The organism is Mesorhizobium sp. B2-5-13 (genome assembly GCF_006440535.1).
GTDB lineage: Bacteria > Pseudomonadota > Alphaproteobacteria > Rhizobiales > Rhizobiaceae > Mesorhizobium > Mesorhizobium salmacidum.
The window spans coordinates 1-54802 of sequence record NZ_VFUI01000022.1; the positions used below are offsets into that span (position 1 = coordinate 1).

Annotated in this window: 58 protein-coding genes and 2 pseudogenes (1 of these 60 cut by a window edge); 29 read left to right on the top strand and 31 right to left on the bottom strand. The window is 63.7% G+C overall.

Annotation, left to right across the window (positions count from 1 at the left end; genetic code table 11):
* The first annotated feature begins 336 nt into the window (after positions 1–336).
* Entirely contained in the window at positions 337–1461 is a 1125-nt protein-coding gene (locus FJ434_RS25050) for a transporter substrate-binding domain-containing protein (RefSeq protein WP_246678372.1), read from the top strand.
* 96 nt (positions 1462–1557) lie between these two features.
* On the opposite strand, the gene FJ434_RS25055 is transcribed toward FJ434_RS25050, so the two are convergent.
* Both FJ434_RS25055 and FJ434_RS25060 read right to left on the bottom strand, forming a co-directional pair.
* Complete coding sequence (locus FJ434_RS25055; RefSeq protein WP_181166068.1) at positions 1558–1869, bottom strand: hypothetical protein; 312 nt, start codon at positions 1867–1869, stop codon at positions 1558–1560.
* A gap of 131 nt (positions 1870–2000) precedes the next feature.
* Entirely contained in the window at positions 2001–2315 is a 315-nt protein-coding gene (locus FJ434_RS25060) for an EthD family reductase (protein WP_140751476.1), read from the bottom strand.
* A gap of 273 nt (positions 2316–2588) precedes the next feature.
* Between FJ434_RS25060 and FJ434_RS25065 the strand changes: the two genes are divergently transcribed.
* Positions 2589–4211, top strand: a complete 1623-nt coding sequence (locus FJ434_RS25065; protein WP_140751474.1) for an ABC-F family ATP-binding cassette domain-containing protein — start codon at positions 2589–2591, stop codon at positions 4209–4211.
* 32 nt (positions 4212–4243) lie between these two features.
* On the opposite strand, the gene FJ434_RS25070 is transcribed toward FJ434_RS25065, so the two are convergent.
* Both FJ434_RS25070 and FJ434_RS25075 read right to left on the bottom strand, forming a co-directional pair.
* Complete coding sequence (locus FJ434_RS25070; protein WP_140751472.1) at positions 4244–4681, bottom strand: nuclear transport factor 2 family protein; 438 nt, start codon at positions 4679–4681, stop codon at positions 4244–4246.
* A gap of 74 nt (positions 4682–4755) precedes the next feature.
* Entirely contained in the window at positions 4756–5196 is a 441-nt protein-coding gene (locus tag FJ434_RS25075; protein ID WP_140713903.1) for a hypothetical protein, read from the bottom strand.
* A 217-nt stretch (positions 5197–5413) separates the two neighbouring features.
* On the opposite strand from FJ434_RS25075, the gene FJ434_RS25080 reads away from it, so the two are divergent.
* Positions 5414–5779 carry a hypothetical protein gene (locus FJ434_RS25080; protein ID WP_140751470.1) on the top strand — a complete coding sequence of 122 codons (366 nt, stop codon included), beginning with the start codon at positions 5414–5416 and terminating at the stop codon, positions 5777–5779.
* Between the two features lie 64 nt (positions 5780–5843).
* Here FJ434_RS25080 and FJ434_RS25085 read toward each other — a convergent pair whose 3' ends face one another.
* The gene (locus FJ434_RS25085; protein ID WP_140751468.1) at positions 5844–6548 is read right to left on the bottom strand and encodes a hypothetical protein; all 705 of its coding nucleotides are present in this window, start codon (positions 6546–6548) and stop codon (positions 5844–5846) included.
* A 499-nt stretch (positions 6549–7047) separates the two neighbouring features.
* Between FJ434_RS25085 and FJ434_RS25090 the strand changes: the two genes are divergently transcribed.
* Entirely contained in the window at positions 7048–8145 is a 1098-nt protein-coding gene (locus FJ434_RS25090) for a GlxA family transcriptional regulator (protein ID WP_246678371.1), read from the top strand.
* Here FJ434_RS25090 and FJ434_RS25095 read toward each other — a convergent pair.
* The 5 genes from FJ434_RS25095 to FJ434_RS25115 all read right to left on the bottom strand — a co-directional run bounded on the left by FJ434_RS25095 (position 8048) and on the right by FJ434_RS25115 (position 13838).
* Positions 8048–9202: an ABC transporter ATP-binding protein gene (locus FJ434_RS25095; protein WP_140751466.1), complete on the bottom strand. Its 1155-nt coding sequence runs from the start codon at positions 9200–9202 to the stop codon at positions 8048–8050. The two genes, FJ434_RS25090 and FJ434_RS25095, sit on opposite strands and share 98 nt — an antisense overlap.
* Positions 9195–10337, bottom strand: coding sequence for an ABC transporter substrate-binding protein (locus FJ434_RS25100; protein ID WP_140751464.1), 1143 nt, complete (start codon positions 10335–10337; stop codon positions 9195–9197). The genes FJ434_RS25095 and FJ434_RS25100 overlap by 8 nt, the downstream gene beginning before the upstream one ends.
* Complete coding sequence (locus FJ434_RS25105) at positions 10334–11176, bottom strand: ABC transporter permease (protein ID WP_140508613.1); 843 nt, start codon at positions 11174–11176, stop codon at positions 10334–10336. The genes FJ434_RS25100 and FJ434_RS25105 overlap by 4 nt, the downstream gene beginning before the upstream one ends.
* Positions 11177–11206: 30 nt before the next feature.
* A complete protein-coding gene (locus FJ434_RS25110) occupies positions 11207–12085 on the bottom strand; it encodes an ABC transporter permease (protein ID WP_140751462.1) in 879 nt (292 codons plus the stop codon).
* Between the two features lie 202 nt (positions 12086–12287).
* Positions 12288–13838, bottom strand: coding sequence for a winged helix-turn-helix domain-containing protein (locus FJ434_RS25115; protein WP_140751460.1), 1551 nt, complete (start codon positions 13836–13838; stop codon positions 12288–12290).
* 186 nt (positions 13839–14024) lie between these two features.
* On the opposite strand from FJ434_RS25115, the gene FJ434_RS25120 reads away from it, so the two are divergent.
* The gene (locus FJ434_RS25120) at positions 14025–14726 is read left to right on the top strand and encodes an alpha/beta hydrolase (protein ID WP_140751458.1); all 702 of its coding nucleotides are present in this window, start codon (positions 14025–14027) and stop codon (positions 14724–14726) included.
* A 99-nt stretch (positions 14727–14825) separates the two neighbouring features.
* On the opposite strand, the gene htpG is transcribed toward FJ434_RS25120, so the two are convergent.
* Positions 14826–16718 carry a molecular chaperone HtpG gene (htpG, locus tag FJ434_RS25125; protein WP_140751456.1) on the bottom strand — a complete coding sequence of 631 codons (1893 nt, stop codon included), beginning with the start codon at positions 16716–16718 and terminating at the stop codon, positions 14826–14828.
* A 214-nt stretch (positions 16719–16932) separates the two neighbouring features.
* Positions 16933–17817 carry a hypothetical protein gene (locus tag FJ434_RS25130; protein WP_140713885.1) on the bottom strand — a complete coding sequence of 295 codons (885 nt, stop codon included), beginning with the start codon at positions 17815–17817 and terminating at the stop codon, positions 16933–16935.
* A gap of 174 nt (positions 17818–17991) precedes the next feature.
* On the opposite strand from FJ434_RS25130, the gene FJ434_RS25135 reads away from it, so the two are divergent.
* On the top strand, positions 17992–19989 hold the full coding sequence (locus FJ434_RS25135; protein WP_140751506.1) for an ABC transporter ATP-binding protein/permease: 1998 nt from the start codon (positions 17992–17994) through the stop codon (positions 19987–19989).
* Between the two features lie 52 nt (positions 19990–20041).
* Here FJ434_RS25135 and FJ434_RS25140 read toward each other — a convergent pair whose 3' ends face one another.
* Entirely contained in the window at positions 20042–20764 is a 723-nt protein-coding gene (locus tag FJ434_RS25140; protein WP_140751454.1) for a haloacid dehalogenase type II, read from the bottom strand.
* A 48-nt stretch (positions 20765–20812) separates the two neighbouring features.
* Positions 20813–21748: a DMT family transporter gene (locus FJ434_RS25145; RefSeq protein ID WP_140751452.1), complete on the bottom strand. Its 936-nt coding sequence runs from the start codon at positions 21746–21748 to the stop codon at positions 20813–20815.
* Positions 21749–21957: 209 nt separating this feature from the next.
* Here FJ434_RS25145 and FJ434_RS25150 point away from each other — a divergent pair, with 209 nt between their 5' ends.
* Entirely contained in the window at positions 21958–22848 is an 891-nt protein-coding gene (locus FJ434_RS25150; RefSeq protein WP_140751450.1) for a LysR family transcriptional regulator, read from the top strand.
* A gap of 699 nt (positions 22849–23547) precedes the next feature.
* On the opposite strand, the gene FJ434_RS25155 is transcribed toward FJ434_RS25150, so the two are convergent.
* Positions 23548–24087, bottom strand: a complete 540-nt coding sequence (locus FJ434_RS25155) for a hypothetical protein (protein WP_140751448.1) — start codon at positions 24085–24087, stop codon at positions 23548–23550.
* A 118-nt stretch (positions 24088–24205) separates the two neighbouring features.
* On the opposite strand from FJ434_RS25155, the pseudogene FJ434_RS30370 reads away from it, so the two are divergent.
* A pseudogene (locus tag FJ434_RS30370) lies at positions 24206–24442 on the top strand (LysR family transcriptional regulator); the annotation flags it as partial.
* Positions 24443–24508: 66 nt separating this feature from the next.
* Here FJ434_RS30370 and FJ434_RS25165 read toward each other — a convergent pair.
* The 6 genes and pseudogenes from FJ434_RS25165 to FJ434_RS25190 all read right to left on the bottom strand — a co-directional run bounded on the left by FJ434_RS25165 (position 24509) and on the right by FJ434_RS25190 (position 29828).
* Entirely contained in the window at positions 24509–25258 is a 750-nt protein-coding gene (locus tag FJ434_RS25165) for a glucose 1-dehydrogenase (RefSeq protein ID WP_140508690.1), read from the bottom strand.
* 53 nt (positions 25259–25311) lie between these two features.
* Positions 25312–26316 carry a sugar-binding protein gene (locus tag FJ434_RS25170; protein ID WP_140713876.1) on the bottom strand — a complete coding sequence of 335 codons (1005 nt, stop codon included), beginning with the start codon at positions 26314–26316 and terminating at the stop codon, positions 25312–25314.
* Between the two features lie 52 nt (positions 26317–26368).
* The gene (locus tag FJ434_RS25175) at positions 26369–27430 is read right to left on the bottom strand and encodes an ABC transporter permease (RefSeq protein ID WP_140508635.1); all 1062 of its coding nucleotides are present in this window, start codon (positions 27428–27430) and stop codon (positions 26369–26371) included.
* A gap of 55 nt (positions 27431–27485) precedes the next feature.
* Positions 27486–28226, bottom strand: coding sequence for an ATP-binding cassette domain-containing protein (locus FJ434_RS25180; RefSeq protein ID WP_140751446.1), 741 nt, complete (start codon positions 28224–28226; stop codon positions 27486–27488).
* A gap of 167 nt (positions 28227–28393) precedes the next feature.
* A pseudogene (locus FJ434_RS25185) lies at positions 28394–28877 on the bottom strand (AMP-binding protein); the annotation flags it as partial.
* Positions 28878–28934: 57 nt separating this feature from the next.
* On the bottom strand, positions 28935–29828 hold the full coding sequence (locus FJ434_RS25190; protein ID WP_140751444.1) for a LysR family transcriptional regulator: 894 nt from the start codon (positions 29826–29828) through the stop codon (positions 28935–28937).
* Between the two features lie 103 nt (positions 29829–29931).
* Between FJ434_RS25190 and FJ434_RS25195 the strand changes: the two genes are divergently transcribed.
* Together FJ434_RS25195 and FJ434_RS25200 are read left to right on the top strand one after the other, a co-directional pair.
* Positions 29932–30687 carry an SDR family oxidoreductase gene (locus tag FJ434_RS25195; RefSeq protein WP_140751441.1) on the top strand — a complete coding sequence of 252 codons (756 nt, stop codon included), beginning with the start codon at positions 29932–29934 and terminating at the stop codon, positions 30685–30687.
* Positions 30688–30763: 76 nt separating this feature from the next.
* Positions 30764–30976, top strand: a complete 213-nt coding sequence (locus FJ434_RS25200; protein WP_027144271.1) for a 4-oxalocrotonate tautomerase family protein — start codon at positions 30764–30766, stop codon at positions 30974–30976.
* A gap of 169 nt (positions 30977–31145) precedes the next feature.
* Here the strand turns inward: FJ434_RS25200 and FJ434_RS25205 are convergent, their stop codons facing one another.
* Positions 31146–31961, bottom strand: coding sequence for an oxidoreductase (locus tag FJ434_RS25205; RefSeq protein ID WP_140751439.1), 816 nt, complete (start codon positions 31959–31961; stop codon positions 31146–31148).
* A gap of 50 nt (positions 31962–32011) precedes the next feature.
* Positions 32012–32308: a YciI family protein gene (locus tag FJ434_RS25210; RefSeq protein WP_140751437.1), complete on the bottom strand. Its 297-nt coding sequence runs from the start codon at positions 32306–32308 to the stop codon at positions 32012–32014.
* Between the two features lie 114 nt (positions 32309–32422).
* Between FJ434_RS25210 and FJ434_RS25215 the strand changes: the two genes are divergently transcribed.
* Positions 32423–32875 carry a helix-turn-helix domain-containing protein gene (locus FJ434_RS25215; RefSeq protein WP_140508645.1) on the top strand — a complete coding sequence of 151 codons (453 nt, stop codon included), beginning with the start codon at positions 32423–32425 and terminating at the stop codon, positions 32873–32875.
* Between the two features lie 72 nt (positions 32876–32947).
* Here the strand turns inward: FJ434_RS25215 and FJ434_RS25220 are convergent, their stop codons facing one another.
* A complete protein-coding gene (locus tag FJ434_RS25220; protein ID WP_140751435.1) occupies positions 32948–33859 on the bottom strand; it encodes a transcriptional regulator GcvA in 912 nt (303 codons plus the stop codon).
* A 215-nt stretch (positions 33860–34074) separates the two neighbouring features.
* On the opposite strand from FJ434_RS25220, the gene FJ434_RS25225 reads away from it, so the two are divergent.
* The 3 genes from FJ434_RS25225 (at position 34075) to FJ434_RS25235 (ending at position 36359) form a co-directional block, all read left to right on the top strand.
* On the top strand, positions 34075–34257 hold the full coding sequence (locus tag FJ434_RS25225; protein ID WP_140508649.1) for a DUF1127 domain-containing protein: 183 nt from the start codon (positions 34075–34077) through the stop codon (positions 34255–34257).
* A complete protein-coding gene (locus FJ434_RS25230) occupies positions 34254–35132 on the top strand; it encodes an NmrA family NAD(P)-binding protein (RefSeq protein ID WP_140508651.1) in 879 nt (292 codons plus the stop codon). The genes FJ434_RS25225 and FJ434_RS25230 overlap by 4 nt, the downstream gene beginning before the upstream one ends.
* A 126-nt stretch (positions 35133–35258) precedes the next feature.
* Positions 35259–36359 carry a KamA family radical SAM protein gene (locus tag FJ434_RS25235; RefSeq protein ID WP_140713862.1) on the top strand — a complete coding sequence of 367 codons (1101 nt, stop codon included), beginning with the start codon at positions 35259–35261 and terminating at the stop codon, positions 36357–36359.
* Here FJ434_RS25235 and FJ434_RS25240 read toward each other — a convergent pair.
* The 4 genes from FJ434_RS25240 to FJ434_RS29920 form a co-directional block, all read right to left on the bottom strand.
* Positions 36335–37012, bottom strand: a complete 678-nt coding sequence (locus tag FJ434_RS25240) for a 4'-phosphopantetheinyl transferase superfamily protein (protein WP_140751433.1) — start codon at positions 37010–37012, stop codon at positions 36335–36337. The genes FJ434_RS25235 and FJ434_RS25240 overlap by 25 nt on opposite strands.
* Positions 37009–37485: a GNAT family N-acetyltransferase gene (locus FJ434_RS25245; RefSeq protein WP_140713858.1), complete on the bottom strand. Its 477-nt coding sequence runs from the start codon at positions 37483–37485 to the stop codon at positions 37009–37011. The genes FJ434_RS25240 and FJ434_RS25245 overlap by 4 nt, the downstream gene beginning before the upstream one ends.
* Positions 37482–41600: a Pls/PosA family non-ribosomal peptide synthetase gene (locus tag FJ434_RS25250; protein WP_181166067.1), complete on the bottom strand. Its 4119-nt coding sequence runs from the start codon at positions 41598–41600 to the stop codon at positions 37482–37484. Before FJ434_RS25250 ends, FJ434_RS25245 begins: the two co-directional genes overlap by 4 nt.
* 201 nt (positions 41601–41801) lie before the next feature.
* Positions 41802–41939, bottom strand: a complete 138-nt coding sequence (locus FJ434_RS29920; RefSeq protein WP_181166066.1) for a hypothetical protein — start codon at positions 41937–41939, stop codon at positions 41802–41804.
* A 280-nt stretch (positions 41940–42219) separates the two neighbouring features.
* Between FJ434_RS29920 and FJ434_RS25255 the strand changes: the two genes are divergently transcribed.
* From FJ434_RS25255 to FJ434_RS25290, 8 genes are all read left to right on the top strand, one after another.
* Positions 42220–42441 (top strand): DUF680 domain-containing protein, encoded by a 222-nt coding sequence (locus tag FJ434_RS25255; RefSeq protein ID WP_140751429.1) that lies wholly within the window; start codon positions 42220–42222, stop codon positions 42439–42441.
* A 118-nt stretch (positions 42442–42559) separates the two neighbouring features.
* Complete coding sequence (locus FJ434_RS25260) at positions 42560–43531, top strand: MBL fold metallo-hydrolase (RefSeq protein WP_140751427.1); 972 nt, start codon at positions 42560–42562, stop codon at positions 43529–43531.
* A 30-nt stretch (positions 43532–43561) separates the two neighbouring features.
* A complete protein-coding gene (locus FJ434_RS25265; protein WP_140508664.1) occupies positions 43562–44041 on the top strand; it encodes a tetratricopeptide repeat protein in 480 nt (159 codons plus the stop codon).
* Positions 44042–44344: 303 nt separating this feature from the next.
* Complete coding sequence (locus tag FJ434_RS25270) at positions 44345–44854, top strand: DoxX family protein (RefSeq protein ID WP_140508666.1); 510 nt, start codon at positions 44345–44347, stop codon at positions 44852–44854.
* Positions 44855–44961: 107 nt separating this feature from the next.
* Positions 44962–45561, top strand: a complete 600-nt coding sequence (locus FJ434_RS25275; RefSeq protein WP_140508668.1) for a BA14K family protein — start codon at positions 44962–44964, stop codon at positions 45559–45561.
* Positions 45562–45683: 122 nt separating this feature from the next.
* The gene (locus FJ434_RS25280) at positions 45684–46007 is read left to right on the top strand and encodes a DUF2934 domain-containing protein (RefSeq protein WP_140508670.1); all 324 of its coding nucleotides are present in this window, start codon (positions 45684–45686) and stop codon (positions 46005–46007) included.
* Between the two features lie 167 nt (positions 46008–46174).
* Positions 46175–46462: a hypothetical protein gene (locus tag FJ434_RS25285; RefSeq protein WP_027144288.1), complete on the top strand. Its 288-nt coding sequence runs from the start codon at positions 46175–46177 to the stop codon at positions 46460–46462.
* A 49-nt stretch (positions 46463–46511) separates the two neighbouring features.
* Entirely contained in the window at positions 46512–46661 is a 150-nt protein-coding gene (locus tag FJ434_RS25290) for a hypothetical protein (RefSeq protein ID WP_140509404.1), read from the top strand.
* Between the two features lie 15 nt (positions 46662–46676).
* Here the strand turns inward: FJ434_RS25290 and FJ434_RS29985 are convergent, their stop codons facing one another.
* Positions 46677–47021 (bottom strand): AAA domain-containing protein, encoded by a 345-nt coding sequence (locus FJ434_RS29985; RefSeq protein ID WP_210243211.1) that lies wholly within the window; start codon positions 47019–47021, stop codon positions 46677–46679.
* 445 nt (positions 47022–47466) lie between these two features.
* On the opposite strand from FJ434_RS29985, the gene minC reads away from it, so the two are divergent.
* The 3 genes from minC to minE all read left to right on the top strand — a co-directional run bounded on the left by minC (position 47467) and on the right by minE (position 49546).
* Positions 47467–48309 (top strand): septum site-determining protein MinC, encoded by an 843-nt coding sequence (gene minC, locus FJ434_RS25300; protein ID WP_140751425.1) that lies wholly within the window; start codon positions 47467–47469, stop codon positions 48307–48309.
* A 152-nt stretch (positions 48310–48461) separates the two neighbouring features.
* Complete coding sequence (gene minD / locus FJ434_RS25305) at positions 48462–49277, top strand: septum site-determining protein MinD (protein WP_027144292.1); 816 nt, start codon at positions 48462–48464, stop codon at positions 49275–49277.
* Positions 49274–49546, top strand: a complete 273-nt coding sequence (minE, locus tag FJ434_RS25310) for a cell division topological specificity factor MinE (protein WP_027144293.1) — start codon at positions 49274–49276, stop codon at positions 49544–49546. Before minD ends, minE begins: the two co-directional genes overlap by 4 nt.
* Before the next feature lie 85 nt (positions 49547–49631).
* On the opposite strand, the gene FJ434_RS25315 is transcribed toward minE, so the two are convergent.
* Positions 49632–50279: a sulfotransferase family protein gene (locus FJ434_RS25315; protein ID WP_246673964.1), complete on the bottom strand. Its 648-nt coding sequence runs from the start codon at positions 50277–50279 to the stop codon at positions 49632–49634.
* Between the two features lie 207 nt (positions 50280–50486).
* Between FJ434_RS25315 and FJ434_RS25320 the strand changes: the two genes are divergently transcribed.
* Together FJ434_RS25320 and FJ434_RS25325 are read left to right on the top strand one after the other, a co-directional pair.
* Complete coding sequence (locus FJ434_RS25320; RefSeq protein WP_140751423.1) at positions 50487–51953, top strand: hypothetical protein; 1467 nt, start codon at positions 50487–50489, stop codon at positions 51951–51953.
* Positions 51954–52215: 262 nt separating this feature from the next.
* Positions 52216–53298: a histidine kinase dimerization/phosphoacceptor domain -containing protein gene (locus tag FJ434_RS25325; protein ID WP_140751421.1), complete on the top strand. Its 1083-nt coding sequence runs from the start codon at positions 52216–52218 to the stop codon at positions 53296–53298.
* Positions 53299–53352: 54 nt separating this feature from the next.
* Here FJ434_RS25325 and FJ434_RS25330 read toward each other — a convergent pair whose 3' ends face one another.
* Complete coding sequence (locus FJ434_RS25330; RefSeq protein ID WP_140509412.1) at positions 53353–53889, bottom strand: DUF6428 family protein; 537 nt, start codon at positions 53887–53889, stop codon at positions 53353–53355.
* A 42-nt stretch (positions 53890–53931) separates the two neighbouring features.
* Between FJ434_RS25330 and FJ434_RS25335 the strand changes: the two genes are divergently transcribed.
* Positions 53932–54285: a metalloregulator ArsR/SmtB family transcription factor gene (locus FJ434_RS25335; protein ID WP_140509414.1), complete on the top strand. Its 354-nt coding sequence runs from the start codon at positions 53932–53934 to the stop codon at positions 54283–54285.
* Positions 54282–54802, top strand: the 5' portion of a protein-coding gene (locus tag FJ434_RS25340; protein WP_140751419.1) for an MIP/aquaporin family protein. It continues 187 nt past the right edge of the window; 521 of the gene's 708 nt are visible here — the first part of the coding sequence; it begins with the start codon at positions 54282–54284; its stop codon lies beyond the right edge, outside the window. The genes FJ434_RS25335 and FJ434_RS25340 overlap by 4 nt, the downstream gene beginning before the upstream one ends.

Here is a 54802-nt window from a genome sequence, read left to right on the forward strand (position 1 = left end):
GGCCGGGCGGGCGCCCGGTGGCGCAAGGGGCGGCGGGCATCGTGTGGGCCGCGACCTTGCCCGACGACGGCCCGACTGGCGGCTTTTTTCGCGATGGCAAGAGGCTGCCGTGGTGACGGCGAGACGCGGGCAAGTTCGGGCGGCGCCCGGCATTGCGTAACGGCGTTCAGCATCTGAATCGGGAAATTGTGCCAAACGATTGTTTTCGCATCAATCTCGCCGGACATCCGTGCATCACCTCCTCCATGGCGGGTGGACGAAGACCGGCATGGCGGCTATTTTTTCGAGCCCGCGACCAGATCGCGAGGCGCAATCGGTCGCCGGGAGCTGTTGCCGTTGAGAAGAATTGCTTCGTGGACGATGGCGCTGATCCTCGTTGCCGTCGCCGCGTGCGTCGGGGCTGGCGCCGCCGTCGGCCAGACACAAACGCCTGCCGAGCTGCCTTTGCCGCCGGACGTGTCGTCGAAGGACATATCGGTCGGGGTAAAGGCCGCGCCGCCCTTCGCCTTCAAGCTGCAGGACGGCACCTGGTCGGGATTGAGCATCGACCTCTGGCAGAAGATGGCCGGGCGGCTCAACCTTCGCTTCCACTATGTCGAAGTGCCTGGCGTGCAGGACCAGATCGACGGCGTCGTCAGCGGCAAATTCGACGTGGCGATGGCCGCGATCACGGTCACGGCAGACCGCGAAAAGGCCGTCGACTTCACGCAGCCCTTTTTCACGACCGGGCTCGGCATCGCTACACCGCTCAACAGCCAGCCGTCATGGCGGCCGATTTTGCACGCGCTGACCTCGTTCGGCTTCCTGCAGGCCGTGCTGGCGCTGATCGTCATCTCGGTCGTGGTCGGCATCCTGATCTGGATGTTCGAACGCCGCCACAATGAGGATTTCGGCGGCGGCGTCGCCAAGGGCCTGTTTTCAAGTATGTGGTGGTCGACGATTGCCGCGACCCAGGCCAGCACCGGCGATTTCGGTCCGCGAACCGTGCCGGGACGTGTGCTGGCCGCGCTGTGGATGATGGGATCGATCATCGCCATCGCGGTGTTCACCGCCGGCGTCACATCGGTGCTGACCGTGACGCAGATGGAAGGCATGGTGCAGGGCGAAAGCGACCTCACCACGGTCCGGGTCGGCGCCGTGCAGAATTCCTCGACCGCGTCCTACCTGGATTCCACCCATATCCGCCATCAGGACTTTGCCACCGTCCAGCAGGGCCTGGACACGCTGCGCGCCGGCAAGATCGATGCGCTGGTCCACGACAAGCCGCTGCTTGGCTGGCTGGTCGGACAGAACTACGGCGCGAGCCTGCGGGTCCTCGACGCGACCTTCGACCAGCAGCAATATGCCATCGCCCTGCCGCTCGGCAGTAGGCTTCGCAAGCCGCTTGATGTCGCCCTGCTGCAAACCATGGAAAGCGACTGGTGGAAACAGGCGGTCTTCCAGTATCTGGGCGAGAAATAGGCTATCGGCATGAGAGCGGGGGACGGACAGCTCGCGGCATTGCGCGCAAGAAAAAGCCGCCCTCTTTCAGGACGGGTCTTCGGGTGATGGCTGTCGTCACTGATCGAGGTCGACCGGGGTCACCCCGAGGAGCTTCAGGGCGTTGGCGTAGATCCGGATGCCTTGCGCCTGCTTGCTCCCGGCGCAGAACCGGTTCGCCTTGTCCTGCAGTGCCGTTACCTCGGCGATCTGGCTCGCACTGGCACCCGGTTTGGCCTTGGCCCGGATGGCCCCGTCGAGTTGAAGGCCGAGCCGGCTGCAATATTCGGTCCGGGTGACCGCCGCCTCCGCGTCGGACTGTACGACCGCAAGCATGGCGAGCGAAATGCCTGTCAGGGCACTCATCCATCCGGTCGAACGTCGTTGCATTGCAGGCACTATCCTTGGCGTGTCTGGCGGCCGCTGCCCGGCTGCCACGGGGATGGTTATCGCAGACGATCTTTTCGCCAGTTTTTCCCGGATGTTGAATCTTGTTTCTGGAGTGTGTCTGGAGGCCGGGTTCACACTTCGTCGGCGTCGAACAGCAGCATCGTCAGATCGTCGTCGCCCGGGGCCAATATCCGCCGGTCGGCGGCGCAGGCAACGCCGACTTCGCTGGCGAACGCCGCGCGGATGTCGTCGAGGCTGTCGAAATACAGTGTCGCCACAAGGTAAGGCATCTCGCCCGCCGAGAGTTTGACGATGGGCCGCCTGCTGACATCGTAGCGCCGCAGGCCGGGAAGCTTCTTGGCGAGCGGTATATGAACATCGAAATAGTGCCGGTCGAACGCGGCCGGATCGGCCGGGGTTTTGTAGATCACAAGCATCTTGGCCATTGCCCGTATTCCTGTCCTGTTGATGTCGATGGTCAAGCCGTGCAGGCCGCCAAACCGAAGTCGTTCGACATTGGCGGATTTCGACCGCCGGTCGATTTTTATGTGCGCCGCCGGGGGCGGGGCTATATGCGACAGCCGATTTCCCGACTTGAGGAGATCGGCGCCTCGCGCTCCCGCGGGCATCTGCGGCGCTTCTGCCTCTTCCCCCGGCACCGTCATTCGCGTAAGGGCGCGGGAAAATTCCAATTCCGCATCGATACCCCCCGGAACATCATGATCAGACTTGAAAACATCGGCAAGCAGAACGGCCGTCAGCTTGTCTTCATCGAGGCGTCGGCCTCCCTGCAGAGGGGCGAGAAGATCGGCCTCGTCGGACCCAACGGTGCCGGCAAGACGACGCTGTTTCGCATGATCACCGGGCAGGAACAGCCCGATGAGGGCCAGGTGCAGGTCGACCGCGGCGTCACCATCGGCTATTTCAGCCAGGATGTCGGCGACATGGCGGGTCACAGCGCGGTGGCCGAGGTGATGAACGGCGCCGGACCGGTCAGCGACGTGGCGGCCGAGATGGCGGAACTCGAGGCGGCCATGGCCGATCCCGACCAGGCCGACCGGATGGACGAGATCATCGAACGATATGGCGAGGCGCAGCACCGCTTCGAGGAGCTCGACGGCTATGCGCTGGACGGCCGCGCGCGCGAAGTGCTGGACGGTCTCGGCTTCAGCCAGGAGATGATGGACGGCGATGTCGGCAAGCTGTCGGGCGGCTGGAAGATGCGCGTGGCGCTGGCCCGCATCCTGCTGATGCGCCCCGACGCCATGCTGCTCGACGAACCGTCGAACCATCTCGACCTGGAAAGCCTGATCTGGCTCGAGCAGTTCCTGAGGGGCTATGAAGGCGCGCTGCTGATGACTTCGCACGACCGCGAGTTCATGAACCGCATCGTCAACAAGATCGTCGAGATCGATGCGGGATCGCTCACCGCCTATTCCGGCAATTATGAATTCTACCAGCAGCAGCGGGCGATCGCCGACAAGCAGCAGCAGGCGCAGTTCGAGCGCCAGCAGGCGATGCTGGCCAAGGAAATCGCCTTCATCGAGCGCTTCAAGGCGCGCGCCTCGCACGCAGCCCAGGTGCAGAGCCGGGTGAAGAAGCTCGACAAGATCGACCGTGTCGAACCGCCCAAGCGCCGTCAGGTGGTGAATTTCGAGTTCCAGCCGGCGCCGCGTTGCGGCGAGGATGTCGTCACCTTGAAGAACGTGCACAAGGCCTATGGCAGCCGCACCATCTATGAAGGGCTCGACTTCCAGGTCCGCCGCCGCGAGCGTTGGTGCATCATGGGCGTCAACGGTGCCGGCAAGTCGACGCTGTTGAAGCTGGTGGCCGGCGCCTCCGATCCCGATACAGGCACGGTGGCGCGGGGACCGAGCGTGAAAATGGGCTATTTCGCCCAGCACGCCATGGAGCTCCTGGAAGGCGAGCGCACCGTGTTCCAGACGCTGGAAGACAATTTCCCGCAGGCCGGCCAGGCGCCGCTTCGGGCACTTGCCGGCTGTTTCGGGTTTTCCGGCGACGAGATCGAGAAGAAATGCCGGGTGCTGTCAGGCGGCGAGAAGGCGCGGCTGGTGATGGCGCTGATGCTGTTCGACCCGCCCAACCTGCTGGTGCTGGACGAGCCGACCAACCACCTCGACATCACCACCAAGCAGATGCTGATCGAGGCGCTGTCGCAATATGAAGGCACGATGCTGTTCGTCTCGCACGACCGGCATTTCCTGGCAGCGCTGTCGAACCGCGTGCTCGAATTGACGCCCGAAGGCATCCACACCTATGGCGGCGGCTATTCGGAATATGTCGAGCGCACTGGACAGGAAGCGCCAGGGCTGAGGAGCTGAGCGGGTAGGGGCGCCGTTCGCCGAAGCGAGACCTAAAGCAGGCCGTGTTTCCTGAATTCGGCCTGCTCGTCCCCGCTGATCCAGCCGAACACCTTCAGCTTCCCGTCTCGCCTCTCGAGGAGATAGCTGACCTCGAAATCAATAGTAATGAGAGCCGCCCTCTTGTTGTGGTACTCCCCGGCCCATTGCACCTTTGCCACGCAGTGGTCCTGATCGATCGGCGTCACGGATACATCCCTGCACGTCATCCTCCCGGCGCCCATCGCCCTGTAGCCCTCGAAGCCCTTCTTCATGATTTCGATCAGTTGCTTGCCGTTTTCGCCGGCCATTACCGCGCCAGGGGTGACTGAGATGAAAGCGGACGAATAGATGTCGGCGACATCCTTCAAACCGGCATCCGACAAGAGCGCGTCATTGTAGAATTTCGCATAGGCCTCGAAGAATTTCGCGACCTCGGCTTTGGCGATCATCGTCTTCCTCTCCCCCGAACGGGACGGGAAACCGCTTCACACTTCTCCGGGAACCGCTCCGAGGGGTGAGGCGCCTACCTCAGCGAGATGCTCATGCCGCTGAGATCCGCGTTCACCTGCAGGCCCACCTGTCTGCCCGTGAGTTGGAGTTGGGCGCCCTTGTCGTTGGTCATCACGATCACCTGAGCGCCTCTGCCGAGCGTGCCGCCGCCGCCGGCCGCGCCATATACGCCAGCCACGTCCCGGGCGCGCCTGATGTGGCGCACGGTGCCCTGGAAATAGGTCTTGGAAACGCCGAAGGCGAGGCCGCCCGAGACGCCGCCGATCGAGATCGGATATTTCCGGCCATGGAAGGTCAGCGTGCCCTCGCCACCGGAGCCGCCGACGAAGAAAGCCGCCTTGTAGACGGAGAAGCGGATCGTGCCGCTGTCGGCATGCGCGGCGCTGGCAAGGCTGACGCCTACCGTTGCGATCGCGGCTACGGCGATTGAACGAAATCCGGACGAAATAGTCATGATGGGAACTCCTGAAGGTGGCCGTCGGCAAGAATGGTCGGCGTGGCATCAAAGTTACAACTGAACAGTCTCGCTCATAATTGGTTCCAAGCGGCGGTCTGAATCTGGCGGCGGGAAGCCCGCCACGAAAAGAGGCCAGGCTCTCTGGTCGCGGCGGTCTTCTTGTGGGATGGAGACGTCGGTGTCCGCTCCACGGCGGTTGGCAAAGGGGTTCGGTATGAGAATTGCGACGGGGCTTGTAATGTCCGCATTGGCCGCGACAATGGCTGGATGCGCGACGTCTCCAGTCGACTATGGAGCCTCGCTTTCGCAGCAGGACCAGAAATGGGCGACGCCGCAATGCCAGCAAGCCCGGGCGGCGGCTTCGGACTACGCGGTCCGCGAAAAACAGCACCCGGGTTGGGAATTCGTCGCACTTGGCCCCTACGGGTTGGGGATCATAGCGGCGACCAAGGAGCACGAGCAGAAGCAACGAAAGCTGCTCGCCCGCGACGTGCATCTGCAGTGTTCGAGCCTACCCCTTCCGAAGGAATTGCAAGGTGATTTGAGCCCTGCCAGTCCAACCCCGGCGAAATATCCATAGCCGGGAACGGTTGCGGATGCGACCCTCGACGAAAAACCGTTACACGCTTTTCCTGGGAGTTGCTCTAACGTAGCAATCCGTCCGCCTCGAATGTGTCCCAACCTTCGAGCTTTGGCGCATCGTCCTTTCCCGCATTTCTGGTCTTGCGGGCGTTGTCCGTCCGCTTGCCTGCTCGTGTCAGTGCGGCCTTGCCGGCCCCACGCCGTCTGTTCTCGGACACTTCCAGCGCATCCTCCTCCCGCCAGGCGGTCGCCAGGTCACGATCGAGAACGTCCTCGATGTGGCGTGGATCGAAGACGTGGAAGGTCACAGCCTTGGATCGCCCGCGCATCTTCACGGTACGCGTGCCGATGCTTTTCAGGCGACCATCCCTGAGCCATTTGTGCCGCTCTCGGGAGGAGATGGTGAGGATGTCCTCTGCCTCTCGCGGAAGCACGGGCAGTGCCTCGATTCCCTCCAGCGTCCTGGAGATGGTTGCCGAGGCGGTCTTGAACGCATCCGCGTCGGTTCGCATCATACGCAAGACGACGCGGCCCGTCTCGGCCTTGGCAAATTTCCGCACCGTCCACGGCAGGCGGGCCCGAACTTCCCGTTCGATCCCCTTCAGGCGCAAGGAAGACCCAAGCGTCGCCGCTGGCGGCAGCAGCCATTCGGCGACCATTGACGCGGTGCCCGTGCCTTGCTCGGCCGTGCGATCAGGGGCGGTGGCAATTTTCGCCGCGATGCCGCTCAGGATCTTCCGAATGGAGCCGCGCTTCTTGTCCGCCATGTTTCGTTTTCGCTCATCGAGTGCTTTCGTGGAAGCACAGTTCGCACAGCGGACAACCGAAATCAGGGTCGAACAGTTCCCTAGGCATGCGCAGGCGGAGACTATTGACTTCATCTGGGCAACCCACCATGCAAGCGGCCCTGGACAGGTGGTCCAACGAACCGCAGGGTGGTTCCAATATTGCGTCACGGATTTCGCAAGGAGCGCTTGCCCACAACGACAGGTCAGATCGTTGCGAAATTGAAATTCCCGACGCGCTGACCACAGCTCTCTTCGTCCCATCGACGCCTGATCGACCGTTGGAATTGCACTTGGTCCGAGTCGTCGGGCGATCCTATTACCCTCGAGGCCGTGATGGCATGTGTTGGGCGAGGGCGCCCTAGACTGGGCCGCCGTCGATAAGCAAGAAGTCCGGTGCCGCTTTTGGCAAACACATCGTCCGGTGTTCCAGCATATTGTGCTGGCGAATAAGCTTGAGACAAGGCGGTTCCGAACAACAATGGCTAGGCGGTTTGCGTTTCTCCTGGTGCGCGACTTCACGCTGTCGCCGCTGTCGCTGTTCATCGACACGCTGCGGCTGGCGGGCGATGAGGGCGATCGCAGCCGCAGGATAGAGTTCGACTGGGAGATCGTCGGCGAACGCGGTCTGCCGATCCGGGCAAGTTGCGGCGTCGAACTGCTGCCGACCGGGGGGATCGGCAATCCCGAGGATTTCGATAATGTCGTCGTGGTCGGCGGCCTGCTCGACACCAACCGCAGCCTGAGTTCCGAAAAGGAGGCCTTCCTGTTGCGGGCCGCAGGGAAGGGCGTGCCGCTGACGGCGCTCTGCACGGGCAGCTTCGTGCTGGCGCGCTACGGCCTGCTCGATGGCTATAGCGCCGCCGTCAGCTGGTTCCACATCAAGGATTTCCGCAGCCGGTTCCCGGAGGTCAACGCCCATGCCGACAGCCTGTTTACCGTCGACCGTGGCCGCTCGACATGCGCGGGCGGCACGGGTGCCGCCGACCTTGCAGGCCATTTCGTGTCCGAGTTCATCGGCCGGAAGGCGGCGGAAAAGGCCGCCAAGATCCTGGTGCTCGACCGGATCAGAAGCAGCAGGGATGTGCAGCCCGTCGGCGACCTGTTTCCGGAGGCGTCGAGCCGGGCGGTGAAGCGCGCTTTGCTGTTGATGGAGAGCAACCTCCAGGAGACGCTGTCGGTCGCCGAGATCGCGACCCGCCTGAACTGCTCGCGGCGCCAGCTCGAACGGCTCTTCGGGCTGGAACTGGGCATCGGCCCGATGGCGGCATATCTCGCGTTACGAGTGCACCATGCGAAGTCGCTGCTCGAAGGCAGCGACCTGCAGATCGGCGAAGTCGCCTACCGCTGCGGCTTTACCAATGCCGGCCATTTCAGCCGCGTGTTCCGCCAGCAGACCGGCACCACGCCAACCTATCTCAGGCATCCCAACCGCAGGCCCGGCGGCGCGACGATACAACGAAGTCCGCTACGTGCGGCGCCTATGAAATCCGCTGGCCGTCCTCGTCGAGCAGAACGCAGCCCTCGGGATCGAATCCGAGGTCGGCCGTCTCGCCTTCGCGAAGAACGCGGCCATTGATCGGCGCGTTGGCGCGGAGGCTGGTCTTGCCGCCGATGTCGATCTCGTAGATTGCGCTGCCGCCCAGATACGAGGCCGAGACGACACGACCAGTGAGCCGGTTGACGCTCGTTCCGGCACCCACCGAAAATTTCTGCGGCCGCACCACGACGGTGACCTTGCTGCCGTCGCCAAGCGGCCTTGGACAAGCCACGTTGATGGTCTGGCCGGTGGCAAGCACCACCGCTTGGCCGGACCTGCTCACGGTCCCGGCAAGCATGTTGGCCTTGCCGAGGAAGTCGGCGACGAAGGCCGTGGCCGGCGTCTCATAGACCTCCTCCGGAGTGCCGATCTGTTCCACTGCGCCGGCGTTCATCACCACGATGCGATCCGACATGGAGAGCGCTTCTTCCTGGTCGTGCGTGACGAAGATGGCGGTGATGCCCGTTTCCTTCTGGATCTTCTTGATCTCGACGCGCATCTCCTCGCGCATGTTGGCGTCCAGCGCCGATAGCGGTTCGTCCAGCAGCAGCACCTGCGGCTCGAAGACGATGGCGCGGGCAAGCGCGATGCGCTGCTGCTGCCCGCCCGACAGCTGCGACGGCAGCTTCTTCTCGCTGCCCGGCAGCCGCACCATTTCGAGCGCCTTGCCGACCCTGCGGGCGATCTCTGGCTTTGGCACGTTGCGGTACTTCAGGCCGAAGGCGACGTTGTCGAACACGTTCTTGTGCGGGAACAGCGCGTAGCTCTGGAAGACCAGCCCGATGTTGCGCTTGTAGATCGGGACGTCGTCGACCCGCCGCCCGTCGATCATGATCTGGCCGCCGGAAATATCGACCAGGCCGGCTATGGAGCGCAGGATCGTGGTCTTGCCGCAGCCCGAGGGCCCGAGCAAGGTGACGAAGCTGCCCTTGCGGATCGAGAGCGAGAAATCGCGCACGGCGACGAACTTGCCGTAGGCGATGTCGATATCGCGGAACTCGACCGCCGGGCTGTTCGCCTCCGCGGCCGCGCTCGCGCCGGCTGCCCCGGCCAGGACAGGCCGGGGATGGAGTGTCGTGCCCTGGCTTTCAGGCACCTTTGGAGATCCTGTTCCACTGCTTGGTCCAGGCGTCCTCGTTGTTCGCCCAGTAGGTCGGATCGGCGAAGGTCAGCGATTTCATCGTGCCGGTCTTGTCGAACGCCGGCAGTTTCTCGATCTTCTCGGTCAGCTTGACCTTGTTCGGGTCGAGCGACGGCGGATAGCTCTGGCCCTCGGCCACCGCGATCGAGGTCGCCGGGTCGAGCATGAAGTTGATCAGCTCCTCGCACTCGGCCATGGGCGAGCCCTTGAGGATCAGCATGTCCTCCATCCAGGCATAGGAGCCGGCCGGGTCGAGATAGCCGATCGGATGGCCCTGGTCCTGCAGCGCGGCGACCCGTCCCGACCACGCATCGGTCACCACGATCTCGCCCTTGGAAAGCAGGTCCATCAGCTCCGCGCCGGAGCTCCAGAACTTCTTGGCGAGGTCGCGCGTCTCGCGCACCTTGGCCCAGATGGCATCCATGTCCTCGAGGTTATTGGGATCCTGCCCGGTGGCAAGCGCCGCATACCAGACGCGCGTCGTCATGTCGGAATAGCCGCCGACCTTGCCGGCATATTTCTTGTCGAGAAGCAGGGCCGCGCCTTTTTCCTTGGCTTCCTCCGGCGAGATCACCTTGGTGTTGTAGGCGATACCCGTCGTGCCATAGTCGTAGGGTATGGCCGAAAGCTTTGGCGTCAGCTTGCGGAACGGCTCGATCATCGGCTGCAGCACATTCGCCACGTTGGGAATGTTGGCCTCGTTGATCTCCGAGGTCAGGCCGGCGTTCACATATTTGATGTAGTAGTTGACGCCCGAGGAATGGATGACCTGGTAGTCGCCGGGCTTGGCGGTCTTGATCTTGGTGATGATCTCGTCCTCGTCGCCGAACGTGCCCTGGACCACCTTGATCTTGGTCTTGGTCGTGTAGGGCTGGAAGGCGAACTTGTCGATCGCGTCCTGCACCGTGCCGCCCCAGCCGTCGAAGCGAACCTCCTGGACCGCGGCGAGCGCCCGGCCCATCCACGGTATGGAAAGGCCCGCCGATGCCGCCGCGGCGGCGGTCAGTGTCAGGAAAGTGCGGCGGCTCAGGTCGCCATTGGCGTATCGGTCGTGCAGCCGTTCCAGCCGCTTCGTGGTGGTGAGTTTCATTGTGTTTCCTCCTTTGGTTCGCCACGTCTTCTCAGTTTTGTCAGGCTTTGCAGGATCAGGCCGCCAATCAGCGGGATGCCGACGGTCACAAGGATCATCACGGTGCCGAGTGCGTTGATTTCCGGACTGATCGAGATCTTGAGCATGGAAAGGATCTGGGTGGGCATGGTCTCGACGCCGGCCGGCCGCCAGAACAGGCTGGCCGAGGTGTTGTCGAACGAGATGGTGAAGGCGAGCAGCGCGCCGCCCACCACGGCCGGAATGAGCAGCGGCAGCGTGATCTCGCGGAACGACGAAAACCGCGAGGCGCCGAGCGACAGCGCCGCCTCCTCATAGACGCGCCGGATGCCGATCATGCGCGCCTGCGCGATCAGCACTACATAGGGCACGGCAAGCAGGATATGACCGAGCACCAGGAGCAGCATGGTCCTCGGCTGGTCGACCGCCTTGATCAGCACCAGCAGGCCGACGCCGAGGATGGTTTCGGGCACCAGCGCCGGCAGGATCACCAGCGTGCTCAGCGCCTGCTTGCCGCGAAAATCGAAGCGCACCAAGGCAAATGCCGTGGTGACGCCGACGGCGGTGGTGACGATCGCGGTGACCAAGGCGATCCACAAGGACGTGCGAAAGGCGGCCAGCACCGCCTCGTTGGCCATCAGCTTGCCGTACCATTGCAGGCTGAAGCCGGTCATCGGGAAGCCGCCGAACATCGAGGCGTTGAACGACAGGATCACCGTCGCCACGATCGGCGCGAACATGAAGATGTAGACGCAGACCGTGACGAAGCCGGTCAGCCGCCAGGCCCATCTGCCTTCCTGCTTGCGCCGTGTTCCTCTCATCCGCCAAGCCCCATCATCCGCCAAGCCCAATCATCCGCCAAGCCCTTTGACGATCTGCGACATGCCCATGTAGCGCGTGTAGACGGCGGCGAAGAAGCCGAGCACGACGAACAGCACGATCGAAAGCGTGGCGCCCATCGGCCAGTTCAGCTCGCCCATGATGGTGTCGTAGATCAGGTTGCCGAACAGCGCGTCGCGGCCCGAGCCGAGAAGCTGCGGCGTCACATAGCTGCCGGCGGCCAGCACGAAGCAGAGCAGCAGGCCCGCCGCAAGGCCTGGCAGCGACAGCGGCAGCGTGACCTCTCGGAACGCCTGCGCGCTCGTGCAGCCCATCGAGCGGGCCGCAGAAATCAACGTGCGATCAATGCTCTCCAGGCTGACATAGACGTTGAGGATCATGTAGGGCAGCAGAAAATGCAGCATGCCCAGGATGACCGCGCCCTCGTTGTAGAGCATCGGCAACGGCTCGTTGACGATGCCCATTTTGAGCAGCGCGACATTGATGACGCCCTGTTCGCCCAGGATGTTGATCCAGGAGAAGGTGCGGATGGTGAAGCTGATCCAGAACGGCACGATCAGCAAAAGCAACAGCAGCCATTTGTGCTTGAAGGTCGTGGCCCAGATGAAATAGGCGGGAAAATAGCCGAGCACGCCGCAAAGCAGCGCCGTCATGGCCCCGACTCTCAAGGTCTTCAGAAGGAAGCCGTGATAGTAGCTGTCGGTGAGGAATTCATGCCAGTTCGCGGTCGTCAACGCGCTCGTTTCCACGCCGGCGGTGACGAAGGTGAAGAAGGTGTAGGCGCCCATCACGGCGATCGGCAGCACCAGGAAAAGGATCAGCAGCAGGAGCACCGGTGCGACGAGCATCCAGGCCAGCCGTGGATCATACAATGTCCATCGTCGTTTCATGAGCACCCGGACGTCCGCGCTTTCTTTGAAGCGCTGTTTTGTTCCCGGTGCCAAGATTGGGTGATTGGAGGCGCGATGTCTACAGTCGGCGATTGAGCCAGTGGACTTCAGCGTGTCGGCCCGATGGACCAGAATAATTATCGGCGAGCGCAATACCGCGGCTGGGCATCTATCCGATGCGTTTGCCGGCGGCAGCCGTCTTCTAAGCCGGCAGGCCGGCGACGCGCAGGGCGTCGGTGACATCGTCGATTATGCCAGGCGCGATTCCGACGGCGGTGGCCCAGCGGCCGATGGTGAAATGCGGATCGAGCGCCATGAGCCGTGCGGCCGACGCTCTTGCCTCCTCGATCCGTCCGAGCCTCGCCAGCGGCGCGGCCAGCCAGCCATGCAGGATGCTGAAACCGGGGTTCAGCTCCACCGCCCGCCGGCCGGCCGCGATGGCCTGTTCGTGCCGGCCGGACAGAAAATTGCCGAAGCCGATGATGCCTTGCGGCACGCAGCTCATGGCGTCGAGCGGGGAGAGCCGCATCGCCTGCTCGCACCAGTCGATGGCGCGCGCCGCATGGCCGCCATAGGCCACCGGCACGCAGCCAAAAGTGTAGACGAAGGCACAGGAGGCGCTGAGCGACAGGGCCTGCGCGAACATCTCGTTGGCCAGCCCGCGGTCATGCTCGACCAGACCGATTGTGAAGCCGGCCAAGGCCAGCGCCATCGCGTCGCCCGAGCCGTGCTCGATCGCCGCATGGGCATGGTGCGACGCCTTCTGGCGATGCTCCGCCAGCATGCCGCCTCGGATGAAAAGGGTTTGATGCGCCCAGGCGGCAAAGCCATGGGCGAGCCCATAACTCGGCTCGATGGCCAATGCCTGGTCGAGCAGAGGCAGTCCCTTGGCCGCGCCTTGGGGCATGAAGGTGTAGACATCGGGCAGAGCGCGCAGAAAAAGGTCGTAAGCGTCGAGACTGTCGGGCCGCTGGCGCTTGACACGTTCGATCTCGGCCCGGCGCAAATTGGGCTCGATGGCCGCGACCACGCTGATGGTGATCTCGTCCTGCAGCGCGAACACGTCGGTCAACTCGCGATCGTAGCGTTCGGCCCACAGATGGCTGCCGTCCTCAGCGTCGATCAGCTGCCCTGTGATGCGCACGCGGCTGCCGACCTTGCGGACCGAGCCTTCCAGCACATAGCGCACGCCGAGTTCGCGCCCGACCTGCTTCACGTCGACGGCGCGGCCCTTGTAGGTGAAGCTCGAATTCCGCGCGATGACGAACAGCCAGCGGATGCGCGACAGGCCGGTGACGATGTCCTCGGCCATGCCGTCGGCAAAATAGTCCTGATCCGCGTCGCCGCTCATGTTCACGAAAGGCAGAACGGCGATGGAGGGGCGGGCGGGAATGCCGAGGCCAGGCTTGGGTGTTCCCACCGGCGCTGCCGCCTCGGCGCCGGCTTCCTCGCGTACGGTGCCGACGAAACGAAAGCCCCGGCGCAGGATGGTACGGACGAGGCGCTGCTGCTCGCCATTGTCCTGAAGGGCGCCGCGGGCGGCATTGACACGGCTGGCAAGCGTGGCGTCGGAGACGATGCGTCCCTGCCAGACCGCATCGACCAGATCGTCCTTGCTGACGACCCGCTCGCGATTGCGGATCAGATATTGCAGGAGGTCGAACACCTGCGGCTCGACCGGGACCAGCTCGTTGCCCCTGCGTAGTTCGCGCCGGTCGCCGTCCAGAGCGAAATCCTCGAAAAGATACGGCAAATTGCTGGCTCCAGATGGGGCGGAAACGCTGACCTGGACACTGTAGACGTGTCGTGGGCGCAAAATCAAAGCCCTCTCAAGACAAAATCAAGAGGTCCTGAAGGTCACCTCAAAGCGAGCGCGGCGGACCCGACGCATAGTCCTCCTGCAACCAACGCAAACAACGATTTGAAAAGGAGAACTCAAATGTCCAACACCGCGGCAAATTCGGTCGTCCTCGTCCATGGCGGCTTTGTCGACGGCTCCGGCTGGGAAGGGGTCCATAACCAGCTCAAGGAGGACGGCTACGACGTCACCATCGTCCAGAACCCGACCACCTCGCTCGCCGACGACGTCGCTTTCACCAAGCGCGCCATCGCCGCCGCTCCCGGCAACGTCATCCTGGTCGGCCACTCCTATGGCGGCGTCGTGGTGTCGGAAGCCGGCACCGATCCGAAGGTTTCAGCCGTCGTCTACATCGCGGCCTTCGCCGCCGATGCCGGCGAGTCGGTCTCGACCCTCATCGCCAACCCGCCTCCCGGCGCCGCGGTGCCGCCGATCCTGCCGCCTGTCGACGGCTTCCTGATGCTCGACAAGGCCAAGTTCGCCGCCTCGTTCGCCGCCGACGTCCGTCCTTCGCTCGCCTCCTTCATGGCGGACTCGCAGGTGCCGTGGGCCGTGGCCGCACTCGAAGGCAAGGTCGCCAAGCCGGCCTGGAGGGTGAAGCCGAGCTGGTATCTCGTCGCTACCGACGACCATATGATCCCGCCGCCGGCACAGCGCCAGATGGCAAATCGGGCCGGCGCGACGACGGTGGAAGTGCCCGGCAGCCACGCGGTCTACGTTTCCGATCCCGCATCCGTCGCCAAGCTGATCAAGGACGCAGCCGCCAGCGTCGGCGGGAACTGAACCGGCCTCCCTCCAACAAAAGGCCTGGCCTCCCAAAAAGGCCTGGGCGTCCGGCGGCGCCCAGGTCTTTGCCTGTTCCGGCCGAGGCGCCGACTGGCCTCAGCCCTTCGGCATGCCGCGCGCGATCAGCCGGGCAAGGCGCTCGGAAAACGCCCTGGCGTCGGCAGGCTTGTCGCCGTCGAGCACGCGCGCCTCGTCATAGAGAAGGTGGGCGGCATCGTCCTTGAAGGCCTGTTCGTCGTCGCCGAGGCCGGCGAGCGCCAGGACGCGCTCGTGGCGGGGGTTGATTTCGAGGATCGGTTTGGCCGTCTTGTCGAGGCGGCCGGCGGCGTTGAGCAGCCGCTCGAACTGCCTGTCCGGACCATGTTCGGGCGCCACGAGGCACACCGCGCTTTCGGTCAGGCGGTCGGAAGGCTTCACATCCGACACGGCATCGCCAAGCGCCGCCTTGACGAAGGCCAGGAAGCCATCGACTTCGGGCGTCGCCGCCCTGTCCGGCTTCTTCGCATCATCGAGCAAGGAGATGTCGGAGAGCTCCGCCCCGCCCTGCGTCACCGACTTGAACGGCTTGCCGTCGAACTCCGGCGCCATCGACGTCCAGAAACTGTCGACGGGGTCGGTGAGCAGCAGCACCTCTATGCCGCGTGCCCTAAAACCTTCGAGCTGCGGCGAGGCTTCGAGCCGCGCACGGTCGTCGCCGGCCATGAAGAAAATCGCCTTCTGGCCTTCCTTCATCGCCGAGACATAATCGGCAAGGCCGCGCCAATTTTCGCCCGAGGTGGTCGAACGGAAGCGGGCGAGCTTCAAGAGCTGCTCGCGCCGCTCATGGTCCTCGTAGAGCCCTTCCTTGAGGACGACGCCGAAATTCTCCCAGATTTTGGCATAAGCCTCGGCCTCGTTCTCCGCCAGCTTGGCGAGATCGCCGAGCACGCGGTTGGTCAGGCCCTTGCGGATCGCGGCCAGCAGCGGGCTTTCCTGGATCATCTCGCGCGAGACGTTGAGCGGCAGGTCGGCGGAATCGACCAGCCCGCGCATGAAGCGCAGGTAGCGCGGCAACAAATCGGCCTCGTCGGTGATGAAGACGCGGCGCACATAGAGTTTCATACGGCCCTTGCGGTCCTGGTCGAAGAGATCGAAGGGACGCGAGCCGGGCACGAAGGCCAGTACGCTGTATTCCTGCCGGCCTTCGGCGCGGAAATGGATGGTGGCGGCCGGCTCGTCATACTGGCCGGAGAGGCCGCGGTAGAAATCGGTGTATTCCTCGGGCTTGATCTCGCTTTTCGGCCTGACCCAAAGGGCCGTGCCATCGGCAATGTCGCGCGCCTCGGCGCCGGGTTTCTCGGTGAGCGTGATCGGCACCGGCACGTGGCCCGACTGCGATTTCGCCAGTTGCTCGAGCCGGTAGGATCCGGTGTAGGACACAGCATCGTCCATCAGATGCAGCACGACGCGGGTGCCGCGTTTGGGTGCCGCTTCGAGCGGGGCGGGCGCGATCTCGTAGGAACCCTTGCCATCGGACGACCAGCGCCAGGCCTCGGCGCTCCCCGCCAGGCGGCTGATGACATCGACGCGGGTCGCCACCATGAAGGCGGAGTAGAAGCCGACGCCGAACTGGCCGATGAGCTGCGTGTCTTCGCTGGCATTGCCCGCATCGACGCGCTCGATGAAGGCGCGCGTGCCCGAGCGCGCGATCGTGCCCAGCGCCTCCGTCATGTCGTCGCGGCTCATGCCGATGCCGTTGTCCTCGACGGTGATCAGCTTGCTGTCGGCGTCGGCCGATATCGAGATGCGGGGTTTCGGATCGTCGGCCAGCAACTCCGGATGGCTGACGGCCTCGAAGCGCAGCTTCTCGCAGGCGTCAGCGGCGTTGGAAATCAGTTCACGCAGGAAGACGTCCTTATCGGAATAGACCGAGTGCACCATCATGTGCAGCAGCCGCGAAACATCCGCCTCGAATGCCTTGGTTTCCGTCGCTTTTGTGTCTGTCGTCATTGCCGAGTTTCCCACGCTGTTCATCCGCCCGCCGCGCCATGGCGCGTTCAGGACTTCCTTTCAACCATTTTCAACCGTGCTGGCAACCGCGTTCAGCAAGGCCAGCGCGCCGACAATATCGTCATGGGGTGCGGGGGCCGCAAGGGAGCGGAAACGGCGCTGACAGCGAAATAGCCGATCTCCCCCCGTGGGGGAGATTGGCAGCTTCCGCGCCCTACTTGCCCGCCATGTGGTCGGCAAGCGTCTGCGCCTGGGCAAGCAGCGCGGGGAAGACGGGGTTGTCGGGCAGGTTCTTGGCCATGCAAGCGCGGAAGTCGCTGTCGCCTTTTGCCCAGGCGGCGTCGGCGGCATCGGATGTATTGTCGTCGCCGTCGCCGGTGGCTTGCTTGACCAGTTTCTGGGCGGCGGCGTCGGCGGCGGTCCAGACCGCGTCGCAGGCCGCGATCTTCGGGACGGGGGGCGTCGCGGGCGCCTCGGCGATCATGACGCTGTTGCCCCTAACGAGCGTGACGACGACCTCCTGGTCGTAGTTCGGCCCGACATCCTGTGCCCAGCCGCCGAGGCGGGCAATCGCCATGTCGGCGCCATCGGGCGTCTTCAGGGTGAAGTCGAGCGTGCCTGTGAAAGCGGCGTCGCTGCCGATGGCCTGGGTGTAGAAGGCATCGAGCTTCAGCGCCGCGTCGAAGCTGGTGGGCAGTTTGAGATCGGCGTCCGTCTCGGCGGCGCGCGATTGGAGCCAGCGCTCGACCAGCCCGCGCGTCGATACCACGATGCTAGGGCCGTCCTCAGTGCCGTGGCGCAGCCCGTCCAGCATGCCAAAGCCGACATCGGAGGAACTGAGGCTTTCGATGTTGATCGTGCCGGCCGCCGGAAAACCCTTGACCGTGAAAGGTCCGAGAAGCGCCGAAAGGCGCTGCTCGAGATCGGCGCGGGCCTTTTCACTGGCAGCATCGAGTGTCTCGACGGGAGCGTTCGCGCTTTCCATCGCGGCGATGGCTGATATCGCCTTGTCGCGCGCGGCGATGTAGTCGTCCTCCGGCGAAGCGGCACAGGCCGCACCGCTCGCCAGCGCGAACACCAAAGTCCAGACCAGACGCATCGTGGAACCTCCGTTTTTACAAGCTCTTCGCGTGGCTTGGTGGCGATTGTGCGGCGGTGAAGTCTGGCGAGGCGTTGCAGATATCGGAGCACCAGGACAGCCTTCCCACGGTGGGAGGCCGTCATATGGAGAAGGACAATGAAACCTTCCGATTTCCACGCCGTTATGGCCGTTGTGGCAGACATCAAACCCAAACCGAAGCCGGCCGGCGGCGCCAAGCCAAACGGTGCCAGCAAGCCCCGCCGGGAGAAGGCACCCGATGTCGAGGCCGCCTCCGAGGTCGTGGGCGAGGCCGCACCGCCGCCAGCGGCGGGGGAACCCGATCCGCAACTGAGTCCCGAACAGGCCGAGCAGGCGCGCAAGAAATATCTGCTGAAGCGTTTCTGGATCAGCGCGCGCGGTTATTGGAGCCGGCGCGGCGACAAGCTCGCCTGGCCATTCACGATCGGACTCCTGATTATGATCTGCGTCAATGTCGGCTTCCAGTACGGGATCAATGTCTGGAACCGCTCGATCTTCGACGCCATCGAACAGCGCAATGCACCGACCGTCTATTTCCTGAGCGCCGTGTTCGTGCCGCTGGTGCTTGGAAGCGTCAGCCTCGTCGTCACGCAGGTTTATCTGCGCATGACCATCCAGCGCCGCTGGCGCTCCTGGCTCACCACATCGGTCATCGGCCGCTGGCTCACCAATGGCCGCTACTACCAGCTCAATCTCGTCAGCGGCGATCACCAGAACCCGGAGGCCCGCATCGCCGACGATCTGCGGATCGCCACCGAATCGCCCGTCGATTTCGTCTCCGGCGTGCTCAACGCCTTCCTGGCGGCCTCGACCTTCATCGTCGTGCTGTGGACGATCGGCGGCGCGCTGACGCTGCCGATCGGCGGAGCCAACATCACCATTCCAGGCTTCCTCGTCGTCACCGCGGTCATCTATGCGGCCATCACTTCTACCTCGATGGTGGTCATCGGCCGGCATTTCGTCGAACTCTCCGAGCAGAAGAACCAGGCGGAAGCGGAATTTCGCTACACGCTGATGCGTGTGCGCGAAAACGGCGAGAGCATCGCCCTGCTCGGCGGCGAGCAGGAGGAACGCAGCGGCATCGACAGGACCTTCGCCGGCGTGCTGAAGCGGTGGGCGATGCTTGCGGGCCAGCACATGCGCACGGCGCTAGTCTCGCAGGGATCGAGCCTGTTCGCGCCCGTGGTGCCGGTGCTTTTGTGCGCGCCAAAATTCCTCGAGGGCTCGATGTCGCTCGGGCAGGTCATGCAGGCGGCATCGGCCTTTGCAATCGTGCAGGGCGCGTTCGGATGGCTGGTCGACAACTACCCGCGTCTCGCCGACTGGAACGCCTCGGCACGGCGCATTGCCTCGCTGATGATGTCGCTCGACGGGCTCGAGCGCGCGGAAGAGAGCGACGCGCTCGGGCGCATCACTCGCGGCCAGACCAAGGACGATACTATGCTCAGCCTCAACAATCTCTCCGTGTCGCTCGATGACGGCACCGCCGTGGTCAAGGAAACCGAGGTCGTGATCCAACCGGGCGAGCGGCTGCTGGTGGCCGGCGAATCCGGTACGGGCAAGAGCACGCTGGTGCGGGCGATAGCGGGGCTGTGGCCGTGGGGTGGCGGCAGCGTCGATTTCCACCCCGGCAAGCGCTTGTTCATGCTGCCGCAGCGCCCCTACATTCCCTCGGGCACGCTGCGCCGGGCGGCCGCCTATCCAGGTGCCGCCGATGACTGGACGGTTCCACAGATTAGGGCCGCCCTCGACAAGGTGGGGCTCGCTTATCTCGGCGACCGGATCGACGAAGAGGCGCCATGGGACCAGACCCTGTCGGGCGGCGAGAAGCAGCGGCTGGCTTTCGCGCGGCTCCTCCTGCACGCGCCCGACATCATCGTGCTGGATGAGGCAACGGCGGCACTCGACGAGAAGAGCCAGGACAGGATGATGGAGACCATCATCCAGGAATTGCCCAATGTGACCATCTTGAGCGTGGCGCACCGGGCCGAACTGGAGGCGTTCCACAGCCGCAAGATCACGCTCGAGCGGCGCAAAGGCGGCGCCAAGCTCGTCAGCGATATCGATCTTGTCCCGCGCCGGCGCAGGGGCTTGCTCGGCCGCGCCTTGTGGGGTTCCGACAAGCGCGGCGCCACCCGTAAAAAGACTTGATGGCCGTCAGGCGAGTTGGGCTTCCGCTGGGATGGCCCCGGCAGCCCTTCCATCAGGCGCGCAATTCCTCCCTATGCGCCTCCACGAGGTCGGCCAAGCTGTCGAAGCGGAAGTCCACCTTCGGCATGTCGCCGGGATGCATCGTGGCGCCAAAACCCTGATCGGCGTGCCGGCGGTGGATCCAGCACGATGCGAGGCCCAGCTGGTTGGCGACGGTGTGGTCGTGGAACAGGCTTTCGGCCGTGTGCAGGACCTCCTTGTCGCCAATCCCGAGCGTCGCAAGCTTTTCAAGCATATAGTCGAAATTCCGGGGCGACGGCTTGTAGGAGCCGATGTCCTCCGCCGTGTAGATCGCATCGAAATCGACGCCGAGCTTCCTGTTGCTGAAGGAGAAGCTCGTATTGTCGACGTTGGAGAGGATGATCAGCCTGTAGTGTTTCTTGAGGTATTGCAGGGCGGCGGCTGTGTCGGCAAAGGCCGGCCAGTCCTTCACGCTTAGGCCATAGGCGATGCATTCCTCCGGCGTGGCCACGACGCCCCATTCCTCGGCGAGCCTTTTGTAGACGACAGCCAGAAGGTCTCGGTAGCGTTTCTGCGGCGTCCAGTTCTGCTGGCTGGATTCGTGCCTTGCGTGCGCCTGCAGGATCTCGTCGCGGCCAAGGCCGCGGCCAACCCGTCCGGTCAGCGGCTTCAGGGCTTCGATCATGCCGGATTCCCAATCTATGAGGGTGCCGTAGCAGTCGAAGGTCAGCGCCTTGAAATCAGTCAGCTTCATGAGGTTCACTCCCTTAGGGTCCATGGTCGGTTTGGTGCGGGATCACGATCAATCGGCCGGTTGCCCGATCGGGCCTAGACTTGTCTCGCCCTTGGATACCGTGCCGCGCGGCGACGTCAGCCAGACGCCGAACAGCGTCACCGCAAGGCCGAGGAACATCGCCGCCGAAAGCGGCTCGCCGAACAGCAGCCAGGCCCAGAGCATCGTCACCGGCGGGCTGAGATAGATCACGCTGCTGACCTGTGCGGCGCTGTGGAGGCGCAGGCTCACATAGTAGACGCCGTAGCAGAAGAAGGTCGAAAACAGCACCAGCCAGGCGATGCCGAACCCGAACCGGCCATCAAGCGGCGGCATCAATCCGCCATTCCAGCCGGCGCAGGCGGCAAAAAGCATCGCCGCCGTCATGCATTGGATGCACAGGCTCTGGTGGATGGGCATGTCGATCGTCCCCATCCGTTTCTGCAGCACGGTCACCAGGGCGAAGACCATCATGGACGCGATGGTCACAATATATGCCCAGGCCGGCGCTGTCCCGAGGCTGAGGCTGTTGAGCGAGACGATCAGCACACCCAGCGCCCCTAGCGCCGTTCCGGTCCATTGCCTCGATGTCAGCCGGTGGCCCAGGATGGGCTGCGACAGTGCCGCGATGGCGAGGGGGACGAGGTCGGAGATCAGCGCGACCAGGCCGGTCGGTACGCGCTGGCCGATGGCAAGCGCGAAGCCGCCGAGATAGAGGAACATCATCGCCACGCCGAACGCCATCTGCCACATCAGGGCGCGTGCGCCGATGCGCGGCCCGATCATGAGCGCGAAGGGCAGAAGGATCAGTCCCGACATCAAAGTCCGCCAGAACAGCACCAGCATGACGTCGGCACTCTCGCTGGCGTAGCGGATGCCGACGAAGCCGGAACTCCAGCTGACGACCAGCGCGGCCGGCATAAGCGGCCAGGCCAGGCGATGGGGCTGATGTTTCGGGAGCGTCATGCGGTCATTCGTTGAATGGGTGCGGGCGTTGAATGGGTGCGGGGTTGAATGCGTGCCGGGGCGGACTTATGGCGGTGCGGACGCGTTTGCACATGACAAATTTCGATGCATCCATGAAATTGCCACTAAATCTGGCATTGCAATTTGCCTGCGAACAGGTTCTGCGCGAGGATTTGGGAGCGCCGCTTTCGTTTCAAACGAGGATTGTCATGGCTGGAGTGATGAGCCGCCGCCTGGATGTCGATGCCTTGCGGGCGATGGTGGCGATCGAGAAACATGGCGGCGTCACCCGCGCGGCCGAGGTGCTGGGCCTGTCGCAGTCGGCCGTCAGCCACAAGATCAGGCGGCTGGAAGCGAGCCTCGACTGCGAAATCCTCAGCCGCAAGGCCAATGCGCCGATGTTCACCAGTTCAGGGCAGGATCTGCTGGGCTATGCCAGGCGCATCCTGGGCATCCATGACGAGGCGATCCTGAGCCTGTCGAAAAGCACGCTGCAAGGCAAGATCGCGTTGGGGATGACCGAGGATACGACCTGCACGGACCTGTCGCGCATTCTTGGCCGGTTTCGCCGGCTCTACCCTGAGGTGAGCGTGCGCACGCAAGTGCGCATGAGCCTGGCCTTGCAGAAGCTGCTGGGCGAGGGGGCGCTCGACGCGGCCATCATCCAGGTGTTCCAGCACGAGGTCCGGCCCACCGACGTCCTGCTCTTCCGCGAGAGCCTGCATTGGGTGAAGTCGCCCGAACTGATCCTGGCGAAGGGGGAGCCGGTCCCGTTCCTGTCCTTCGACGACAACTGCTTCTATCGCCGTTGGGGCCTCGATCTCGGGCAGGACGAGGGAACGGTGTTCGAGATCGTGTTCGAATGTTCGAGCGCGGCCGGCATCATCGCCGGCGTGACCTCCGGGCTCGGCGTCGCGCTGCTCAGCCAGCGGCACCTGCAGCCCGGCATGGAGATCGCCGACAAGCAGTTCCCCAAGCCTCCGGACCTCGCCTACGTCATCCGCCGCGCCCGCAACGCCCGCAACCCCGCGCTGGAGACGCTGGTGAAGGAGATCGAGGCCGAGGTGAGGCGCCACGGGACGCTGCAGATCGCGGTGTGAGGGGATGTCGGAGAGGCGTGGGCGTTCTGGATTCAAGAAAGTCTTGCTTTTCCCTCCATGAGCCGATCGGTGCTGGACGTCTGCTTTGCGCCGCATCCATGACATGCGCGATGTCAATCGCTGATCCGAGCTGTCGGCGAAACGGGAGCGTGGCGCCTCAACGCCTTGCCCGCGCCGCCTCGGTCAATCCGACGCAACAGTCCGCTTCCTGCGGTGGCGGCCTTTTGAATTTCACACGGCAGCGGCTGGGATGGGGTGCGGAACGCAAGGAACGAGTCAGCCGGCGTTCGCGTTATTTAAACTCGAACTAATGGAGGTAACCGTGAGAAAGCTGATATTGGCATCTGTGCTCGCGCTTGCTGCCACAGCCGCTGTGACTTCACCAACCAAGGCGCAATTTCTGTTCTCACCGTTCGGTGGTTTTTTTGGGGGTTTCGGAGGCCCGCCATTCCCCTACCGGCCCTATTACAACCCGTATTACGGCCCATACTACGGCTCGTATTACCAGCCATATCGACCATACTTCCGATACCACCACAGGTATTATCACCGGTACTATTACCCGCACCGGCATCACCACCACAGGCGACATCACAGGCACTACTATCGGTAGCTGCGGTTGAGCCGTTGGTCAGCTCGACGATCCCTGTCAGACGCCTTGACAGGGAAGGAGGTCAGCCCTCCCCATTCACCCGCTCATTATCTGGCGCGGTTCTTCGCGGGCGGCTGCGATCTGCCCCCGTCTTTCGATCCCTGGGCTGCTTTGACCAACCGGTCCAGCACTGGGAAATCTTTCAAATCTCGATAGGGCGTCAGGTCGAGGTCGTGAGGGACGGCCTTCACCTTCTCCTCGTCGATGGGCTTCTCGTTGCTCTTCATCAGGGCCTGATAGGCCTGCCATGAAACACGGGCTGCGCGGACGGCATCTCGCTCCGTCCGCAGCGCTATTTGGTGGGCATGCAGATAGTGAAGTCGCAATTTGTCCAAGAGCGATTTCTCGACCACTTCATGCGTGACCAAAAAGGGCGCAAGCCTTACCGCCCGGCCTTGCGACGCCATGGTGCGCGGTAAGTGGCGGTCGATATAGACGGTTCGCCCATCCTCGCTGTAACCGGCAAGATAAGGGATATCGAAATCGTGGTTCACCTCGACCCGCCGCTGCAAGGCAAGCACGACGTCTGTGAGGACTGCATTGTCCACATCTTCGGATTTGTGGCGGGCTTCGTCCTCGAGTTTCATCGGCAGCAACCTACAAGCAAACGTGCCACCCCACCAACGAGGCCCTTTCCGCATTGTTCCTTCCGATCGCAATCATGATGATGCCGCGCTCTCTGCGGTCTCGGAAGTTTCCTGTTGGGGGGCGCTCGATGCAGCCATCATCCAGGTGTTCCAGCATGAGGTCCGGCCCACCGACATCCTGCTCTTCCGCGAGAGCCTGCATTGGCTGAAGTCGCCCGAACTGATCCTGGCGAAAGGGGACCCGTTCCTGTCCTTCGACGACAACTGCTTCTATCGCCGTTGGGGCCTCGATCTCGGCCAGGACGAGGGAATGGTGTTCGAGATCGTGTTGGAATGTTCGAGGGCTTCGGCAATTTTTGGTGGCAGGCGATCTCTATCGCCCTGGCACAGGCCCCGACAGATGGTGAAAGCAGCTAGCGGTTCAGAGCGAAACCGATAGACCGCCGTCGACGGCCAATACATGTCCATTGACGTAGGCGGCAGCATCTGAGGCGAGAAACACCGCGGCTCCACCGAGTTCCTCAGCCCGGGCCCAGCGGCCTGCAGGGGTCCGCGCTTCGACCCATTTGGTGAAGGCTTCGTCGTTCATTAGCGCGGTGTTGAGTTCCGTTGCGAAATACCCGGGCGCGATCGCGTTGATCGTGATGCCGTGACGGCCCATCTCAGCTGCAGTGGAGCGTGTCAATCCATGCAGGCCCGCCTTCGCGGCAACATAGGCATGAATGGTGGGACGGCCAAGGATCCCTGCAACCGATCCGGTGTTTATGATACGCCCAAACTTGTTGGGCAGCATCAAGCGCACGGCGTCGCGTATCATTCGAAAGCAGGACGAAAGATTGACGGCAATCACTCTGTCGAAATCCTCGTCCTCCCATTCCACCAACGGCCTGCGATGCTGGATGCCAGCGTTGTTGATCAGAATATCCAGACGGCCATGGCGTTCGACCATTCCTTCGAGCGATGCCTTCGAGATCGCCGCATCAGTGACATCGAACGGCAGGGCTTCGGCACCGATCCTTTCGGCCGCTGCTGACAGGGCGTGGATGTCGCGGGCATTGACGATCACCGTCGCGCCGTTCTCGGCAAGTGCCTTGGCCATGGCGAAGCCGAGACCACGCGAAGCGCCCGTCACCAATGCGACACGGCCCTTGAGCGAGAACAATTGCGACATAGGGGTTCCTGTAGCAAGGGGCGGGAGTTTCCTCCCGCCCTTAGGCAAAAGCACTATTTGGCGACGCAGGTATCCGCTGTCTGTGGAGTACAAACGTCGAGGCCCGTGTAGGTCGGGTCAGCCGGCGGAGCCTTGCCGTCCTTCATATCCTTCAGTGCCATCATCGTCTTGTAGCCCATTTCGAACGGGCGCTGGCCAACCTGCCCGAGGGAGTATCCTTCCTTCATTTGTTCAATTTGCGTGGGCAAGGTATCGGCAACGACCAGCGCCAGTTCCTTCTTGGCGATCTTGTCTTTGTACGGTGCGACCGCAGCACGGTTGGCGTCGGGGATGAACTGCGGGAAACCACCGGTTGGGATGAACGCGTCGAGATTCGGGTTCTTCGCCATGATGTCTTCAAACTGCTGCACCGAAAGAGGAAAATCATCGTTGGTGTAGAGCGGACAGCCTTCGATTTCGGTCCAGCCGTTCTGGCCGGTTAGCCGGTCCCCGGGCGAGGCGGCCGATTTGGTGCCCGAAAGAGTATCGCGAATGCCCTGCATGCGTTCATTGTGGTTGGCCGCCGCCGCGCCGCCCGACTGGATGCAGATCGTGCCCCCCTTGGGCTTGACCTGCATGGCCAGCTTGGCAAGGTTCACACCGATCTCATAATTGTGGGTGCCGATATAGGCGGCGCGAAGATCCTTGTTCTCGGGCAGGAGGTCGGAATCCCAGGTGAGCACCGGGATACCGGCTTCCTTGGCGGCCTGCAGCGCAACCGCCATCGCCGCGGCATTCGATGGCGACACGGCGATGCCGTCCACCTTCTTGGCTACGAGATCCTGCACGATCTGAACCTGCTCGTCGCCGCCGCCATGCTCGCCGGGGCCTATATACATGCACTCCACGGCGCCCTTCGATTCAGCTTCGGCCTTCTTGCAGCCGTCGCGTGCCTGGTCGAAAAAGGGATTGTTCATGTTCTTCGGTACCAGGGCGAACGTATATTTCGCCTGGGCGCCGGAAACGGCGAGCACCATTGCGCCAAGCGCCACGGCCGCCGTCAGCAGATGTTTTTTCATGTCACGTTCTCCTCCTAGCTGGATGTCCCGCAGGCCTCCCGCCGGCGGGTTTCTAGCGGCTTTTCTTGGGCATCAAGACGGCCAGCGACTTGGCGAGAATGGATTTGCCGCCGGTCTGCATGCCCAGGAGAACCGCAAGAACGATGAAGGCGCCGACGAAGGCACCCTGCCAATTTGAATCGATGCCGGCCATCAGCAGAGCGTTCCTGATCACTTCGAGGAAGGCTGAACCGATGATCGCGCCGAAGGCCGTGCCGGCGCCGCCCATGAGGCTGGCGCCGCCAATGACTGTCGCGGCGATCACGCGCAGCTCGTACCCCTGGCCCATGGCGTTGATGGCTGAGCCGTTGTAGCCGAGGAGCAGGAGGGAGGCGAGCGAGGCGGTGAAAGCCGAGAAGACGTAGGCCTCGAATTTGATCCAGTCGACCGGAACGCCGGTAAGCCGTGCCGCGTCCTCATTGCCGCCGATGGCGAAGAGATGCCGGGCCCAGGCAGTAAAATTGAACACGAAGCCGACGATGAGGGCCAGAACCACCATGGTCCAGAATTGCGATGACAGTTCTGGTATCCAGTGCGGTGCCCAGTGCTCGGGCCCATGCAGCGGCCATCTCCACTGACCGATCGCTTTCACGATTGGAGCATCGGGCCCGAATTGGTAGAGCATTTGGTTGGCCGAGAATACGACCGCGAGCGAGCGCGCCGCGGACAGCATGCCGAGGGTGACCACGAAGGATGGCATTCCGACATAAGCGACGAAGAAACCATTGACCGCGCCGCAAGCCATACCGGCGAAAAGGCCGATGGCGAAGGCCACGTACCAGGGATAGTGCCAGGTCAGAAACAGGCCGGCGACAATGACCACGAGGCCCATGATCGAGCCGACCGACAGATCGATGCCACCAGTAATGATCACCACCGTCATGCCGAGCGCCATGATGCCGAAAGGTGCGAAGTTGCGCGTGACGTTGGCGGCGTTTTCGGAAGTCCCGAAGCTCGGTTCCATGGCAGTCATCCAGGTGACGAGTGCAATGAGCGCGATCGTCACCCAGAAGGGCTGACTTGACATCACACTTTGGAGCGCGGTCTTTTCCTTGGTCGGGACGAACTCAGACATGCCCGGTCGGCTGGTTTCCCGGGCAGACTCCCTGACACTAACTGACTCCCGAGCACTATTCGCCACGGATGGCCCCCGTTATTAGTCCAGTGATTTCCTCGGGTGATGTGTCGCCGGCATCCTTGTCGGCAACCTTCGAACCCCGCCTGAGCACAATGATACGATCTGAGACAGCGAAAACGTCAGGCATGCGATGGCTGATCAACATGACGCCAACCCCTTGCGCTTTGAGGCGTCGGATCAATTCAAGCACTTCCGCCACCTGACGCACCGAAATAGCGGCGGTCGGTTCGTCCATCAGCACCAGCTTGGCGTTTGAAAGCCGGGTCCGCGCGATGGCTACCGCCTGACGCTGCCCACCCGACATCTTCCTGACGAGGTCGCTCGGCCGGGTTTCCGATTTCAGTTCCTTGAACAGCGATGCCGAACGCTCGACCATCGCCTGTTTATCGAGCACCTTGATTGGCCAGAAGCCCTTCTTCATCTCGCGGCCAAGAAAGACGTTCTGCGCGGCCGTCAAATTGTCGGCGAGCGCAAGATCCTGATAGACGACTTCGATACCTTTGGCCCGCGCTTGGACGGGTTTATGGAAGTGACAAACCTCGCCGTCCACGACAATTTCGCCGTCGTTCGGCGGGAAATTCCCGGCCACCGTTTTGACTATCGTTGACTTGCCGGCACCGTTGTCCCCCATCAGCCCCACGACTTCGCCTCGCTCCACTTGGAAGCTAACGTCCGTCAGGGCCTGGATGGCCCCAAAATTCTTGGAGACGTGGCGAACCTCAAGTACCGGCATCGCGGTCCTCTCCGGACAACATTGCCAATTGTCCCGGCCATATGCAGGACAGCTAATCAGCGAAACGCTTTCAACACAATGATTTATTGGATTAGGATTTCCGGCGATCACCTTAACTGAGACGGCGGGAGAGGTTCGGTCTGGCGGATTGATTTCAGCCCATGGGTGGCGCGGAAATCGATGTCGCCTTCAACCAACGCATCGCCACCGCGAGGATGGTGGCGATTTGCGGAGGGTTCGCGACCTCGTCGAGCTTGCCGCGATTGGCGGGATTGGTGACCACCAGCTTTGCGCCGCTGTAGCCCAGGCGATGCTCGATCGCCTTCGGGCCGAAGGCGGTGAACAGCGGCTGGTAGACGGCGCCGATGCGCCAGGCGCCGAGGATCAGCGCCACCAGTTCGGGAATGCGCGGCAGCATGCCGGCCACGACATCGCCGGGGCCGACGCCCAACTGCTTCGGCAGAGTGCCGACACGCGCCGGTGTGCCGGCCGCAGCATTCCACATAGGCGTTGATGCCCGTCGCAGGATCGCCCTGCAGTCTGGCGATCTCATCCTCTATACGAAAGCCCGCAACGGCATCGTCATAGCGCGGCAAGCCGGTCTTTGTCGTGGTCATGAAAAATCCTCCCTGACGGCGCTCCATGTCCCATGGCGCGCCGTCGCGGCGACATTGACATCAGATGGCGCCAATGGGCAACGATGGACGTCTAAAGGCTCGCCTCGGCGAAGATGCCTGCCGCCCAGTCGAGGAAAACGCGCAGGCGCGGCGAGAGCTGGCGGTTCTGCGGATAGAGCGCCGACAATGGCGTGGGCGAAGGCGGGTACTCGGCCAGCACCTCGACCAGCGTGCCGTCGGCAAGGTCCTTCTCGAAGCGATAGCGCGGCGCCTGGATGAGGCCGAGGCCGAGCCGCGCCAAGTCGGCGGCGGTGTCGGAATTGTTGGCGGCGACGCGGCCGGGCAGCCTGACCTCGCGCGTCTTGCCGCCGACGGTGAATTCGAAGGGCAGCACTTCGCCGGTGCGCGAGGAGACTAAGCCGACCGCCTGATGGCCATCCAGCGCATCGGGGGAGGCGGGCGTGCCGTGGCGAGAGAGATAGGCGGGGCTGGCGTAGGTCATCTCGCGGATCATGCCAAGGCGCCGCATGATCATGCCGCTGTCGGGCGGCTCGCCGACGCGGATGACGCAGTCGACACCCTCGCGCACGAGATCGACCAGCCGGTCGCTCTGGCCGATCTGCAGGTCGATGCGGGGGAAGCGGCTTAAAAACTCCGGCAGGCGCGGCAACAGGAAGGTGCGGGTGAGCACCGTGCTGGCGTCGATGCGCAGCAGGCCGAACGGCTCGGCATCGCGAAAGGCGGCCTCGGCATCCTCGATCTCGGCCAGGATCGACAGGCAGCGCCGGTAATAGGCCTCGCCGTCCTGCGTGGCGTTCACCTGGCGCGTCGTGCGCTCCAGCAGCCGGGCGCCAAGATGCTCTTCCAGCCGCCGGACCGCTTCCGTCGCGGTTGAGCGCGGCATGCCGAGATCGGCGGCGGCAGCGGTGAAGCTGCGCCGTTCCAGCACGCGAACGAAGAGCCGCATTGTGTCGAGCCGATCCATGGGCCTTTGTTCGCAGTTTCCGAATAGTGATGTCAAGAGATGGCTGATTATCCGGAAGTTGGCCTCGCCTATATCCGTCTCACCACCAGAAGGAGAGACTTCCATGACATCTGACCAAACAAGCACGGGCCAAGCCAGGGCGGCGATCGTGACCGGCGCCTCCAAGGGCATCGGTGCGGCGATCGCGCGGCGGCTCGCCCGCGACGGTATCGCCGTCGTCGTCAATTATGCGCGCGGACAAGCGGAGGCCGAGGCGCTGGTGCGCGCCATCGAAGCCGATGGCGGCAAGGCGATTGCCGTGCAGGCCGACATCGCCGATCCGGCCGGCATCGCCAGCCTTTTCGATGCCGGCGAGAAGGCGTTCGGCGGCATCGACATCCTTATCAACAATGCCGGCATCATGAAGCTTTCGCCGATCGCGCAGGCCGATGACCCCTTCTTCGACACCCAGGTCGCGATCAATCTCGGCGGCGTGTTCCGTGGCATGCGCGAAGGCGCAAAACGCCTTCGCGATGGCGGCCGCATCGTCAATTTCTCGAGCAGCGTCGTCGGCCTCTACCAGCCGGGTTACGGCGTCTATGCCGCCACCAAGGCGGCCGTCGAGGCGATGACGCACATCCTGGCTAAGGAGCTTGGCGCGCGCGGCATCACCGTCAACGCGGTGGCGCCCGGGCCGGTCGAGACGGCTTTGTTCACGGACGGCAAGAGCGCGGCGCAGATCGAGGCCACCGCCAAGATGATCCCGCTCGGCAGGCTCGGCCAGCCCGACGACATTGCCGGCGTGGTCTCGTTCCTGGCCGGGCCGGACAGCGGCTGGATCAACGGACAAATCATCCGCGCCAATGGCGGCGTGATCTGAGGCGGCGGGCCGCTGCTGCCTGCCGACCTGCTCCATCCCAAACCCGAAACCAACCTCCAGAAATAAGGAAAAGATCATGCCGTTCGCCAATATCAAGATGCCGCAGGCGGCGCTCTCCAAGGCGCAGAAGGAAGACCTCATCCATCGGACCACAGCCATGTTCGTCGATTTTTTCGGCGAGGGCGTGCGGCCCTACACGATGGTGCTGGTGGAGGAAGTCGCCGACGGCGGCTATGGCCGCGCCGATGAGGTTTTCATCGTGCCGGAAGCTTTTCGCGCCAAGGAATAGGTTCCGAACGCGATACCCGTCATATGACGACTGGTGGCCGCGCACACCAACGTCCGCCCTGTTCGTGGGGGTATGGTGGCGGGGGCCGGGTGGGCAGCTCTTGGCTGTCCACCTGTCTCGCTTCGTTCAGGGCGGCGTCTCAAAACTGGCCCGCGAACGGTGGCGTTTGTCACGCCGGCAGGTTCATCTGTTTTCGAAGGCTTTTGTCAAAAGCATTCGCGGGAACGAACCGTCGCAGCAGGTACAGGCGGCGCGCCTGCTTGCTGGCGGGATAGCGCAGCTTCGGCGATGTCGCGGTGACCGCGGTGACGACCGCCTGGCCGACGATCTCGGGAGCATCGCCGGCTTCGATCGCACTGTTCCAGACCGCGGTCGCCGTTGCCCGCGCCTGATCATAGACACTCATCATCCTGTCCGGCTTCGTCGCATTGTGATCGAGAGCGGTGCGGGTGAAGGCCGGTTCGACCAGCAGGACGCGAACACCGAAGGGACGGACCTCATGATCCAGCGATTCGGAATAGCCCTCGACGGCATGTTTTGTGGATGTGTAGAGCGCGCTGAACGGGCTCGGGACAAAGCCGACGACCGAGCTGATGTTGACGATCCGGCCGCTACCCTGGCGCCGCATGATCGGCAGTACCTCGTTTATGACGCGGATGAGACCGAAGACATTGACGTCGAAAAGGGCCTTTGCCTGTTCGACCGACGATTCTTCCGCGCCCGCGATCAGTGCAGTGCCGGCATTGTTGACGAGCAGGTCTATGCGCCCGGCCTGGCTTACGACCTCCGACACCATGCGTGCGACGGAGTCCGCATCGGTCACGTCGCAGCTCAGCATGGTGATCCCGGCCGGCGACCCGGTTGTGGCTTTCCGGCTCGTGCCGAAGACGCGGTAGCCGGCCGACAGAAGGGCCTTGGCCGTTGCAAGTCCGATACCGCCGGCTGCCCCGGTAATGACGGCGACGCCGAGATTTTTGGTATTCATTTCAATATCCTTCGAGATGCATGGTCATGGCGCTTGTGCTGACGGACCTGTCAGCCGCGCACGCTCAGGTGAAGCATGGGGTGATGTTCGTAATGGCCGGCGCCATTCCTCACGATGGGGTCTTGCGAGGTTATCGCCTGGATGTCCTGGTCCTCGGCAATCCGGTAGAGCGACAGGCCATAGCCGCCGCCTGGATCCATCACCGGACCATGGGCGACGATCAGTCCGCGATCGAGCAGTTCGTCCAGAAATGCGCCATGCTGCTTCATCCATTCCCGCTCGTCGCCGGTCATGGTCGCGAGAAAGTCGGTGCGGGGCGGGATGTACTTGCACAGATAGAACTTCATTTGGGGACTCCAGCGGCGCGATGTCCGGCCGTCACCTTCACTTTTCGGTGGAACGGCCTGGCGGGATCAGATACTATCAAATTAGTAGTAAGTCACTATCAAAATGGTATCGACGTGAAGAATCTTTCCAACCAGCCCTGTTTGATCGCCCGCAGCCTCGGCTCGGTGGGCGACACGTGGAGCATGCTGATCATGCGCGACGCCCATGCGGGGCTCAGCCGTTTCGACGAATTTCGCAAGAACCTCGGCATCGCCCCGACGATGCTGACCAGCCGGCTGGCAACCCTGACGGAGGAAGGGCTGCTGGAGAAACGGCGATATTCAGAGCGGCCGCCACGCGATGAATATGTGCTGACCCAGGCGGGTCAGGATTTGCTTCCCGTGCTGTTTTCGCTCGCCGCATGGGGGGCAAGGCACCGGGGCGGTGGCAATTTCACCCGGTTCTTCGACGCCGAGACAGGAACCGAAATCGACCCGGTCAGCATCGATCGCGGGACCGGGGCGCCGATCGGCAGCCGTCCCATCCAGATCGTGATGCCCAAGCTGCCTGACGAGCCGTCGGACTGACTGGGTGCGTAGCCTCCGCTCCGAACGGACGGCGATATCTCGCCGGTAAGAGAGGCAAGGTGAGCGTTCGGATCAGCCGCTCTTCTTCGCGCCGACCCAGTCGACCGCGATCTCGGCGAACAGCCAGTCGCGGAAGGCCCTGATCTTCTTCTCGCGCAGCGCTCCTTCGGGATAGACGACGTAGTAGCTGGCCGCTGATTTCAACGCGAGGTCGAAGGGCCGTACCAGCCGGCCTGCCGCGAGGTCGGCCGAAACCAGCGCGCTGCGGCCGAGCAACACGCCTTCGCCATGCACCGCGGCCTCGACGGCGAAGGTGGCGGAATCGAAGCGCACGCCGCGCTTGGGGTCGATGCCTTCGACGCCTGCCTGTTCAAGCCATGTCGCCCAGTCGATGCGGAAGGCGTCGTGGATCAGCTTGTGATGCCTCAAATCCCCGGGCTGCCGCAGCGGATGGTCGCCTTCCAGGAGTTCGGGACTGCAGACGGGGAAGACCTCTTCATCGGCGAGGAATTCCGCCGTCACCCCGGTATAGCCGCCACGGCCGTAGCGGATGGATATGTCGATACCGTCGCTGACGAAATCGGCCAGCACGCCCGAGGTCGCCAGCCGCACGTCGATGTCGGGATTGGCGCGATGAAAGCGATGCAGCCTCGGCACCAGCCAGCGCCCGGCGAAACCATCCGACGTGCTGACGTTGAGGATGCGGGTCGAGCGGTCGGGCGTGGCGGCGATGGTGGCGGCGGCGATCTTGTCGAGCGCCTTGCCGACCTCCGCCGCATAGGCCGCGCCGACAGCGGTGAGGCGCACGGAGCGCGTGCCGCGATCGAAGAGCTGGATGCCCAGCCTGTCCTCGATGTTGCGAATGGCGCGGCTGACCGCGCCATGGGTGAGGTTGAGCTCTTCGGCGGCCTTGGAGAAACTCAAATGTCTCGCGGCCGCGTCGAAGGCGGGCAAAGCGGTGAGGGGCGGCAATCTGCGCGGCATGGTTCGACCTGTGAGCGTTGCTCACAAATCCTGCACAAAGAGTCGTTTGTCGTCCAGCCGCGAATGACCCAATATTCAGGCGTCCCAAGCATCCATACCGGACTTCCGGTTCATCGATGCGCTGAATTGACCAGACAAGTGTGAGCAACCGTCATGCTCGCCCCGCCCGGGCGACATCGGCAGGCTTGCGCCCAGTGAAACACAGGAGACGGATTATGACCTTGACCCTTCGACCCATCGGGGCCGCGATGAGCGGCCTTGCCACGCGAGGCGCGGCAGCGTTCGAGCGCCGCCGCACGCTGCGCCAGATCTCCCGGCTTTCCGATCGCCGTTTGCATGACATCGGCCTCGAACGCGACTGGGACGGTTCCATTCTCGGCAATGGGAGGGCGATATGACCAGCACCCTGATCATCGGCGCGACCGGGCTTCTCGGCAGCGAGATGGCGAAGGCCAGCGCGCGCAATGGCGACAGCCTCCATGTCCTCGTCAGGCCCGCCACATCGGCCAATGAAGCGCGGATGCACCCGCTGAAGGAGCTCGGCGCCACGGTGCATGTCGGCGATCTCGATGACTATGACAGCCTTGTGCGCGCTGTCGGCAAGGTCGATCGCGTCATCAGTTCGGTGCATGTCGGGTCGGCCAGCGAGATGACGCTGGTGCGCGCCGTCAGGGATGCCGGCGTCTCCCGCTATGTGCCGTCCGCCGGTTTCGGCCTCGACTTTGCCGCCGCCGCACCCGGCTCGATCGAACCGCTCGACATCAAGCGGGCCGTCTTCGACGCGGTCAGGGAGGCCGACCTGCCCTATACGGTGATCTACACCAACGGCTTCTTCTCGACCTGGGTGGCGACACTGGGCGACCTCACGCGCTTCGGCTCGTCGCCGCTGCCGCCCGACGAGGTGACGCTCTATGGCGACGGCAATGTGCCGGCGACGTTTGTCAGCGAGAAGGATATCGCGGCGGTCACCTTGCGTGCGCTGGAGGATCCCGACGCCGTTCGCAGCGAAATCCGCATCGCTCAGAACAAGATCACACAGAGTGCGATGATCGAGCTGTGGCGCCGGGTGAGCGGCCGCTCGCCGCACATCAAGCAGATGAGCGCCGAGGAGCTTGAGGCGCTGATCGCGGCGGTTCCCGGCCTTGGATTGCTGCGCGCGTTCTGGATCCGAGGCGAGACCGCGCTGGAGACGGCCACGCCTGAAGCCGGGACGCTCTACCCGGAGCTGAGGTTTGAGACCATTGAAAGCGCTTTTGCGGCGATGGCGGGCTAAGGGGGCGGAGGTTGTGAAGGCAAAGGTGGCGCCGTAGAGCGCGGCGGACATGGTTGGCGTTGCGACAGTGGTTGACCCGACAGCCCATCCGGCCGATAGGTCCGCCCGAACAGCCCGAGACGCCCAATGCCCAACCTCAAAGATGCAACCCGCGCCGCCGACACCGCCTGGCAGGACGACGTCCGCGCCGGCGTACGCCATGTGCGCGACCTCTCCTCCTTGCCGCTCTCGCCGGCCGAGCGCGAAGCCGTGCAAGCCGCCGCCGCGCTCCACAAGGTGCGCGCGCCAAAGAGCTATCTCGACCTGATCGACTGGAACGATCCCGCCGATCCGATCCGGGCGCAGGTGATCCCGTCGCCTGGGGAATTGGACGAGACGGAGGGCGAGCTTGGCGACCCGATCGCCGACCATGAATTCAGTCCGGTGCCCAGGCTGACGCATCGCCATGCCGACCGGGTGCTTTTATTCCCGACCTATCAATGCGCGGTCTATTGCCGGTTCTGCTTCCGCAAGGAATCGCTGACCTCGATCGGCCGGGGCTATACGCGCGAGGCGCTGGAGCCGGCGCTGGCCTATATCGCCGGCCACCCCGAAATCCGCGAGGTGATCCTGACCGGCGGCGATCCGCTGTCGCTGCCCGATGCGGCGCTTGCCGAAATCCGTGCCCGCATCGAGACCATCCCCCATGTGCGGCTCTTGCGCATCCACACGCGTGTGCCGGTGGCGTTGCCTTCGCGCATCACGCCAGGGCTCGTGGCGGCACTGCAGGGCCGACTGATGGTGACGGTGGTCACCCACTTCAACCACGCGCGCGAGATCACATCCGCGACTGAGGCGGCTTGCCGCACCTTGCGGCAGGCGGGCTTCGTGCTGCTTAACCAGAGCGTTCTGCTCAAGGGCGTCAACGATACGGTCGAGGTGCTGGAAGAGCTCTGCCGCGAGCTGATGTACCGGCTGGGGATAAAACCCTATTACCTGCACCATGGCGACCTGGCGCGCGGCATGGCGCACCGCCGCACCACGATCGCCGAAGGCCAGGCGCTGGTGGAAGCGCTGCGGTCCCGCCTGTCGGGTATCTGCAATCCGGTCTATGTCATCGACCTGCCGGATGGGGGAGGCAAGGTGCCGCTCGGACCTTGCCATGTCGAGGGGCAACACGGGCAGAGCTGGCGGATACGCGGGCTGGATGGGGAGGTGAGGACCTATCGGGAGGTGGTTAGCGAATAGGCCGATGCCTGTTCTGCAATAAACGCCAGCACGACCACGCGCGGGGCGATGCAGTATGCGATGCTGACCTTGCGGCCCATCCTCGTTGTCGCGTGGCCGGTTTCGAGGTCCACGGCGATGTCCTCATAGCCCAGCACTTCGCGATCCAGCGGATAGGCAGCCTTGTAGACCGCTTCCTTGGCGGCGAAGAGGATGCGGCCGGCGAGCTGCCGGTCGGCTGCACCCATCCGGTCGGCGGGAATGGCTACGAGCGAGAAAATGTCGTTGGGCAGGGGCAGCGCCGGCTCGACATCGATGCCGAGCGAGCCGATGCCGGCAACGGGCGCGACCGCCGCCACCGCCATGTCGTCATCATGCGCGAGCGAGCCCGTTATCCCCTCCGGCCATGCGGGTGCACCTGATGGCGTGCGCAAGAGGGCGAAACCGTCGAAGCCGACGTCCGCCAGCAGCCGGTGCGCGATCCAGCGCGCCGCGCCGCTGGCCCGCCGCATGGCCGGCTGGCGGGCGGGGATCGAGCCTGCCTCCGCCGGCAACAGATGGGCTTCGTCGCCGTCGCGGATGATCCGGCAGCCGGTGCGGAACCCGGCCGGGGCCATGGCGGCCATGGCGCGCGCCAGGGCAATTTCCTCGGACGGATCGGCTGATGGCGTCATCGGTCGCCGGCCGGGAGGACGAGATCGGCGATCATTTCGCCGTCCTTATCGAGCCCCTCCTCGACGAAACCGGCGCTGCGATAGAGCCGCCGTGCCGCCTCGTTCTCCGGTTCGTAGCATATCGACACGTGCCTGATGTGGCCGAGCCCGCGGATTTCCTCCAGCACCGCCCGCAGCGCGGCCTTGCCGTAGCCCCGGCCCTGCCAGGCGCGGTCGATCATGAAGCGGTAGATGCGCGCCTCGTCGTCGTCCCGCGGCGCCTCGTACATCAGGAATCCGACAAGCCGGCCCCCGGCCGTCACCGCGCGCGGCCGCGCGTCCCGATCGGATATGGCTTCGCGCAGGGAATCCGCATTGCTGGCGACGAAATCCATCTGCTCCGGCGCCAGCTGCAACGTGGTGACCAAAGCGCGATTGGCCCTGGTCACGGGAGCGATACGGATGTCCACCGTGCCAGGCGCGCCGCCCTTCAAGACGCAGATGCCCTGGAGTCCTCGTTGATCGGCTCGACGAACCGGTGCAGCTTGGCCGGGTTGCCGCGCCAGATGGAGTTTGGCTCCAGCTCTTCGCCCTTCATCACAAAGGAATCGGCATCGACCATCGATCCCTTGCCCATCACAACGCCGTAATGGACAAAGGCGGACGGCCCGAGCGTGCAGCCATCGCCGATGCGGATGAAATCGGACTTGAACGCGCCTTCCTCCAGCGAATGGGCCTGGATGACGCAGCCCTCGTTGAGCGTGACATCGTCGCCAATCTCCACCAGCGAACGCTCGGTCAGGTTGGCGCCGCCGTCATAGACGCGCTTGCCCACCTTGACGCCCAGCGTGCGCAGGATCATCGGCCGGAACGGCGTGCCGGCGAACAGCCGCACGATAGGCGAATCCGCCAACTTCCAGTGGCGCTCATGGCGCCAGAAGGTGACGTCGTAGATCGTCGTTATCCGCGGCTTCAGCTTGCGGAAACCAAGGCTTGCCCGCTCGACGAAGATGTAGAACGGAATGGTGATCGCCGAGGTCAGAAGCACCGCCGCGAAGAGGGCGATTTCCGCCCATTCGGTATAATAGTTCAGCGCCCGGTCCCAGATCGCCAGCGTGGCGAACAGCATGACCCATTGCGTGGCCATGAACAGGAGGATCGTCACCAGATTGTGACGGTTCTTGAGCGGGATGCGCTGGCGCCGGTCCGCCTCGTCGATGCCGGCGATGAGTTCCTTGTCGCGGTTCACCATGCGCGGGATTTCAAAGGGCGGCGAGCCCAGAAGGCCGACATTCTCGCGCAACGGCCCGTCGATCGGGACCATCACCTTGGTGCCGAGCAGGACGTTGTCGCCCGTGCGTCCATCTGGCGGATAGTAGATATTGTTGCCGAGATAGTTGCGCTCGCCGATCCGCGTCGGCTCGAGCCGGAACGCGGAGGCGGACTTGTGCATGTTGATCATGAAAAGCCCGTCCGATACCATGGTCTCGGTGCCGATCTCGCACAGCAGCGGGTTTTCATGCTGCTGGTTGGAGCCGAAATTAGAGCCGGTCTGCACCACCTTGTTAAGGTTCCAGCCGATGGCGCTCATGTAGTGGACGATGGCCGAGCTGTCGCCGAACAGCAGCCCGAGCACGCGTGAGTTGCTCGAGAACTCGGCGACCGCCTGCAGCCAGTAGCGGAAGCCGTAAAGCGTGTAGGTGCGGCCGGGTTTCAGGATCAGGCTGAACAGGCGCGGCACCACCGTGGCGGCGAGGAAGGCCGAGGCGATGTAGCCGAAAAGCGTGACTGTGGTGCCGATCGCCACGATGCCGATCGTCTCCTGATAGTCGTCGCCGACATTCTCCCAATAGCTGTGGAACAAAAGCGGCAGCGGGGTGACGATGGCAAACAGCCCTATCAGCTGCACGGCCTCGTAGAGGAAGCGCCGGATACGGGGAGGGTTGACGTTGCGCACCTTGCAATAGTCCGCCGTGGTCGGCACCGCCGGCGATCCATGCCAGTGTTCGCCGTCCGGGATGCTTTGCCCGCGCTGCAGCGAGGAGGAATGGCCGAGCTGCCCACCGTCGCCGATCGCGGTGTCGATGTCGAGCGTGCAGCCGACGCCGACGAAGGCGTCACGGCCGATGGTCAGCGGCCCGGTGTGGATATAGCCGGCCTGGGCGCGATAGCCGAGGATCAGCGATTCCTTGCGCAGGATCGTACGGTCGCCGATCGAAATCAGGTCCGTGCACACGGGCACGGCACGGGATTCGATGACCACGTTCTTGCCGATCCTGGTTCCCAGAAGCTGCAGGTACAGGCTGTAGAGCGGGCTTCCGCGGAACAGCACGACAGGTGCCGTGCGGATCAAGGTCTTGACCACCCAGAAGCGATAGTAGCGCAGGCCCCATATCGGGAACGCTTCCGCCTTCCAGCGGCCGACCAGCACCCATTTGGCGGCAACGGCGAAGCCCGACATGCCGAAGAACACGCCGGCCGAGAGCAACACGCACCTGACATATAGCTGCAGCGGGTCGTCGAGCGTGTCATAGACCCAGTTGAGGCCGTCATTGACCGCCCACAGCGCCACGTAGCTGTAAAGCGCGTAAAACAGCAACTGCGCCGCGCCGCAGGTCCAGTAGACGAGGTTGGACGCTTGGCGGGTGAGAACAGGCTCGTTGGTGGCCGTCGTCATCTCTTCCGCCACGCTGAGGTGCTTGGCCAGGCGCGCCACGGTTGGATAGAGATAGATGTCGCGCATGGACGTCGTCGCCCATTCCTTGCGGGTGCGCACGCGGGCGCAGAAATGCGCCATGAGCAGCGAGTTGGCGCCGAGATCGTCGAAGAAATTGTCCTCGACGGACACGTCGTCGAATCTCAGCACGGCGCATAGCGCGTCGGCCAGGAAACGCTCGTCGTCGTTGCCGGGCGGCACCAGGGCGCGGTCGGCCGAAAGCCGGACGGTCGTCGGTTTGGGAAGCTGGCGAAGATCGACCTTGTTGGAGACCGTCATCGGGATCGCCGGCAGTTCCTCGAGATAGGAGGGCACCATGTAGTCCGGCAGCCGCCGCTTCATCGTCCGGGCGATGTCGGCGCGCGAGAGCGCCGGCTGGCCGGCCTTGGGCGCGTAATAGGCAACGAGCTCGACGCGGCCGGGCTCGATCTCCCAGGTGGTGACGGCGGCCTGCGCGATTTCAGGCTGGTCCAGCAGCACGGCCTCGATCTCGCCGAGTTCAATGCGATAGCCGCGGATCTTCACCTGGGTGTCGATGCGCCCGGCATACTCGATCTCGCCGGCGTCGTTGATCCGGCCAAGGTCGCCGGTGCGGTAGATGCGCTTGGACGGGTTGTTCGGCAGGCCGAGGAAATCGGCGATGAACTTCTGTTCGGTCAGGTCTAGCCTGTTGAGATAGCCGACCGCCAGCCCGATGCCGGCAATGCCGATCTCGCCCAGTTCACCAGGCTCGGCAAGTTGCGGCAGCGAAGGGTCGAGAATGACGATGGAATAGGTGGGCAGCGGCGCGCCGATCGTCACCGGCCGGTCCGGCGTCAGCGCACCCATGGTTGCCGTGACGGTCGCCTCGGTCGGGCCATAGGTGTTGAGAATCTGCCGGCCGGACTTCGACCAGCGCACCACCAGATTGTGGGGGCAGGCCTCGCCGCCCACCAGCAAGGTGCGCAGGCTGGGCACGTCCGATGTCATGGACGACAGAAGCGTCGGGCTGCAGGCCATGCAGGTGATGTCGTGATGGCGCAGGAAATCGGCGAGCTCTTCGCCCACCAGAGGCATCTGGCCCGGTGCTGGCACGACGGTCGCGCCGGCGACGAACGGCACCCAGATCTCCTCGGAGGAAAAGTCGAAGGCGATGGTCATGCCCTGGTAGACGCGATCGCCCGGCCGGTAGCCGTAGGACGCGGCGGCGACGCGGATGAAGTTGACAAAACTCTGGTGGCGGATGGCCACGCCCTTGGGCCTGCCGGTCGTGCCCGACGTATAGAGGATGTAGCAGATGTCTTCGATTGCAGTGGCGACCGGCGCCTTGTGCGGCTTCAGCGGCGCGTCGGACTGGGCTGATATCTCGGCGGCGGCGCTGTCGATCAACAGATGCGGAACCGGCAGCTGGTCGGCCCGCGATGCATAGGTGGCGATGGTGACGATCAGGCTGACGCTGGCGTCTTCGATGATGAGCGCCATGCGCTCTTCAGGAAAGGCGGTCGCCAGCGGCACGAAGGCGGCGCCCGCCTTGACCACAGCGAGCAGGGCCACATAGGTTTCCGCGGACCGGTCGAGAATGAGGCCGACCCGGTCGCCCGGCCGCACGCCGCGCTTGACCAGCAGGCGGGCGAACTGGTTGGCGCGCTTGTCCAGTTCCTGATAGGTCCAGCCGCGGCCCTCGGAGATCACCGCCGGCAGCGTGGCGAATGTTTCGGCGAGTTGCTCAAAGACCTTGTCGAGCCGCTCGCCCGGCTGACCTGCCCGGGAAAAATCGGCACCCACCAGGACCTGGCTGTGTGCGATGGAGGCAAGTCCTGCAAGCGCATCGGCGCTGTGGGGGCTGGTCTCGGGCTCTCCGCCCGATCTTGCCGCTTCCCTGTCCAGTTCGGCGATTTCGATACCGTGGTCCATTTCCAAACTTTCTCGTCCTGGCGAAGCTTTCACAGGCACATATCGATCATGCCGCCGCTCGAGCAGGCATTGTCGGCTGCGCCGCCGCTGCAATTTGGTCGTTGTTGATGGAGGTGGAATGACCGAAGCTTCCAAAATGGAAGATTCCGGAATCCCGGCCGGCGATCGCTGACCGCCGGGTCCTCTTTGGCCGGGCGGTTATCACAGAACCAGCCGCTCCGTCTTCACATGTTCGGGAGCATCGGCTCGGGGCGGAGGCGTGCGCATCGCCTGGGCACTGCCGTCGGTGAGCGACATGCCGGGCAGGGCACCCATCCATCCGTTCGAACCTCGTTGCATCGCCCGTACCCAAACCCCGTATGCCTGTGTGGCGGCCGGATTTCCGGCCGTTGAGGGATGCTTATGCCATCCGATCTTTTCGCCAGTTTTTCCGAACTGTTAAAACTTGTTTCTGGATTGTGTCTGGGTGCGCCCTTCCGCATGGCCGCTGCCGCCGGTTTCGGCCCTTCCAGAAAAATCTCACCGCCCCCGGGAATAAAGCACGGCCCTTCCGGGTCTTCTCTGCAAGCGGGGCAATCTTGCGGCCGCGACCCTGGAAAACGAAACAAGGATTTACCGAATGACCAAGCTCGCCCTCAGCGTGGCTGCGATGTTGCTCGCCTCGAGTTCTGTCTTTGCCGGCAGCGATCATTTCGGCACGAGCACCATCACGCCGGCCGCCGTGACGGTCGACAACACCTACACCGCCTCTACCGCCAAGCCCGACATGGTCCGCCACGGCGTGCAGGCGACGATGAAATCTGATGCGGAGGAACCCGGCCAGGGCATCTGGGGCCGCTGAGTTCATGGTCGGCGCCGGATCCCGACGGTGCCGCTCCGATCCGCGGTCAGCGACGGAGGGCCGGCGGTCCTCCGTCATTCGTTCAAAAAGTAGCCACAACTCAACAGAGGAGATCACCATGTTCAGCATGACACGCCGCACAGTGCTTCAATCCGCCGCCGCCGCTGCCGCTTTCGGCCTTGCCGGCAAGCTGGAATTCACCCGGCCCGCCTTCGCACAGACGCCGGTGGAGCCCACCGTCGGCTTCTACAAATACACGGTCGGCGACATCGAGGTCACTGCCATCTATGACGGCATCTGGAAGAAGCCGCATGACCCGGCCTTCATCAGGGACGTCTCGGTCGACGACACCAAGGCGGCACTCGCCAAGGCAGGGCTGACCACCGACTTCATGCCCATTCCGCTCACCGTCGCCGTGCTCAAGATGGGCGGCAGGCTGATCATGATGGATGCGGGCTCGGGCGTCGGCCAGTGGCAGGCCAACGCCACGCATCTGCCGGCCAACATGGCCGCCGCCGGCATCGACTACAAGGCGATCGACACTATCATGATCTCGCATTTCCACCCCGACCATGTCTGGGGCCTGATGGAGAAGGGCACCAACACGCCGGTGTTCCCCAATGCCGAGCTGATCGTCAACGCCACTGAGTACGTCTGGTGGACCGATCCCAGCCGTCTGGCCAAGCTGCCGGAGGGTCGCAAGCCGGCGGGCAAGCGCATCGCCGAGAACTTCCCGAAATGGAAGAACTGGAAGCTGGTCGAGGACGGCGCCGAGGTCGTGCCCGGCATCCAGATCATCGCCGCACCCGGCCACACGCCGGGTCATTCGGTGTATCTGGCCAATTCCGGCAAGGAGCAGCTGATGATCTCGGCCGACACCATGTATGTGCCGGCGCTGCTGGCGCCGCACCCGGAATGGCAGGGCGCCTACGACCAGGACGGGCCGACGGCGATCGCCACGCGCCACAAGATCATCGACCGGGTGATCGCGGACAACATCCACATTTCCGGCTCGCACTTTCCGTTCCCGGGCACCGGCGTCTTCGTCAAGGACGGCAGCGCCTATGGCTTCACTCCCGTGCAGATTTGAGCGCCAGCACCCAACCAAGCGAGACAGACAATGAAACGATCCTTTTTGGGCAGAAACGCCCTGTTCGGCCTGCTCGGCGCCATTGCCGCGCTGACCGTCGTTCCCGTCGCCACAGTCATGCCTGCCTTTGCGGTGGACGACATCGAGGGCGCCGACGCGCCCGACCTCACCGCCGTCAAGGCCAAGCTCGACGCCAAGGACTATAAGGGCGCGCTGGCCGATCTGCGCGACCTCGCGCAGGACAATCAGCAGGCCGACGTCTATAATTTGCTCGGCTTCACACTGCGCAAGACCGGCGACTTCGACACCGCGCTGACCTACTACAACAAGGCGCTGGAGCTGAAGCCCGACCACAAGGCGGCCCGCGAATATCTGGGCGAGCTCTATGTCGAGACCGGCGACATGGCCAAGGCCAATCAGCAACTGGCCTCGCTGCAGAAACTCTGCCCGGCCGGCTGCGAGGAGCTTTCCGACCTGCAAAAGGCCATCGACACCAAGGTGACGAAGTAAGTTCCCCTCACCCGGATTGCCAACCGAATTGCGATCCGACCTCTCCCCGAGGGGAGAGGAAGGAGCCGGCACAAGCGCAAGCCTCTTCTCCCCGGCGGGGAGAAGGTGGCCGCGCAGCGGCCGGATGAGGGGGCCTTGGCGCTAACCATCCCCAACACACCAAAGTTCGGGCGCTCGTGGCTGGCGCCCATTGCCGGAGCCGGCGCCTCTCCCTCGAACCGGCTCCGGCCCTTTCGAACATAACATTCGGCAGGCGCCATCCCCGCTTGACGTCGCCTGTGCCCAAAATATCGGAGCCCGACCATGACCCTGAACGAACGCGCCGCGAAGCTGCACGCCACCAGACAATACCTGAGGGACGCGGCCCTGATCGCCGGTCGCCTGCTGCTTTCTCTCATCTTCCTGCATGAGGGCGTCACGCTGGCCACCCATTTCGAAGGCGCCGCCAAGGCGATGGCGGCGCTTGGTGTCAGCCTGCCGCTGTTCATCGCCACCGTGGCCCTGCAACTGGGGGCAGGGCTTTCCGTCGCAACAGGCCTGCTGACGCGGCTGGGCGCCATCGGTCTCGGCCTGTTCTGCCTGGCGACGGCAACCCTGTTCCACACCGACTTCGCCAGCCGGAACGAACTGCTGCATTTCGAAAAGGATCTGGCCATCGCGGGCGGCATGTTCGTGCTGGCCGTGGCGGGCGCCGGCAGGTTCTCGCTGGACTGGTTGTTAGCCGGCTACCTGCAGCAGCGGCAGCGCGACAAGGACATGGTGGCGGCGCTGCTGGCGGTGGAGAACCAGTTTTCCCTGGGGCTGCCGGTTTGAGGGGAGCTGGGCCCGCGCGCCTCATCCGGACACGCTCGCGACACGCACTTTGCTGGAACCAGCCTTGATGCTCCGCATTCTATAAGCAGGGGCTGAAGGAGCGTGACGTGAAAGCGATTGTAGCACTGGTCAGCGGCTTCGTTTTGACGCTGGCGGTTTTCGGCAGCGGGCTCGCCTTTGCCGCTTGGCTGCTTGCCGCCAAGCCTGCGCATGAGGCAAGGCCGACTGTCAGCGTGGCGGAGCTCTGGACCAGGAACGCGCGGCCGGTGAACAAGGCGGCGCAGAACCTTGAACGCTTGCCGGCCGACCAGCCCGCCCCGCCCGACATCGCCGCCAAGGAGCCGGCACCCGATCCGGCCGCGACCGGCTCGATCGAGCCCGCCGCAAGCGACGCGGTCCTGCCGGCGTCCCATCTCCAGTGGTGCGCCAGCCGCTACCGCTCCTACCATCCCGACGACAACAGCTACTTGTCCTATAGCGGGCGGCTGCGCCCCTGCGTATCGCCCTATCTCGACGCCGGCGCCGACCAGGGCGCAAAGCCTTCAGCCGAAGTCAGCTATGCCGAGACGGGCGACGCCGCTTCGGTCGCCACGGCGGGGCTTTCCGCCGACCATGTCGATTCCTGCTTCAGCCGCTATCGCTCCTACCGGCCCGAGGACAACAGCTACCAGCCCTATTCCGGCGGACCCAGGCGCCAATGCGAATAGCAGCCGGATGCGGGAGGCCGGGCGCGGCTGAAAGGTGCCTTGTGATCCCAGAGATCACGCAGATTTTTTGGATCGTTCGGATCGGCGCGGCGTTCATGCCTCACATGAGTGGAGGAATGGATATGAGCGACGACCGTGACGACAAGATCAGGAACCGCGCCTACGAGATCTGGCAGCGCGAAGGCGGCGCGCATGGCGACCATGACCGGCACTGGCGCCAGGCCGAGATGGAGATCGACCGGGAAGCCGCCCTGCCGCTGACGGCCGACGATGCGCTGCCGCAGACCGGCGAGATCGCCAGCTCCGACGTGCTGACGGTAGAGGAACTGGCCATCCGCGCCGGCATATCGGGCGACGAGGCGCAGGCGCTGCTCGATCGCCTGGGCACCGACCGCGCCGCGATCGAGCAGGCCGCGCGCAACCTCAAGGCCAAGCGCAGGCGCTGAACGCGAGGCATTTCGAGACAATGCGTTGGCGCGGCTTGATGAGAAGATGATTAATCGAGCGGCCCTCAAAATCCGCGCGCCCGCTACTTCCGTCATCCGCGGCAATGTCGGAACCCTTGGCCGCCTCGGAGGTTCACCCTGTCCCAACCCCCAGAGGAGATGCACTCATGGACCACGCAAACCACGTAAGGCTCCGCCCCGCCGAACTGACCCCCGACACGCTTGAAGGCGCGACGATCTACGGCCCCAACGACGAGAAGATCGGCTCCGTCGACCACATGCATGGCAGCGGCCAGGTCGTGATCGATGTCGGCGGCTTCCTCGGCATCGGCGCCAAACCGGTCGCCGTCGCCGCCAACGAACTCGATTTCATGCGCGACGAGGACGGCGACGTCCACGCCGTGACCAGCTGGACCAAGGACCAGCTGAAAGCCATGCCCGAACACCGTGACTGACAAGGGAAGGGCTCGGCGATCGCCGGGCCCTTCGCCAAGGGAGAGACCGATGATCAGGAAGCTGAAGGACGGAAAATACCGGCTTTATTCAAGGAAGAAGGACGAGAAGACGGGGAAGCGGCGGAATTTGGGGACGTTCGATACGAGGGAGGCGGCGGAGAAGCATGAGCGGGAGGTGCAGTATTTCAAGCGGGGGTGAGATGGCGAATCTGCTTTAGGCCCTGCCACCACAGCTCAGGCCAACTGTTCGGCAATGCCTTCTTGATTCACTACAACAAGAATTTATCAAGCGACTGAAATACACCCGCGCTTTTCCAGAGAGCTTCCCAATGACATACACGACCTCCTTAGCCCGCGTGACGGCGACGTTCAGCAGATTGGGTCGTCCGCCTGCCCACCCTCGCGCGCCACGCTGCTCGGCATTGGGTGCTCCAAGGATGAAGAAAATTGCCTCAGCTTCTCGCCCTTGGACCGTGTGGACTGTTCCGACGCGCTCGTACACCCAGGTGAAGGGATTCTCGACCCATCCGTCAAGCAAACCGCGAGCGCAACATTTCACGCATGCGATCCTGTACCACCACAAACGGGGTCACAATGTAAAAGTCAGGTGCGATTTCTTGTTGGCGGAGTTGCCTGAGCATATCCAGCAATACCTCGCCCTCCCGCTGGCACCATTTCTCCTGTCCGCGCCCTTCCACATCGATCCACTGCGAAGGCCCTAGAAGTCCCGGATAGGCGAGATCTTGGAGTCTTCGCTTGGACCATCAGATTCTCATAGGCAATTGCATTCGATATACTGAACATAGGCTCTTCGCACCGCCGATGTACCAGAAGGGGCACCCCAACTTCCCGCGTGCCAGATTTGGTTTCCAGGCAAACGGTCAGTATGGTTGCCTCCACGCTGTCAGAAACCTCGGGTCCAACTCTCTCTCCACCCCTCCCCGTTAACCATTCGTTAACCATTAACCCCCTAGCGTTTACCTCTCAGTAAGGATTCGCTGGCCGTGACCTTTGCCGCCCCCGTCGAAACAAAATCCATCCGTTTTCGCGCCCGTTCGTTCGTGGCCTTTTCGCTCACGCCGGAGGCGCCGATTTCCGCTTGGCTGGAGGGGCTGGATCATTGGATCGGCAATTCGCCGGGATATTTTGCCGGGCGCCCCGTGGTGCTCGATTTGAACGTGCTGAAGCCCGAGGTCGCCGATATCGCGCTGCTGGTTGCTTCGCTCGGTGCGCGCGGTATCCGGGTCTATGCGATCGAGCTCGAAGGCGCTTCGCTCGGGCTTGACCTGCCGCCGCTTTTGACCGGCGCCAAGGAGGCGACTTCGGACGGTCTGCTTTCCGGCCGCAAGGGCAAGGCGGAGGCGTTGGAAGAAGCCGGCAAACTGGAGACGGTGTTTTCGGATCACGGCAAGGACGCCGGCAAGCCCGAAGACGGCAAGCCTGTCGAAATCAAGGCCGAGGCCGGCAAGGGCAAGGCTGCCAAGGCGACGGAAGCCGGCGTGGTGGAGGCGGTCCAGGCCGGCACGCTGATGGTAAAGTCGCCGATCCGCTCGGGCCAGTCGATCTTCCATCCGCATGGCGATGTCATCGTGCTCGGCTCGGTCGCGTCCGGTTCGGAGATCATCGCGGCGGGCTCGATCCATGTCTATGGCACGCTGCGTGGCCGCGCCATCGCCGGCTCGCAGGGCAATCGGTCAGCGCGCATCTTCTGCCGCAGGAACGAGGCGGAACTGATCTCGGTCGACGGCTGGTACACCACGGCCGAAGAGATGGAAGGCGTCTCGCGCGGCAAGGCCGTGCAGGCCTTCCTCGAAGGCGACATGCTCGCCGTCGTGCCCTTGAACTAGGGCGGCGCGATGCTGACGCCGGGTTTCACGGTTCCGGTCGGGACATGCGCCGCGCGCGCAAGCTTCAGACCGGTTTGGGATGGCATGATGGCAGGCTCTGACCGTGCGGCGCACGGCATAACAAACGACAACAGTCAACGGAGGCTTTTTCCATGGGCAAGGTAGTGGTCGTCACATCGGGCAAGGGGGGCGTCGGCAAGACCACCTCGACGGCCGCGCTGGGTGCCGCGGTCGCCAAGACCGGCAAGAAGGTGGCGCTGGTCGATTTCGACGTCGGCCTGCGCAATCTCGACCTGATCATGGGTGCCGAGCGGCGCGTGGTGTTCGACCTCGTCAATGTCATCCAGGGTCAAGCCAAGCTGTCGCAGGCGCTGATCCGCGACAAGCGCGTCGACACGCTGTTCCTGCTGCCGGCCTCGCAGACGCGCGACAAGGATGCGCTGACGGAGCAGGGTGTCGGCGAAGTGATCGACAAGCTGCGATCGGTCTTCGACTATGTCTTCTGCGACAGCCCGGCCGGTATCGAGCGCGGAGCGCAGCTCGCCATGCGCTTCGCCGACGAGGCGGTCATCGTCACCAATCCGGAAGTGTCGTCGGTGCGCGACTCCGACCGCATCATCGGCCTGCTCGACGCCCGCACCATGCGCGCCGAACAGGGCGAGCAGATCGCCAAGCACGTGCTGGTCACGCGCTATGACGCGGCGCGGGCCGCGCGCGGCGAAATGCTCTCGATCGACGACGTGCTGGAAATCCTGTCGGTACCGCTGCTCGGCATCATCCCGGAAAGCCAGGATGTGCTGCGCGCCTCCAATCTCGGTTCGCCGGTGACGCTGTCGGAACCGCTCAACAACGCCGCCAAAGCCTATCTCGAAGCGGCAAGGCGGCTGGAAGGCGAAGATTTGCCGGTGGTGGTGCCCTTCGAACGCAAGGGTTTTCTCGACCGTCTGCTCGGAAGGAGGGCCGCATGAGCATCCTCGACCTCTTCAAGCGGCGCACCAGCGCGCCGGTGGCGCGCGAGCGGCTGCAGGTGCTGCTCGCCTATGAGCGCCGCAGCCGTGGCCAGCCCGATCTCGTCTCCATCCTGCGCGAGGAGATCATGGCTGTGATCGCCAGGCATGTGCAGATCGACCAGGATTATCTCCAGGTCTCGATGGATCGCGGCGAGACCATGTCGACGCTGGAAATCGACATCCAGATCCCCAACAAGAGCGCCGTGCCGCTGGCCATGGCGGGGTAAAAACGCCCCGCCTTTTCCTCGCCCCGCTCCAGAGGGGCGAGGGACCCGGATTTTGCCGGGCCGGCACCGCCGGTATGCGTCCAGATCAGTTCAGCGAAAATCTCGACCTGAAGCCCGCGGCGTTGTTGCGATTGGGATAGTCCTGATCCGGTATCGCAACGCCGAGATGGGTGCACAGCGGTTCCCAGCCATCGCCAAGAGCGTGGACCAGCAGCCGCTCCGGTGGCACCCCAGCGTACACCGCACGGACATTGGCCTCGTAGCAGGCAATGGCATGCGCTCGATCGCCAGGCCGGCCGCCGAACACCTGCCTCGCGATCAGGACAAGGCCCAGCGATTCCTGATCCACGCTTTGCTCAAGTCCCGCCGCGATCGTTTTTTCAAAACTCTCCCACCAGCTTTCGGCCGAACGGTAGGTCAGGATCACCCTGGCATTCGGATAGAATTCGATCAGTTCGCGCCAGTAGTACGCCGAGGGCCAGTCCAGACAGGAGACATAGCCCGAGAGCAGCTGGTTCCAGTCCGGCGTGGCACCTTGGGCCAGCGCGCGCCACATCCGTTTCTGCTCCTCGTTGCCGTTCACTTCCTGCATGTGATGACAGGGGCCGAAGCCGAGAATGGCCAGCGCCTCGCGCATCGAATCCGTGCCCGTTCGGCCGAAGCCGGTTCCGATCACCTTGATCGACATCTCCACGCCCTCCCGTTCGACCTGCAAGCCGTTTGCCGGCAGCATATCAGGCTGCACACCACGTTCACACCGTCGCGAACGCCACGGTCTGCGCCGGAGGCTCGGCACTGGCTGCTCGCGGCATCCAAATCGCCAATGTCGGAAATTTACATTTTCCAAGGGGGGCTTCCCCTGCGGAATAAGCGGATGTAAGGATGCATATTAGCAGTTTGTTAAATATCCGGTTTTGGTTGCGTACAGAGGGAGTTCCGTATGAACTTCAAGAGCCTGATCAAGCGTGCTGAAGACGTAGATAATGCCCTCCAGGAGTTGCAGGACGATCTTGCGGACGCCCTGGATGCCAGCCTCGACAGCGAATTCGAGTCACCGCCAAAGGGCGACGGTGTCCCCGATGCCGGGTCTGGTGCCGATGCCTCGCCACCACAAGCCGATGCCGACTATGCGGATGCCGCGGACAATCCGGATGACGCGGGCAATGCCGAAACTGCCGAAACCGCGCCACGACTGACCCCCCATGCCCAGACCCGGCTGGCGGCGCTGAATGCCTTCGAAGGGATGTTCCACGACGCCAGGGATTATCTGGATGAGATCAACGGCAAACTGTCGGAGATCTCGACCTCGCACCATCTGACGCGCGAATTCCTCAACATCCTCCACACCGACATTCTTCGCGCCAACGAGCTGGAGCTCGCGAATGCCGGCCTGGTCGCGGAGCAAAGGACGCTGTCGGACAGGCTGCACGACACGGCGGCAAAGCTGCGCGAGCGTGACGGCGCGTGCGAATTGCTGCAGCAGCGCGAGACAAGCCTGGTCCAGGACCGGGAGACGCTTCGCGCAACGCTTGCGGCGGTAAGGCTCGAGCTCACGGAGACGGCCAATGCCAGCGCCAAACGCGACGCGGAATTCGGCGACATCGCCAACCGACTGACGGCCAGGACGGTCGAAGCCAACAGGCGCCTGCGCGAGAGCAAGATGCTGCGGGAAAAACATGTCAGCCTGTCAGCCGAGCTCGACAAGGTGCTGAAGCGGGAGACCCAGGCGCGCCACAGGCTGGACGAGCTTTCGACAATCCACGCCAGCGAAGCGGCGCGGCTTGCAGAACTGATGGCGGCGCTCGGCAAGAGCGAGAAAGAGGAGATCCGGCTGCAGAAGGCGCTCGAGGCGACACAGGCCAAGCTGGCGGAAAAGACCGAGTCGGCCAGCATGATGCAAGGCGACTGGGAAGCCGAACGGGCTCGCGCCCAGACGGAAATGCGCGGATTGCGTTCCGAGATACAAGATCTGGAATCGCGGCTGGAGCGGGCCTCCAACGAGAACAGTGCGGCCGCCGCCGAGATGGCCAGGCTCAAGACCGAGCTGGACGACGCAGTGGCCGAAAAGAAGATCGCCGATGAAAGACTGTCCGCGCTCACGGATGAGAACGAAGCCGACAAGCTGAGCCTTTCCAGGGCGAACGCCACTCTTTCGCAGCTCACGCTGCAGCAGGCGTCGGAGGACATACAACGGGATGTCCAGCGGCAGGAATGCGAGGATCTGCGGGCCGAAATCGCGTCGCTCAATGCCCGGATCAAGGAATTGCTGCCCTACGAACGGCTCCACAAGGCCACCAACGGCAGACCGCGCGAAGGCGAGGTGGTAGAGATCGCCGCCGTGGTGGCCGAGAAAGCCCGTGCAACGGGCAGGCGGCCCATCCGCAGGAACCTGCGTGCCACGTCGTAGCTCGGCTCCGCAGGTCTCGTTGCCCAGCGCTTTGCGCTTAGCGTGCGCTGTTCAATGTCGGGCGGTCGAAAGCGGCGGCCGTCGAGGTCGCCAGGCGCATCGCGACCAGTATTTCATCACCTACCGGTCTTCGGTATTGACCGCTGCGTGAGACCAGGCTGGTGCCGGCCTGCTCATTGTGCCAGTGGCAATGCCGCTTTGGCGATAGCTCGCGCAATACCTCGCTGATATTGATAGCATCAGAAAATTCCTGGATGAGCAGATGACATCGAATTCGGATAAGGCGGAGACGGTCGAGCAGTTGCTCGAAACGCCGGACCTTGCCAGCGCGCTGGAAAGCGAACAATTCAAGAAGTTCCTCGACCAGGTGCCAATTGCAATCGCCGTTTCGGATGTCAGCGGGCAGGAACGTGTCGTCTATGCCAATCCGGAGTTCGAGAAACTGTCCGGTCTGAAGGCGGCCAAGCTCGCCCAGAAGAATTGGGCGGCACTTTCCGGCATCGGCCTGCACCAGCAGAAGGATCGCGCGCTATCAAGTGCGGTGGTCGACGAAACCGATTTCGTCGGTACCTTCCGACTGGAGCGGGCCGAGGACAAGCCTGCAATCGTCGACGTCTATTCCAACGTCATCGAGGATGACAATGGCAGAGCCTGCTTCCGGCTGGTGGCTCTGGTCGACGTCTCGGCCCATGGCGAGACCGAAGATGCGCGCTCGATCGAAGAGCGCGTTCGCGAGAAGGACACGCTGTTGCGGGAATTGCAGCATCGGGTGAAGAACAATCTGCAGATGATCACCGCCCTGATCCGTCTCGAAACGCGCAACGCGGCCGAGCCGGACCGCAACCGCTTCGAAAGACTGGCCGGCCGCGTCGACGCCCTGGCCATCCTTTATCAGACCCTGTCGGGCGAGGAGCACAAGGAAGAGGTCGATCTCGGCGTTTATCTCAGCCAGATCGCGTCCGCCGTAATGGCCTCGCATGCTGTCGAGGGCATTCGCCTCGACATGAAAGTGGACACCTATCCGGTCTCGGTAAACGTTGCCATGCCCACTGGCTTGGTGGTCAACGAACTGCTGACCAATGCGCTCAAGCATGCATTTCGCGGGCGCGACAGCGGGACGATCACCCTGCACAGCGTCGTAAACGGGGATGGCTGCCGCGTCGTCGTTGCCGATGACGGGATCGGGTTGCCGGACGGCGAAAGCTGGCCCAAGCGAGGCAAGCTCGGCGCGCTCATCGCACAGTCGCTGAGCGAGAACGCCAAGGCGGAGTTCCATGTAACCTCCAGCGCTGGCGAAGGCACCCGGGTCACAATCGTGTTCAAGCGCTCTGCCGCCGCAGCCTAGACTGGATACTGAAATGGCGCTTCACCCACGCTGGACCGGCCAGCCTGCTGTGATCTATCCGCAGCAAGGTTGCGAGCCGGCGGAAGGCTCGCAACAGGCCTTGGCTTTCCGCTCTTCCTCCAGCCAACGGTCGCGCGGCTTGCAGCTTGCCGGCCGGGGCGAAAGCTCGACATGCACCGCGCCGTCGACCAGCCGGGGAAGGGCGGCCCGATAAAGCGCGATCGGGTGCGCACCGTTGCTGACCTCGAAGGTGAGCCGCGCGGAAGGGTCGAGGTCGACATGCTCCGTCACCTTGCGGATGATCGCGGAGAATTTCGCGGCCGGCATATGCGTGCGGTCCTCGTCGACGTCCCAAAGCTGGACGAAGATCTCGGCCCAGGCTTCCGGATTGGCGCCGCAGTCCAGCGCTGCGAACGTGCCCGCCTTCACCTCGGTGACGTGGTAGCCGGGCCGCACCGGCCGGCCATCGTAGAAAAACACCAGCTGCCTGTCCTTGTGGCCGGCCAAGAACCCCAGCAGGCCAGCGATGGTGATGTCCTCGGGATCACTGACGATGGAGAGTTCAAATTCCCGATTGTCAGAGGCGGGCATGTGCGGTAATCCTTGTTTCAATATTTCTAGGATTGTTGAAATATGGATGAACGTCAAGCCCTGTCCGCCTTCGCGGCGCTTTCGCAGGAGACGCGTCTGCGCATCCTGCGGCATCTGGTGATCGCGGGTCCTGATGGTATTGCCGCAGGCGCCATCGCCGAGAAGGTCGAGGTCTCGGCGTCGAATGTGAGCTTCCACCTGAAGGAACTCGAACGGGCTGGGCTGGTAAGCGTGCGCCGCGATTCCCGGTCCATGGTCTACAGCGCCGAATATGAAGCGCTGAGCGGGCTCATCCGCTTTTTGATGGAGGATTGCTGCTCCGGACGGCAGGAGATTTGCGCGCCGGCGCTGGCGCCGGGCTGCTGTGCGGCCGATGCGCAAGAGACGGCTCAATGACGGTCGAGCGCCAATTCGACCTGCCGCGCCGCCTGGTCGCGGAAAGCCTCGGCACGGCGCTGCTGGTGGCTACGGTCGTCGGTTCAGGCATCATGGCGCAGTCGCTGACGACCGACGGCGCACTGGCACTTCTGTGCAACACGCTGCCAACCGGTGCGAGCCTGGTCGTGCTGATCACAATCCTCGGCCCAATATCCGGTGCCCATTTCAATCCGGCCGTGTCGCTCGCCCTCGCTCTGTCGCGCCGCCTGTCGGCCAGCGATTGCACCTTGTATATACTGGCCCAGCTTGCCGGCGGCATTGCCGGAACAATGATCGCGCATCTGATGTTCGGGCTGGCGCCGCTGGCGCTGTCGACGCATGGCCGCACCGGCGCCGCGCAGTGGCTTTCGGAAGGCGTCGCGACCTTCGGCCTGCTCGCCGTCATCCTCGCGGGCCTGCGCTTCGAACGCGCTGCCGTGCCGTGGCTGGTCGGCCTCTATATCACCGCTGCCTACTGGTTCACCGCCTCGACGTC

Bases quoted from the DNA above. Each gene is read 5' to 3' on its own strand.
- FJ434_RS25055 (WP_181166068.1), bottom strand. From the start codon at position 1,869: ATGCAACGACGTTCGACCGGATGGATGAGTGCCCTGACAGGCATTTCG.
- FJ434_RS25060 (WP_140751476.1), bottom strand. From the start codon at position 2,315: ATGGCCAAGATGCTTGTGATCTACAAAACCCCGGCCGATCCGGCCGCG.
- FJ434_RS25065 (WP_140751474.1), top strand. From the start codon at position 2,589: ATGATCAGACTTGAAAACATCGGCAAGCAGAACGGCCGTCAGCTTGTC.
- FJ434_RS25070 (WP_140751472.1), bottom strand. From the start codon at position 4,681: ATGATCGCCAAAGCCGAGGTCGCGAAATTCTTCGAGGCCTATGCGAAA.
- FJ434_RS25075 (WP_140713903.1), bottom strand. From the start codon at position 5,196: ATGACTATTTCGTCCGGATTTCGTTCAATCGCCGTAGCCGCGATCGCA.
- FJ434_RS25080 (WP_140751470.1), top strand. From the start codon at position 5,414: ATGAGAATTGCGACGGGGCTTGTAATGTCCGCATTGGCCGCGACAATG.
- FJ434_RS25085 (WP_140751468.1), bottom strand. From the start codon at position 6,548: ATGGCGGACAAGAAGCGCGGCTCCATTCGGAAGATCCTGAGCGGCATC.
- FJ434_RS25090 (WP_246678371.1), top strand. From the start codon at position 7,048: ATGGCTAGGCGGTTTGCGTTTCTCCTGGTGCGCGACTTCACGCTGTCG.
- FJ434_RS25100 (WP_140751464.1), bottom strand. From the start codon at position 10,337: ATGAAACTCACCACCACGAAGCGGCTGGAACGGCTGCACGACCGATAC.
- FJ434_RS25105 (WP_140508613.1), bottom strand. From the start codon at position 11,176: ATGAGAGGAACACGGCGCAAGCAGGAAGGCAGATGGGCCTGGCGGCTG.
- FJ434_RS25110 (WP_140751462.1), bottom strand. From the start codon at position 12,085: ATGAAACGACGATGGACATTGTATGATCCACGGCTGGCCTGGATGCTC.
- FJ434_RS25120 (WP_140751458.1), top strand. From the start codon at position 14,025: ATGTCCAACACCGCGGCAAATTCGGTCGTCCTCGTCCATGGCGGCTTT.
- htpG (WP_140751456.1), bottom strand. From the start codon at position 16,718: ATGACGACAGACACAAAAGCGACGGAAACCAAGGCATTCGAGGCGGAT.
- FJ434_RS25130 (WP_140713885.1), bottom strand. From the start codon at position 17,817: ATGCGTCTGGTCTGGACTTTGGTGTTCGCGCTGGCGAGCGGTGCGGCC.
- FJ434_RS25140 (WP_140751454.1), bottom strand. From the start codon at position 20,764: ATGAAGCTGACTGATTTCAAGGCGCTGACCTTCGACTGCTACGGCACC.
- FJ434_RS25145 (WP_140751452.1), bottom strand. From the start codon at position 21,748: ATGACGCTCCCGAAACATCAGCCCCATCGCCTGGCCTGGCCGCTTATG.
- FJ434_RS25150 (WP_140751450.1), top strand. From the start codon at position 21,958: ATGGCTGGAGTGATGAGCCGCCGCCTGGATGTCGATGCCTTGCGGGCG.
- FJ434_RS25155 (WP_140751448.1), bottom strand. From the start codon at position 24,087: ATGAAACTCGAGGACGAAGCCCGCCACAAATCCGAAGATGTGGACAAT.
- FJ434_RS25165 (WP_140508690.1), bottom strand. From the start codon at position 25,258: ATGTCGCAATTGTTCTCGCTCAAGGGCCGTGTCGCATTGGTGACGGGC.
- FJ434_RS25170 (WP_140713876.1), bottom strand. From the start codon at position 26,316: ATGAAAAAACATCTGCTGACGGCGGCCGTGGCGCTTGGCGCAATGGTG.
- FJ434_RS25175 (WP_140508635.1), bottom strand. From the start codon at position 27,430: ATGTCTGAGTTCGTCCCGACCAAGGAAAAGACCGCGCTCCAAAGTGTG.
- FJ434_RS25180 (WP_140751446.1), bottom strand. From the start codon at position 28,226: ATGCCGGTACTTGAGGTTCGCCACGTCTCCAAGAATTTTGGGGCCATC.
- FJ434_RS25190 (WP_140751444.1), bottom strand. From the start codon at position 29,828: ATGGATCGGCTCGACACAATGCGGCTCTTCGTTCGCGTGCTGGAACGG.
- FJ434_RS25195 (WP_140751441.1), top strand. From the start codon at position 29,932: ATGACATCTGACCAAACAAGCACGGGCCAAGCCAGGGCGGCGATCGTG.
- FJ434_RS25200 (WP_027144271.1), top strand. From the start codon at position 30,764: ATGCCGTTCGCCAATATCAAGATGCCGCAGGCGGCGCTCTCCAAGGCG.
- FJ434_RS25205 (WP_140751439.1), bottom strand. From the start codon at position 31,961: ATGAATACCAAAAATCTCGGCGTCGCCGTCATTACCGGGGCAGCCGGC.
- FJ434_RS25210 (WP_140751437.1), bottom strand. From the start codon at position 32,308: ATGAAGTTCTATCTGTGCAAGTACATCCCGCCCCGCACCGACTTTCTC.
- FJ434_RS25220 (WP_140751435.1), bottom strand. From the start codon at position 33,859: ATGCCGCGCAGATTGCCGCCCCTCACCGCTTTGCCCGCCTTCGACGCG.
- FJ434_RS25225 (WP_140508649.1), top strand. From the start codon at position 34,075: ATGACCTTGACCCTTCGACCCATCGGGGCCGCGATGAGCGGCCTTGCC.
- FJ434_RS25230 (WP_140508651.1), top strand. From the start codon at position 34,254: ATGACCAGCACCCTGATCATCGGCGCGACCGGGCTTCTCGGCAGCGAG.
- FJ434_RS25235 (WP_140713862.1), top strand. From the start codon at position 35,259: ATGCCCAACCTCAAAGATGCAACCCGCGCCGCCGACACCGCCTGGCAG.
- FJ434_RS25240 (WP_140751433.1), bottom strand. From the start codon at position 37,012: ATGACGCCATCAGCCGATCCGTCCGAGGAAATTGCCCTGGCGCGCGCC.
- FJ434_RS25250 (WP_181166067.1), bottom strand. From the start codon at position 41,600: ATGGACCACGGTATCGAAATCGCCGAACTGGACAGGGAAGCGGCAAGA.
- FJ434_RS29920 (WP_181166066.1), bottom strand. From the start codon at position 41,939: ATGCAACGAGGTTCGAACGGATGGATGGGTGCCCTGCCCGGCATGTCG.
- FJ434_RS25255 (WP_140751429.1), top strand. From the start codon at position 42,220: ATGACCAAGCTCGCCCTCAGCGTGGCTGCGATGTTGCTCGCCTCGAGT.
- FJ434_RS25260 (WP_140751427.1), top strand. From the start codon at position 42,560: ATGTTCAGCATGACACGCCGCACAGTGCTTCAATCCGCCGCCGCCGCT.
- FJ434_RS25265 (WP_140508664.1), top strand. From the start codon at position 43,562: ATGAAACGATCCTTTTTGGGCAGAAACGCCCTGTTCGGCCTGCTCGGC.
- FJ434_RS25270 (WP_140508666.1), top strand. From the start codon at position 44,345: ATGACCCTGAACGAACGCGCCGCGAAGCTGCACGCCACCAGACAATAC.
- FJ434_RS25280 (WP_140508670.1), top strand. From the start codon at position 45,684: ATGAGCGACGACCGTGACGACAAGATCAGGAACCGCGCCTACGAGATC.
- FJ434_RS25285 (WP_027144288.1), top strand. From the start codon at position 46,175: ATGGACCACGCAAACCACGTAAGGCTCCGCCCCGCCGAACTGACCCCC.
- FJ434_RS25290 (WP_140509404.1), top strand. From the start codon at position 46,512: ATGATCAGGAAGCTGAAGGACGGAAAATACCGGCTTTATTCAAGGAAG.
- minD (WP_027144292.1), top strand. From the start codon at position 48,462: ATGGGCAAGGTAGTGGTCGTCACATCGGGCAAGGGGGGCGTCGGCAAG.
- minE (WP_027144293.1), top strand. From the start codon at position 49,274: ATGAGCATCCTCGACCTCTTCAAGCGGCGCACCAGCGCGCCGGTGGCG.
- FJ434_RS25315 (WP_246673964.1), bottom strand. From the start codon at position 50,279: ATGCTGCCGGCAAACGGCTTGCAGGTCGAACGGGAGGGCGTGGAGATG.
- FJ434_RS25320 (WP_140751423.1), top strand. From the start codon at position 50,487: ATGAACTTCAAGAGCCTGATCAAGCGTGCTGAAGACGTAGATAATGCC.
- FJ434_RS25325 (WP_140751421.1), top strand. From the start codon at position 52,216: ATGACATCGAATTCGGATAAGGCGGAGACGGTCGAGCAGTTGCTCGAA.
- FJ434_RS25330 (WP_140509412.1), bottom strand. From the start codon at position 53,889: ATGCCCGCCTCTGACAATCGGGAATTTGAACTCTCCATCGTCAGTGAT.
- FJ434_RS25335 (WP_140509414.1), top strand. From the start codon at position 53,932: ATGGATGAACGTCAAGCCCTGTCCGCCTTCGCGGCGCTTTCGCAGGAG.